This window comes from Ponticaulis koreensis DSM 19734 (assembly GCF_000420665.1).
In the GTDB taxonomy this organism is placed as follows: Bacteria; Pseudomonadota; Alphaproteobacteria; order Caulobacterales; family Hyphomonadaceae; genus Ponticaulis; species Ponticaulis koreensis.
Genome location: NZ_ATVJ01000001.1, coordinates 225,174 through 280,751 on the forward strand (window position 1 = coordinate 225,174; position 55,578 = coordinate 280,751).

At 55.6% G+C, this 55,578-nt stretch carries 58 protein-coding genes (2 of these 58 running past the window's edge); 32 read left to right on the plus strand and 26 right to left on the minus strand.

Translation table 11 applies throughout. From position 1 onward, the window contains the following. The 4 genes from G523_RS17390 to G523_RS0101245 all read left to right on the plus strand — a co-directional run. Nucleotides 1-376, plus strand: the 3' portion of a protein-coding gene (locus G523_RS17390; protein WP_022693191.1) for a glycoside hydrolase family 5 protein. Its footprint begins 683 nt before the window's first position; only the last 376 of its 1,059 coding nucleotides appear in the window; its start codon lies beyond the left edge, outside the window; it ends in the stop codon at nt 374-376. A gap of 102 nt (nt 377-478) precedes the next feature. Then, nucleotides 479-1,660 (plus strand): thiolase family protein, encoded by a 1,182-nt coding sequence (locus G523_RS0101235; RefSeq protein ID WP_022693192.1) that lies wholly within the window; start codon nt 479-481, stop codon nt 1,658-1,660. 142 nt (nt 1,661-1,802) lie between these two features. Beyond that, nucleotides 1,803-2,228 (plus strand): DUF3617 domain-containing protein, encoded by a 426-nt coding sequence (locus tag G523_RS0101240; protein WP_022693193.1) that lies wholly within the window; start codon nt 1,803-1,805, stop codon nt 2,226-2,228. Between the two features lie 3 nt (nt 2,229-2,231). After that, entirely contained in the window at nt 2,232-3,299 is a 1,068-nt protein-coding gene (locus G523_RS0101245) for a DUF2332 domain-containing protein (protein WP_022693194.1), read from the plus strand. On the opposite strand, the gene G523_RS0101250 is transcribed toward G523_RS0101245, so the two are convergent. The 7 genes from G523_RS0101250 to G523_RS0101280 form a co-directional block, all read right to left on the minus strand. Continuing rightward, entirely contained in the window at nt 3,296-4,720 is a 1,425-nt protein-coding gene (locus tag G523_RS0101250) for a mechanosensitive ion channel family protein (RefSeq protein WP_027441351.1), read from the minus strand. The two genes, G523_RS0101245 and G523_RS0101250, sit on opposite strands and share 4 nt — an antisense overlap. A 100-nt stretch (nt 4,721-4,820) precedes the next feature. Next, nucleotides 4,821-5,282 carry a hypothetical protein gene (locus tag G523_RS0101255; RefSeq protein WP_022693196.1) on the minus strand — a complete coding sequence of 154 codons (462 nt, stop codon included), beginning with the start codon at nt 5,280-5,282 and terminating at the stop codon, nt 4,821-4,823. Between the two features lie 27 nt (nt 5,283-5,309). Beyond that, nucleotides 5,310-6,608, minus strand: a complete 1,299-nt coding sequence (locus tag G523_RS0101260) for an adenylosuccinate synthase (protein ID WP_022693197.1) — start codon at nt 6,606-6,608, stop codon at nt 5,310-5,312. 86 nt (nt 6,609-6,694) lie between these two features. Further along, nucleotides 6,695-7,078: a DCC1-like thiol-disulfide oxidoreductase family protein gene (locus G523_RS0101265; RefSeq protein ID WP_022693198.1), complete on the minus strand. Its 384-nt coding sequence runs from the start codon at nt 7,076-7,078 to the stop codon at nt 6,695-6,697. A gap of 74 nt (nt 7,079-7,152) precedes the next feature. Further along, on the minus strand, nt 7,153-7,731 hold the full coding sequence (locus G523_RS0101270) for an acyloxyacyl hydrolase (RefSeq protein WP_022693199.1): 579 nt from the start codon (nt 7,729-7,731) through the stop codon (nt 7,153-7,155). 167 nt (nt 7,732-7,898) lie between these two features. Further along, a complete protein-coding gene (locus G523_RS0101275) occupies nt 7,899-9,416 on the minus strand; it encodes a phosphomannomutase/phosphoglucomutase (RefSeq protein WP_022693200.1) in 1,518 nt (505 codons plus the stop codon). 40 nt (nt 9,417-9,456) lie between these two features. Beyond that, nucleotides 9,457-10,044 carry a hypothetical protein gene (locus tag G523_RS0101280; protein WP_022693201.1) on the minus strand — a complete coding sequence of 196 codons (588 nt, stop codon included), beginning with the start codon at nt 10,042-10,044 and terminating at the stop codon, nt 9,457-9,459. 123 nt (nt 10,045-10,167) lie between these two features. Between G523_RS0101280 and G523_RS0101285 the strand changes: the two genes are divergently transcribed. The 4 genes from G523_RS0101285 (at nt 10,168) to G523_RS17395 (ending at nt 13,353) form a co-directional block, all read left to right on the plus strand. After that, the gene (locus tag G523_RS0101285) at nt 10,168-10,659 is read left to right on the plus strand and encodes a hypothetical protein (protein ID WP_022693202.1); all 492 of its coding nucleotides are present in this window, start codon (nt 10,168-10,170) and stop codon (nt 10,657-10,659) included. Between the two features lie 93 nt (nt 10,660-10,752). After that, nucleotides 10,753-11,469 (plus strand): 2,3-diphosphoglycerate-dependent phosphoglycerate mutase, encoded by a 717-nt coding sequence (gene gpmA, locus G523_RS0101290; RefSeq protein WP_022693203.1) that lies wholly within the window; start codon nt 10,753-10,755, stop codon nt 11,467-11,469. Next, nucleotides 11,466-11,909, plus strand: a complete 444-nt coding sequence (locus G523_RS0101295; RefSeq protein ID WP_022693204.1) for a bifunctional diaminohydroxyphosphoribosylaminopyrimidine deaminase/5-amino-6-(5-phosphoribosylamino)uracil reductase RibD — start codon at nt 11,466-11,468, stop codon at nt 11,907-11,909. The genes gpmA and G523_RS0101295 overlap by 4 nt, the downstream gene beginning before the upstream one ends. A 106-nt stretch (nt 11,910-12,015) precedes the next feature. Then, entirely contained in the window at nt 12,016-13,353 is a 1,338-nt protein-coding gene (locus tag G523_RS17395) for a glutathione S-transferase family protein (protein WP_022693205.1), read from the plus strand. A 69-nt stretch (nt 13,354-13,422) separates the two neighbouring features. Here G523_RS17395 and G523_RS0101305 read toward each other — a convergent pair whose 3' ends face one another. After that, nucleotides 13,423-13,887 (minus strand): Hsp20 family protein, encoded by a 465-nt coding sequence (locus tag G523_RS0101305; protein WP_022693206.1) that lies wholly within the window; start codon nt 13,885-13,887, stop codon nt 13,423-13,425. A 179-nt stretch (nt 13,888-14,066) separates the two neighbouring features. On the opposite strand from G523_RS0101305, the gene G523_RS17400 reads away from it, so the two are divergent. After that, nucleotides 14,067-15,032, plus strand: a complete 966-nt coding sequence (locus G523_RS17400) for a class I SAM-dependent methyltransferase (RefSeq protein WP_022693207.1) — start codon at nt 14,067-14,069, stop codon at nt 15,030-15,032. Between the two features lie 50 nt (nt 15,033-15,082). Here the strand turns inward: G523_RS17400 and G523_RS19965 are convergent, their stop codons facing one another. Both G523_RS19965 and G523_RS0101320 read right to left on the minus strand, forming a co-directional pair. Then, on the minus strand, nt 15,083-16,390 hold the full coding sequence (locus G523_RS19965) for a DnaJ C-terminal domain-containing protein (RefSeq protein WP_022693208.1): 1,308 nt from the start codon (nt 16,388-16,390) through the stop codon (nt 15,083-15,085). Nucleotides 16,391-16,455: 65 nt separating this feature from the next. Further along, a complete protein-coding gene (locus G523_RS0101320; protein WP_022693209.1) occupies nt 16,456-18,003 on the minus strand; it encodes an acyl-CoA carboxylase subunit beta in 1,548 nt (515 codons plus the stop codon). 100 nt (nt 18,004-18,103) lie between these two features. Here G523_RS0101320 and G523_RS0101325 point away from each other — a divergent pair, with 100 nt between their 5' ends. The 4 genes from G523_RS0101325 to G523_RS0101340 all read left to right on the plus strand — a co-directional run bounded on the left by G523_RS0101325 (nt 18,104) and on the right by G523_RS0101340 (nt 20,604). Next, nucleotides 18,104-18,808, plus strand: a complete 705-nt coding sequence (locus tag G523_RS0101325) for an alpha/beta fold hydrolase (RefSeq protein ID WP_022693210.1) — start codon at nt 18,104-18,106, stop codon at nt 18,806-18,808. A gap of 107 nt (nt 18,809-18,915) precedes the next feature. Further along, entirely contained in the window at nt 18,916-19,215 is a 300-nt protein-coding gene (locus G523_RS0101330; RefSeq protein WP_022693211.1) for an SCP2 sterol-binding domain-containing protein, read from the plus strand. 9 nt (nt 19,216-19,224) lie between these two features. Next, nucleotides 19,225-20,160: an alpha/beta fold hydrolase gene (locus G523_RS0101335; protein WP_022693212.1), complete on the plus strand. Its 936-nt coding sequence runs from the start codon at nt 19,225-19,227 to the stop codon at nt 20,158-20,160. Between the two features lie 105 nt (nt 20,161-20,265). Beyond that, entirely contained in the window at nt 20,266-20,604 is a 339-nt protein-coding gene (locus G523_RS0101340) for a hypothetical protein (RefSeq protein ID WP_022693213.1), read from the plus strand. 34 nt (nt 20,605-20,638) lie between these two features. On the opposite strand, the gene G523_RS0101345 is transcribed toward G523_RS0101340, so the two are convergent. From G523_RS0101345 to G523_RS0101355, 3 genes are read right to left on the minus strand one after another with little or no spacing between them, the layout of a single operon-like run. After that, nucleotides 20,639-21,565, minus strand: a complete 927-nt coding sequence (locus tag G523_RS0101345) for a DMT family transporter (protein WP_081648663.1) — start codon at nt 21,563-21,565, stop codon at nt 20,639-20,641. After that, nucleotides 21,562-22,230, minus strand: coding sequence for a phosphoribosylanthranilate isomerase (locus G523_RS0101350; RefSeq protein ID WP_022693215.1), 669 nt, complete (start codon nt 22,228-22,230; stop codon nt 21,562-21,564). The genes G523_RS0101345 and G523_RS0101350 overlap by 4 nt, the downstream gene beginning before the upstream one ends. A 6-nt stretch (nt 22,231-22,236) precedes the next feature. Beyond that, on the minus strand, nt 22,237-22,743 hold the full coding sequence (locus G523_RS0101355) for a hypothetical protein (RefSeq protein ID WP_022693216.1): 507 nt from the start codon (nt 22,741-22,743) through the stop codon (nt 22,237-22,239). A 264-nt stretch (nt 22,744-23,007) separates the two neighbouring features. On the opposite strand from G523_RS0101355, the gene G523_RS0101360 reads away from it, so the two are divergent. The 3 genes from G523_RS0101360 to serA all read left to right on the plus strand — a co-directional run bounded on the left by G523_RS0101360 (nt 23,008) and on the right by serA (nt 26,216). Continuing rightward, entirely contained in the window at nt 23,008-24,171 is a 1,164-nt protein-coding gene (locus tag G523_RS0101360; RefSeq protein ID WP_022693217.1) for a phosphoserine transaminase, read from the plus strand. 3 nt (nt 24,172-24,174) lie between these two features. Further along, nucleotides 24,175-24,486, plus strand: coding sequence for a nucleoside triphosphate pyrophosphohydrolase family protein (locus G523_RS0101365; protein ID WP_022693218.1), 312 nt, complete (start codon nt 24,175-24,177; stop codon nt 24,484-24,486). A 155-nt stretch (nt 24,487-24,641) separates the two neighbouring features. Further along, entirely contained in the window at nt 24,642-26,216 is a 1,575-nt protein-coding gene (serA, locus tag G523_RS0101370; protein WP_022693219.1) for a phosphoglycerate dehydrogenase, read from the plus strand. Nucleotides 26,217-26,295: 79 nt separating this feature from the next. On the opposite strand, the gene G523_RS0101375 is transcribed toward serA, so the two are convergent. After that, complete coding sequence (locus G523_RS0101375; protein ID WP_022693220.1) at nt 26,296-28,008, minus strand: methyl-accepting chemotaxis protein; 1,713 nt, start codon at nt 28,006-28,008, stop codon at nt 26,296-26,298. A 271-nt stretch (nt 28,009-28,279) separates the two neighbouring features. Here G523_RS0101375 and G523_RS17410 point away from each other — a divergent pair, with 271 nt between their 5' ends. Next, entirely contained in the window at nt 28,280-29,017 is a 738-nt protein-coding gene (locus G523_RS17410; protein WP_033232504.1) for a VUT family protein, read from the plus strand. On the opposite strand, the gene G523_RS0101385 is transcribed toward G523_RS17410, so the two are convergent. After that, on the minus strand, nt 29,018-29,581 hold the full coding sequence (locus G523_RS0101385; protein WP_022693222.1) for a hypothetical protein: 564 nt from the start codon (nt 29,579-29,581) through the stop codon (nt 29,018-29,020). 187 nt (nt 29,582-29,768) lie between these two features. Here G523_RS0101385 and G523_RS0101390 point away from each other — a divergent pair, with 187 nt between their 5' ends. Beyond that, a complete protein-coding gene (locus G523_RS0101390; RefSeq protein WP_022693223.1) occupies nt 29,769-31,073 on the plus strand; it encodes a UDP-glucose dehydrogenase family protein in 1,305 nt (434 codons plus the stop codon). A 23-nt stretch (nt 31,074-31,096) separates the two neighbouring features. Here the strand turns inward: G523_RS0101390 and G523_RS0101395 are convergent, their stop codons facing one another. Both G523_RS0101395 and G523_RS21175 read right to left on the minus strand, forming a co-directional pair. Then, nucleotides 31,097-32,281, minus strand: coding sequence for a sensor histidine kinase (locus G523_RS0101395; RefSeq protein WP_324603003.1), 1,185 nt, complete (start codon nt 32,279-32,281; stop codon nt 31,097-31,099). Beyond that, entirely contained in the window at nt 32,190-32,729 is a 540-nt protein-coding gene (locus G523_RS21175) for a methanogen output domain 1-containing protein (RefSeq protein ID WP_022693225.1), read from the minus strand. The genes G523_RS0101395 and G523_RS21175 overlap by 92 nt, the downstream gene beginning before the upstream one ends. 137 nt (nt 32,730-32,866) lie before the next feature. On the opposite strand from G523_RS21175, the gene G523_RS20785 reads away from it, so the two are divergent. From G523_RS20785 to G523_RS0101440, 8 genes are all read left to right on the plus strand, one after another. Next, nucleotides 32,867-33,040: a hypothetical protein gene (locus tag G523_RS20785; RefSeq protein ID WP_022693226.1), complete on the plus strand. Its 174-nt coding sequence runs from the start codon at nt 32,867-32,869 to the stop codon at nt 33,038-33,040. Further along, entirely contained in the window at nt 33,037-33,600 is a 564-nt protein-coding gene (locus tag G523_RS0101410) for a PIN domain-containing protein (protein WP_022693227.1), read from the plus strand. The genes G523_RS20785 and G523_RS0101410 overlap by 4 nt, the downstream gene beginning before the upstream one ends. 60 nt (nt 33,601-33,660) lie before the next feature. After that, nucleotides 33,661-34,476 carry a bifunctional demethylmenaquinone methyltransferase/2-methoxy-6-polyprenyl-1,4-benzoquinol methylase UbiE gene (gene ubiE / locus G523_RS0101415; protein WP_022693228.1) on the plus strand — a complete coding sequence of 272 codons (816 nt, stop codon included), beginning with the start codon at nt 33,661-33,663 and terminating at the stop codon, nt 34,474-34,476. Next, nucleotides 34,477-36,039, plus strand: coding sequence for an AarF/UbiB family protein (locus G523_RS17420; RefSeq protein ID WP_022693229.1), 1,563 nt, complete (start codon nt 34,477-34,479; stop codon nt 36,037-36,039). Nucleotides 36,040-36,143: 104 nt separating this feature from the next. After that, entirely contained in the window at nt 36,144-37,052 is a 909-nt protein-coding gene (locus tag G523_RS0101425; RefSeq protein ID WP_022693230.1) for a UrcA family protein, read from the plus strand. A 123-nt stretch (nt 37,053-37,175) separates the two neighbouring features. After that, nucleotides 37,176-38,366, plus strand: a complete 1,191-nt coding sequence (gene coaBC / locus G523_RS0101430; protein WP_022693231.1) for a bifunctional phosphopantothenoylcysteine decarboxylase/phosphopantothenate--cysteine ligase CoaBC — start codon at nt 37,176-37,178, stop codon at nt 38,364-38,366. A 30-nt stretch (nt 38,367-38,396) separates the two neighbouring features. Beyond that, nucleotides 38,397-38,861, plus strand: a complete 465-nt coding sequence (gene dut, locus G523_RS0101435; RefSeq protein ID WP_022693232.1) for a dUTP diphosphatase — start codon at nt 38,397-38,399, stop codon at nt 38,859-38,861. A 78-nt stretch (nt 38,862-38,939) separates the two neighbouring features. Next, complete coding sequence (locus tag G523_RS0101440; protein WP_022693233.1) at nt 38,940-39,176, plus strand: hypothetical protein; 237 nt, start codon at nt 38,940-38,942, stop codon at nt 39,174-39,176. Here the strand turns inward: G523_RS0101440 and G523_RS0101445 are convergent. Then, nucleotides 39,173-40,315 (minus strand): serine hydrolase domain-containing protein, encoded by a 1,143-nt coding sequence (locus tag G523_RS0101445; protein ID WP_022693234.1) that lies wholly within the window; start codon nt 40,313-40,315, stop codon nt 39,173-39,175. The genes G523_RS0101440 and G523_RS0101445 overlap by 4 nt on opposite strands. A 145-nt stretch (nt 40,316-40,460) precedes the next feature. On the opposite strand from G523_RS0101445, the gene G523_RS17425 reads away from it, so the two are divergent. Together G523_RS17425 and G523_RS17430 are read left to right on the plus strand one after the other, a co-directional pair. Beyond that, nucleotides 40,461-41,102: an exopolysaccharide biosynthesis protein gene (locus tag G523_RS17425; protein ID WP_022693235.1), complete on the plus strand. Its 642-nt coding sequence runs from the start codon at nt 40,461-40,463 to the stop codon at nt 41,100-41,102. Between the two features lie 74 nt (nt 41,103-41,176). After that, nucleotides 41,177-41,719, plus strand: a complete 543-nt coding sequence (locus G523_RS17430; RefSeq protein ID WP_162141011.1) for a disulfide bond formation protein B — start codon at nt 41,177-41,179, stop codon at nt 41,717-41,719. A gap of 2 nt (nt 41,720-41,721) precedes the next feature. On the opposite strand, the gene G523_RS0101460 is transcribed toward G523_RS17430, so the two are convergent. After that, nucleotides 41,722-42,585 carry a hypothetical protein gene (locus G523_RS0101460; protein WP_155802556.1) on the minus strand — a complete coding sequence of 288 codons (864 nt, stop codon included), beginning with the start codon at nt 42,583-42,585 and terminating at the stop codon, nt 41,722-41,724. 337 nt (nt 42,586-42,922) lie between these two features. Between G523_RS0101460 and G523_RS17435 the strand changes: the two genes are divergently transcribed. Beyond that, a complete protein-coding gene (locus tag G523_RS17435) occupies nt 42,923-45,163 on the plus strand; it encodes a TonB-dependent receptor (protein WP_022693238.1) in 2,241 nt (746 codons plus the stop codon). A gap of 51 nt (nt 45,164-45,214) precedes the next feature. Here the strand turns inward: G523_RS17435 and G523_RS0101470 are convergent, their stop codons facing one another. The 5 genes from G523_RS0101470 to G523_RS0101490 form a co-directional block, all read right to left on the minus strand. Then, the gene (locus tag G523_RS0101470) at nt 45,215-45,694 is read right to left on the minus strand and encodes a 2TM domain-containing protein (protein WP_022693239.1); all 480 of its coding nucleotides are present in this window, start codon (nt 45,692-45,694) and stop codon (nt 45,215-45,217) included. Between the two features lie 114 nt (nt 45,695-45,808). After that, entirely contained in the window at nt 45,809-46,669 is an 861-nt protein-coding gene (locus G523_RS0101475; protein ID WP_022693240.1) for a TauD/TfdA dioxygenase family protein, read from the minus strand. A 187-nt stretch (nt 46,670-46,856) separates the two neighbouring features. Next, nucleotides 46,857-47,519, minus strand: coding sequence for an OmpW/AlkL family protein (locus G523_RS0101480; RefSeq protein WP_022693241.1), 663 nt, complete (start codon nt 47,517-47,519; stop codon nt 46,857-46,859). Between the two features lie 195 nt (nt 47,520-47,714). Then, entirely contained in the window at nt 47,715-49,019 is a 1,305-nt protein-coding gene (locus G523_RS0101485) for an MFS transporter (protein WP_022693242.1), read from the minus strand. 57 nt (nt 49,020-49,076) lie between these two features. Further along, nucleotides 49,077-50,645 carry a long-chain-fatty-acid--CoA ligase gene (locus G523_RS0101490; protein ID WP_022693243.1) on the minus strand — a complete coding sequence of 523 codons (1,569 nt, stop codon included), beginning with the start codon at nt 50,643-50,645 and terminating at the stop codon, nt 49,077-49,079. A gap of 112 nt (nt 50,646-50,757) precedes the next feature. Here G523_RS0101490 and G523_RS19970 point away from each other — a divergent pair, with 112 nt between their 5' ends. The 3 genes from G523_RS19970 (at nt 50,758) to G523_RS0101505 (ending at nt 52,713) form a co-directional block, all read left to right on the plus strand. Continuing rightward, a complete protein-coding gene (locus tag G523_RS19970) occupies nt 50,758-51,348 on the plus strand; it encodes a pyridoxamine 5'-phosphate oxidase family protein (RefSeq protein WP_022693244.1) in 591 nt (196 codons plus the stop codon). A gap of 90 nt (nt 51,349-51,438) precedes the next feature. Then, nucleotides 51,439-52,392 carry a glutathione S-transferase family protein gene (locus G523_RS0101500; protein WP_022693245.1) on the plus strand — a complete coding sequence of 318 codons (954 nt, stop codon included), beginning with the start codon at nt 51,439-51,441 and terminating at the stop codon, nt 52,390-52,392. Between the two features lie 27 nt (nt 52,393-52,419). Then, complete coding sequence (locus G523_RS0101505; RefSeq protein ID WP_022693246.1) at nt 52,420-52,713, plus strand: hypothetical protein; 294 nt, start codon at nt 52,420-52,422, stop codon at nt 52,711-52,713. 58 nt (nt 52,714-52,771) lie between these two features. Here G523_RS0101505 and G523_RS0101510 read toward each other — a convergent pair whose 3' ends face one another. After that, complete coding sequence (locus tag G523_RS0101510) at nt 52,772-54,724, minus strand: hypothetical protein (RefSeq protein WP_022693247.1); 1,953 nt, start codon at nt 54,722-54,724, stop codon at nt 52,772-52,774. A gap of 67 nt (nt 54,725-54,791) precedes the next feature. Continuing rightward, nucleotides 54,792-55,578 carry the 3' portion of an MBL fold metallo-hydrolase gene (locus G523_RS0101515; protein WP_022693248.1) on the minus strand. It continues 113 nt past the right edge of the window, so the window shows 787 of its 900 coding nt (coding positions 114-900); the start codon falls outside the window, past its right edge; it ends in the stop codon at nt 54,792-54,794.

The window sequence follows — 55,578 nt, forward strand, 5'->3', positions numbered from 1 at the left end:
CCCGCGTGCAATGGTAACTTTCCACTATTACAGCCCGTTTGAATTCACTCATCAGGGCGCGCCATGGGCCTATGAACCTATGCCGCTTGGCCGGACATGGGGCTCACAAGCTGAGCGCGAAGAAGTGATATCCCACTTCGCAGCTGCCGCAGAGTATGGCCAACGCATCGGAATGCCTGTGTTTCTGGGGGAGTTCGGGGTCTATGAAGAGGTGCCAGACGCCGACCGCGCCAATTGGACGCGCCATATTCGCCGCACTGCAGAACAGTTTGGAATCGGCTGGTGTTACTGGGATTGGGCGACATCTCTGGGCATGTACAGCCTTGAAAACGAACAGCTTCGCCCAGGAATGGGTGCAGCTCTTCTAGGCGACTAGCCCGTTCGCAACTGCAATATTACTTCTTGACGTGCCCTAGTTAAGCTCGCACAACTCCCGCCACATACTAAGTTTACGAGATGTAACGAGGAGGACACGACCATGAGCACTTCAGATCCGGTCGTAATTGTTGGCATGGCCCGCACCCCAATGGGTGGCCTTCTGGGCGAACTTTCCGGTTTCTCAGCAAACGAGCTTGGCGCTCTGGCAATCAAAGCGGCTGTGGAAGAAGCAGGCCTGAAAGGTGAAGACGTTCAGGAAGTCATTATGGGCAACTGCCTCCCGGGCGGTCAGGGTCAGGCGCCTGCACGCCAGGCCGCGATCAAGGCTGAGCTCGGCAAGCACCCTGAATCTACAACAATCAACAAGATGTGCGGCTCCGGCATGCAGGCTGCTGTCATGGGCGCGTCATCTATCCTTTCCGGTCAGGCTGACATTGTTGTCGCTGGCGGCATGGAGAGCATGACAAACGCTCCGCACATGATCGATCTGCGCAAAGGTCACAAATACGGCGCAGCTGTCACACGCGACCACATGGCAACAGACGGCCTCGAAGATGCGTACGCGAACCAGCCAATGGGCAAGTTCGCTGACATGATCGCTGAAAAGTACCAGTTCACGCGCGAAGCGCAGGACGAGTACGCTCTGGAAACACTACGCCGCGCGCAGGAAGCGACTGAACAGGGCCGCTTTAAACGTGAGATTACGCCGGTTGTCGTCAAAACCCGTAAAGGCGAAACGACAGTTGATCAGGACGAGCTGCCAAAGTCTGCTCGCCCGGACAAAATCCCGACACTTCGCCCTGCTTTCAACAAAGACGGCACCGTCACCGCAGCGAACGCGTCTGCAATCTCAGACGGCGCGGCTGCGCTCGTCCTGATGAAGCAGTCCGAAGCGGAAAAGCGCGGCCTCAAGCCAATCGCGAAAATCGTGTCTTCAGCGTCTCACTCTCACGAGCCTGAATACTTCACGACTGCGCCTGTTCCAGCGATGGAAAAAGCACTCACAAAAGCTGGCTGGTCAAAAGACGACGTCGAGCTTTGGGAAGTGAACGAAGCCTTCGCGGTTGTTCCTATGATCGCCATGAAAGAGCTCGGCATCAGCCACGACAAGCTGAACGTGAATGGCGGCGCATGTGCCCTCGGTCACCCGATCGGCGCGTCTGGTGCACGTGTTCTCGTCACACTGATCTCTGCTCTCGAGCAGCAGAACAAGACCAAAGGCGTTGCATCTCTCTGCATTGGTGGCGGCGAAGGCATCGCAATGTGTGTCGAGCGCGTCTAAGCCTCACACGCATCTGAACTACGAAAACCTCCGGATAGGCTCCGGAGGTTTTTTATGCCCTTCTCGCGCAAACGCCTGAAACTAGCGCTCATTCCCGCTCTGGTGTAGTAAACTCGCATAATAAAAAGGGGAGACGGGAATAATGAAGGCAGGTCTGTTGGGGGCGCTGGTCCTCGTTTTCAGCTCAACTGCAGCCGCCCAGTCTATCAGCCTGACCGAAGGCGAATGGACGCACGCACGCGCAACAGCTGTCCGCGGCGATCCGGAAATTGAGGCACGTAAGATATGTGTCACCGGCGACACTCCTGCGGCCGACTATACAGCGCTGGCTGCCCGTTTTAGCGAGCCTTTATTCTGCGCGCCCGAAGACGTTACGGAAACTGAAACAGGCGCAAGCTTCACCATGAATTGCGGCCTTGGCTCTATGTATCGTAGCGGCGAAGGCGAGATCAGTATCCAGTCAGCAGAGGCATTCACTGTAGAAGCTCGCGCGCGACTTAACATCCCGGGCTCTGCGCGGATCCACTCGACCATCACAGAAACGGCGACACGCACCGGAGACTGCTGATCTATGCCGCAGCCAACTCTCAGCGAACATTTCATGGAGCAGGCAGGCTGGTGCGCCGAGCTGGGCTCACCCTTCACCGCTGAACTGCTAAGATCTTTCGCCACTAGCCTCGAAACGGGCGGCATTATCAAAACGCTGGTCGGTGACTGGGTCGGCAATCCCCGCGCAGATGCCCTGGGCTTGCGTCTTGCAGGCTCGCTTCACCACGCAGTGCTGTCCGGCGCCTCATCAGACCTGCAATCGGTCTATCCAGCTGGACACACCTATCCCGATTTCGAGGCCGTCTGGCCGGTTGTCGAAGCGTATCTGGCCGCCAACGCGAAGACAGTCACCGATTTCATACAGTCACCGCCGCAAACGAATGAAACCCGCCGCGCTTTCATGCTTCTCACCGGCTTGAATGCGATATCCAAGCGGTTCGGAAAGCCCATCCATTTTCTGGAGCTTGGCGCGAGCGCAGGCCTCAACCAGAATTTTGATGCCTTTTATTATGATGCAGGCAGCTGGCAGTGGGGCGACGCGAGCTCACGCATGACAGTTACCACAAACTGGAATGGCCCTGCCCCGCACTTTGTTGAATCCATCGCTATTCGCGACCGCAAAGCCTGCGACCAGAACCCGTTAGACCTCTCCGATGCGACCACGCGGCTAAGATTAAAAAGCTATGTCTGGCCGGATCAACCAGAACGCCTTGCGCGTTTTGATGCTGCGGCAGATATCGCGGTCTCACGCGGAACGAAGGTCGAAAAGGCCGACGCGGCAGACTGGCTGGAGCGGGAATTGGCCACACGGCCAAGCGATGCCGTCACCGTCATCTTTCACTCGGTCTTCTTTCAGTATCCACCGCTGGAAACCCGCCAGCGCATGACGGACCTGATCGAAGCTGCAGGCGCCTTATCTACGGATGACGCCCCGCTGGTATGGCTACGCTACGAACCGGAGCTTCTCTGGAATCGAAATGCGCCTCCGCTAGCTCTTGGCATGACATGCGATCTGCGCTCATGGCCTGGTGACGAGCATCAAATCCTCGCCCGTTCAGACGGCCATGTAAGGAATGTCGAGGCGCTCTAGGCGTCTTCGTCTTTCTTCGCTTTTTCGCGCACCATGCGGACTTTGAGCTCTGAATCGCCGGTGATGCGGATTTCGTCCTGACCAAGCGGCAGATCGATACCGTGCTCTTTGAACTTGTCCCACATACCAAACATGACTTCAGAGCCGATATTGTTGATGCCGTTCTGCGGATCGCGAATCCAGAAGCGCGCCTCCATCTCCACCGCATCATCACCGAATTCCATCAATAGGCATTTCGGCGCGGGATCTTTAAGAACGCGAGGCTGGTCGGCGCAGGCTTCAATACACAGCTTCGCTGCGAGACGAAGATCGCTCTCATACTCGACGAGGAAACGGCGCTTTACGCGCACCTTGTCGTCTGAATAGCTCCAGTTCACCACCTTGTTGGTGACGAGTTGTTCGTTCGGAATGAGGTGTTCCTTACCATCGCGGGTAATGACGGACGCATAGCGCAGCCCAAGCGACTTTACTTCGCCGTAGGTCTCATCGACCTCAATCACATCGTGCGGCTTGATCGAGCGGTCTGAAAGCAGGATCACGCCGGAAATGAAGTTCGCCACGATCTGCTGCATACCGAAGCCGAGGCCCACGCCCAGCGCGCCGCCAAAGACAGCAAGACCACCCAGCGGAATGCCAATGCTCGTCATGGTGAGAACTGCTGCCGCGATAAACAGACCAATCTGGATCGCATTGGACATCAGAATGCGGATGCTCGGTTCGACCTTTGGTAAAGTCTCAACACGGGCTTTCAGACGCTTGGAGAGCCATTGCGCCGCGAAGATGAACAGCGCAGCCATGAACACAGCCCGCGCCACGAAGGACAGGTTGATAAAGCCGCCATCACCGAACGGCACGCCGAATTTATCGATCCAGATCAGAACATCATCCAGAACGCCCATAGCGTTCAGAACGGCCAGCCCCCAGGCAAACCACATAACAGGCTTGCGCATATCTTCTGGCAGGAACTGGGTGATCAGCTTTATGACCAGCCATGCCGTCGCAAGGCTCGCAGCAATGCGCACCAGCAAGTATGGTTGACCCAAGCCCTGAAGCGCGGTCTGCCCGATCCAGAGAAATGCAATCCAGATTGCAGGCCGCAGACCATGGTCCAGAATGAGTGGTGTAATCTGTTCGGCTTTCTCCCGCACTTGTTCGGGGAGTTTCGAAATACCCTGATCAATCAGTTTACGAACGCGCGGCGCAAAGATGCGGCCGAGCAATAGCGCCGCCACGATAACGCCCAGCTGCACAGATATGGCGATCAGGTTTTCGGGCGTCAGAACGTGCGCCTGCAACCAACTCCACGCGTCGCGCGTCACTTCTTCGGCGCGCATCATAAGTTCGCTATCGGCCAGTCCTTCCGATGGTGCTGGAGCAGTCGCAGTCGGCGACACATCAGGAGGCGTGACAGGATTAGTCATAGGAAAACAAACTCGAACCAATCAGGAAACTGAAACGCAAGGTGTATACATGAACGCGCAACTTGTCATGTGAGCAGAACGCACCGCTTACACCTTTTCCTCAGGCGTCATCATCCTTTGGTGCCTGAGCCTCGTCTTCTGGTTTGACGAACAAATCCATCTGGTTCGGGTCAACCACGCGTTTGCGTGGCTTAGTGCGGCCTTTGCGGAAATAGAGATCATCAGTGTGATCTTTCTTTTTCACATCACCGTCTTCCTGTTTGACCGGCTCGGGTTCCGGCTTTGGCGCAAGTTCCTCATCAGTCAGGATGCGCCAGTATTTCAGCGCGATAACCGGTTTGCCCTTTTCGGACTCATATACCTGAACTGCGCCGTGAGCCGCAGCCATCTGCACAGCTGATGACAGCTCCTCCACGCGCTCCGGGCCCGGGCGGATCCATTCATTCTCGAACACGACAGCCCGACCTGCCGTCGCTTTGGCAGCCGTAAGTGTACGCTCCATCCCCACAGGGTTCAGAAGCGCCTCCATGGCATTGGAAGCGATTGGGTAGGTCAGGCTCATAAGGTCTTGCTCGCGTCTTATGGCAGATTACATCACGCGGCCGAACGGGTCACGACGCAGAATAACGTCTTCGCGTTCAGGTGATGTAGACACAAGTGCAGCAGGCGTACCGACTAGCTCTTCGAGACGACGGATGTATTTCACAGCCTCACCAGGAAGCTGGTCCCAGTCACGCGCGCCTTGTGTTGAGCCGGACCAACCCTTCATGGTTTCATAGATCGGCTCTACCGCAGCCTGTTCTGCAGCCGTTGCAGGCAGTCGGTCGAGAACCTTATCACCCAGCTTGTACGCTACGCAGATTTTGATCTCCTCAAAGCCGTCGAGAACGTCGAGCTTGGTGATTGCCAGACCATCAACACCAGACACTGCACAAGCCTGACGAACCATAACGGCATCAAACCAGCCACAACGGCGCTTACGACCTGTATTCACACCAAATTCGTGACCGACACGACCAAGCGTTTCGCCGACTTCGTCAGTCAGCTCTGTAGGAAACGGGCCGGAGCCGACACGTGTCGTGTAGGCCTTAGCGAGACCGAGCACGTAGTTTACCGAACGCGGGCCAAGGCCAGAACCTGCAGCCGCCTGACCGGACACAACATTTGAAGACGTGACGAACGGATATGTACCATGATCTACGTCCAGCATCACGCCTTGTGCGCCTTCAAACAGAATACGGCGGCCGAGTTTGAAAGCGGCGTCCAGACGCTGCCACGCCGGACCGGCATATTTCAGAACATCATCTGCAATTTCGAGGAGCTGGCGCTTGAGCTCTGCTGCGTCAGGTGGTGGCAGATCGAGACCTTTGCGCAGCGGCGCGTGGTGCGCGATGAGGCGCTCCAACTTCATGTCGAGCGCTGCTTCGTCAGCAAGGTCAGCTACGCGAATAGCGCGGCGGCCAACTTTATCCTCGTAAGCCGGGCCAATACCGCGTTTTGTCGTGCCGATTTGCGCGCCGCCAGCCTGCGCTTCGCGGGCCGCGTCGATATCTTTGTGCCAAGGCAGGATGAGGCAGGCGTTGTCGGCCAGCAGCAGGTCATCAGGGCCCAGATGGACATCCTGCTCTTCCATGCTGGCGACTTCATTCAAGAGCTGCCAGGGGTCAACGACCACGCCATTGCCGATAACAGAGAGCTTACCGCCGCGAACAACGCCGGATGGCAGAAGGTTCAGCTTGAAGACCTTGCCATCGATGACGAGTGTGTGGCCGGCATTATGGCCGCCCTGAAATCGTACGATTACGTCAGCGCGGTGGCTGAGCCAGTCAACGATTTTACCTTTACCTTCGTCACCCCATTGGGCACCGACAACAACGACTCCGGTCATGAGTATCTCTCCGCTAGAACCGCGGGGAAAGGACAGTGTTTAGCGTCGAAAAGCAAGGGGTGGATTCGTCTATATGCGGATTTTTGTTAGCTTTCAGGGATGCCGGACCTGATAGAGCGAACACCGCGAAGTCGGTTCACGCCGTTTCGCATACCGCGAAGAAACGGATAGCTCCATTTCACAAAGCGCCGATTCCCCATCAGCTTCAGTGCAGGGTTCGCGCTGGCGAGCGTGTTGATCGCCCAGACGGCATCACCTTTGTAATAAATTTCGTCGCCCGCATCGACGATCATACCTTCGTCGATGAGATATCCGAGTGCTTCATAATGGAGAATGAGGTCAGGGCGTTCACGCGCATCAATCAGCTCGACCTCGCCGACCGCTTTGCGCAAATTCGCAAACGTCACATAGGACTGGCAGAACGGACATTCGCCGTCATACAGAATGCGAAAGGTGCGAGGCTTGGTCATAGAACTAATCTAATCGCGCGCCGCGCACCGGCAATGTGAGAGATCGTCACATCGACGATCTGAAGATATACGACTTAGTCGAATGTGTAGGCGATCCGAATACCGATATTGTCCATGCCCTGATTTCGACCATTACCGAGGATCTGGCCGTGGGAGTAGTGCTCATACATGAGCTGCGCCGCCCAATCTTCATTGAAATCATAGGTCAACGCGAGTGATGTGCGGAAGAGGTCATCAGAGCCCATGAACACGTGTTCCTGACCGAACGCAGTTGATTCAGGCGTGCCCTGAACGAACGGGTTTTCATTATAACCGTCATGGAAGAAGTAGCCGAGGCCTGGCTCGAATGAGAGGTTCTCAGTGATGCCGAAAGACCATTGCAGGCCGCCGCCATAGAAGCTGGTATTACCCGCAGTGTTTGCTGTCACGCCAAGATACGGACGTGGATCAAAAGCCCAGCTAAGGAAATCAGGGGACTTGAAAACGATCTCACCGGAAATGTCCGGGCCGTCTTCCTTGTCTGCGTTATCACAGTCCAGAACGCAGATATTGTGTTGCAGAACGCCAAGGCGAACTTCTTCAACAACGCCAGCATTTGCAGAGCTTGCCATCAGCGCAACAGCGCCAGCGAGGAGAGCGAGTTTCAGTTTCATGTGAGTCCCCAATAATCGGAATTGAACATGTTCTAGCGTAATTTTCCGAACCGCAAAATGAAACCTGCGAAAAATCAGAGATGTGCTCAGTTCGGCGCCAATCCCGACCGCAAACAAAAGCGGCTCCCGATTATGGGAGCCGCTTTAAAATTATATCTGCGTCAGAATCAGACTTCCTGATTATATGCGCCAACTTCGGAGTGCTTACCGAGGCGCGGCTTTACTTCCTCGTGGAAGAGCGCCTTCATATCGTCTTTGGAGACCATGCTCTCCACCACGACCACCAGTTCAGGCTTGTTGGAAGACGCACGAACCAGAACCCAAGAACCGTCTTCAAGTGTCACGCGCGCACCGTTTACAGTGTTTACGTCAACGACCTTACGGCCGAGAATTTCAGAGCCGAGAAGGCCTTTATATTCCTCAACCATTTCGTCGATCACGCCATACTTCACCTCATCGCCGCAATGCGGAGACATGGTCATAGAGGTGTAAGCCTCACCCAGCTCGTCATGAAGTTCGGATAGCGTCTTGCCCGGATTGCGGTCGAGCATCTGGAGGACAGCCGCCGCAGCAACCAGACCATCGTCATAGCCCAGGCCGATTGGTGGACGGAAGAAGAAGTGGCCGGACTTTTCAAAGCCTGCCAGCGCCTCAAGATCGGTTGTACGGCGCTTGATGTAGGAGTGACCGGTTTTGTAATAATCAACGTCAGAGCCATTCTCTTTCAGAACCGGATCAGTTTTGTAGAGGCCGGTTGATTTCACATCGACGACAAATTTCGCGCCCGGATATTCACGCGACAGGTCGCGCGCCAGCATCAGGCCGATCTTGTCTGCGAAAATCTCATTGCCGTTATTGTCGACAACGCCGCAGCGGTCGCCGTCACCATCAAACCCGAGCGCGAGGTCGGCATTGTGCTCTTTGAGCGCGTCCGCCATCGCGTGAAGCATTTTCTCGTCTTCCGGGTTGGCGTTGTATTTCGGGAAGGTCCAGTCGAGATCGCAATCGAGTTCGACAACCTCAACGCCCATAGCGCGCAGAGCTTCCGGCGCGAATGCACCGGCCGTACCGTTGCCGCACGCTGCGATGACTTTAAGCGGACGCTTGATCTGAACGTCTTTGGTGACATTCTTCAGATACACGTCCTTCATGTTCTCAACGCGAGAGATAGAACCGCCAGAGCGCATAACCGGCGTACCGCTCAGGACGATCTCTTTCAGGCGGGACATTTCGTCAGGGCCAAATGTAAGTGGCTTATCATAGCCCATTTTCACACCGCACCACCCGTTTTCATTGTGGCTGGCGGTGACCATCGCGCAGCAGGCCGCGTCGAGCGCGAATTGCGCAAAATAGGTCATCGGAGACAGAGCCAGACCGATATCCAGAACCTGACAACCAGCCTGAGAGAGGCCCGTCATCAGCGCATATTTGATCGACTGGGAATAATGGCGGAAATCATGACCGACCACGACTTTCGGCGCGACCCATTTCTCATGGAAGACTGTGCCCATGCCCTGCCCCAGTGCCTGAACGCCAAGAAGGTTCAGCTCTGACGGCTTCTCATGGCCGGGAACGCCGAACCACCAGCGCGCATCATACTCGCGAAAGCCTGTCGGCTTTACCAGCGGCTGGGTTTCAAAATCGGCAGTATTTGGAGCAATGTCAGCTCGTGGGGTCGGAAGCACTTTACTTCTCCTCAGTGATCAATCGGCCCTGCGACAGGTATTAGTCAGGCAGGCGCTCGAAACGGACGGAACGGATTTCCACGCCGCGTGTACCTTCCGGCACGATCGGACGAATGGACAGGTAGTCAATCGCCTGCTCTGTGCCTTCACGCGGAGGCACATTCCAGACGAAGCTGTAAGGGCGATACTCAGGCGTCAGATTGAATAACTGCCAGCCGGAATTGCCTTCCTGACCCGCGCTGTAATTCATCTCGAAAGCCAGCGCGCCTCGCGGCTGTGTCGGCTTCGCCTCAACAGTCACACGGACGCGGCGTCCGGCAAACTGCTGCTCAAGGTCAGCGGCGAGACGAAAATGCGGATTGCGTTCCGGGCGGTCACCTAACATGCCCGCACCAGCCGTAACGATCAGCGATGAAATCTCTTCTCCGGTCATAACGCGATCAATGTCAGACTGGCCTGCCGCAACCATGCGACACAGGTCATCACCCACCACTTCCACGTTCTGATAATTGGTGCCCGCCCCACTGACTGACCCGCAGGCCAGTCGGTCACGACCAGGCAGTGCCGCGCCAGCAATAATTGCCAGTGCTGCCAACAGGGCGACCGGATAAAAAAACAAATCACTCATACAATAGTTCGTCCCCTGAACCTTAACTGCGTTTTCCCGCTTCGGGGCATTATATGCAAGACTCAATCGCATAGAATCTATTTTGTTAAGCGCGTTTGAACGTTTTTGTGCCGATAGTGCCTGATGGACACGGGAAAGACGCACGACCTTGACGTAGAAACACTGCGCGCGGCTAACATTAGCCCGGACACCCTTCTTGCGACTGATTTTCTTAATCATTACAACGAAGTGGCAATGCTAGTCGATTTCCTCGGTTCCGATGACGAAATCTCCGAAGAAGTTCTGAGCTGGAAGCCGGAGAATTATGTCGACCATTTCCGCCATTCAGGCTTCCGCGATAAAGAGCTCGCGATCGAGGCTTATTGTCAGGCGGATTCAGACATTATCAGCCGCTTCGAAAAAGCCTGCCATGCGCTGGATGCAAAGATCATCGACATCCAGCAAGCCGTCATGAAAAGCGACTTCGACACGGCCACCGAGATCGGCAAAACCCTTTTCGATCACATCGGGCAGATCAATGGCATCATCATCGGGGATGCACCAGGCACACCGGATGATGAGCCTGACCATGATCATGGCATTTCACAGAGCGATATCGACTCTCTCTTCAGCTAACCGCGCAATACCGCGATTTTCCTTGCTCTGAAGGCTCGACCATGCCGCCATCAGGCGTTATGGGCAGTCGCAAGTTTTTAAAGCGAGGGACAAATGGCTGTACTGGCATTGATGCGTCACGGACAGAGTGAGTGGAATCTACAGAACCGGTTCACCGGTTGGTGGGATGTTGCGCTCACTGAAAAAGGCGAAGCCGAAGCAAAGCGCGCTGGCGAACTGCTGCTGGAAGCAGGCGTTGATTTCCGTCAGTGCTACACGAGCGTTCAGACCCGTGCGATCCGCACGCTCTGGCTTGCGCTCCAGTCTATGGACCGTTGCTGGCTGCCCGTCACAAAAGACTACCGCCTGAACGAGCGCCATTATGGCGGCCTGACAGGTCTCGACAAAGCCGAGACAGCTGAAAAGCACGGCAACGAGCAGGTTAAAATCTGGCGTCGTTCCTATGACGTGCCACCGCCGCCGCTTGAAGCCGGTTCTGAGTTCGATCTGTCTAAAGACCCGCGCTATAAAGGCATTGAGGTTCCAGCAACAGAAAGCCTGAAGCTCACGCTCGACCGCGTTCTGCCTTACTGGGAGAAAACAATCGCGCCGAAGCTGACAGACGGCACGCACACAATCATCTCCGCGCACGGCAATTCTCTGCGCGCGATTGTGAAACACATCTTCAAGGTTAGCGAAGACGACATTATCGGCGTTGAAATCCCGACAGGTAACCCGCTCCTGATCGAGCTGGACTTCGACCTGACGCCGGTTTCTGCACGCTATCTCGACGCAGATCGCGCAAAAGACCTGCCGCCAATTCCGGCATGAGCCGCCGGAAAGACAAACGTATGATGGGCCGGGCGCTTGAACTCGCCCGCCTTAATCATGGCCTGACCGGCGATAATCCGTCGGTTGGCTGTGTGATTACAGACTCTATGGGCCGCATTGTCGGCGCTGGCGTCACCGCTGAAGGCGGACGCCCGCATGCCGAACAGATTGCTCTGGATGATGCAGGCGATCTGGCAAAGGGCGGCACGGCTTATGTCACGCTGGAGCCATGCCGCGAACGCTCTACTGGCGAAGATGCATGTTCACGCCGCCTGATCGACGCTGGCATCACCCGCGTTGTCTGCGCGATTTCAGACATTCACCCGAAAGGTGCTGGCGGCTTTGGGGTTCTACGCGACGCGGGGATCGACGTGATGGTCGGCCTCAAGCGCGACGATGCAGAACCGCTTTATGAGGCCTTCTTTGCCTCCCACAGCTAGGTGTGCTTGTGGCCAAGCGGCCACATAGCGTCCTTTTGGGCACATTGGCGCTTGAACCAAACACGAACCACGCGTAAGCCTTCCGCTTCCAGACGGAGAGCACACTATGGGCGCCAAATACCGCCTTTTCGGATCAGAAACCTCACCCTACTCTACAAAAGTTCGTAGCTATCTGCGATACAAGAAGCTTCCATTCGAATGGGTCGCGAAAGGATTTGGGACAGAAGAGGAATTCCAGTCGCTGGCAAAAAGCCAGGCGCTGCCTATGCTCGTTTCTCCAAAAGGCGGCGTGGCACACGACTCCAGCCTGATCCTCTCCCGCCTCGAAGGTAAGGTCTATAAGCCATCTGCGCGCCCGAATGATCCGGCCTGCCGCGTGCTTGCACTCCTGCTTGAAGAATATGCCGACGAATGGCTGAACAAAGCCATGTTCCACTATCGCTGGGGCACGGCGAAAGCTGCCAAAGCGGCCGCGACACGCCAAGCTGATGCCGTCTTCGAAGGTTATGAAGTCGAAAACCGCGCCGATATCGAAAAATCCATCGCGAAAAGCATGTCAGGTCGCCTGAAGCTAATCGGCTCAACCAAGAAAACGACGCCGGTTATCGAAGCCTCATTCGCGCGCTTCCTGAAACTGCTTAACGCACATCTGGAAAAGCATCTCTTCCTGTTCGGCGGCCACCCAAGCCTCGCAGACTTTGCGATTGCCGGTCAGCTCATCCAGCTGATGAAGGATGATACATCCGGCGCCATGATCCGAGATAGCGCCCCGTTCGTGACAGCATGGTGCGAGTTCATGGAAGACCCGCGTCAGGGCGCGGTGTTTGAAGATCTGTCCGCCGTTGGCGACACGCTTCTTCCACTGATCCGTGACGAAGTCGTTCCAACGCTCATCGCATGGGCTGAGGCAAATGCCGAAGCAATCGCGAAGAAGCGCAAGACCGTAACGGTCGGCATGGATATTGGCGAATTCAAACAGGGCATTCAGGGACACACCGCGACTTCTTATGCGGCACTGAAAGCTATTTTCGCAGAGACACCAGCAACACCTGAGCTGGAAGCCTTCCTGAAAGACGCGGGCCTCGCAGACATCCTGCCGCTGGGCGAGCCTGCTCCGGAAAAGCAGGAAGAGCCTGCTGAAGAAACCCAGTCCGAAGACGCGCCGCAAAAGCCTAAGCGCCGCCGTCGTCGCCGTGGTGGATCGAAATCTTCTGAAACGCCTGAAACGACAGAAGAGACAGAAGATACCGCGCCTGCAGAAGAAGCTGCTTCTGAGGATGCTCCATCAGCGGAAAAAGAAGCTGAGGCGGAAGCGCCAGCGACAGAAGAAACACCTGCTGTCGTTCCTGATGCGCCAGACGCAGACCCGGCGCCCGCTGAAGAACCGGTGGCGGACGCTGAAAGCTCTACTGAAGACGAGCCTTCCGAACCAAAAGACCAGTAAAAGAAAAACGGCGCATCCAACGATGCGCCGTTTCTTACTCTGGGGAAGAGGTTCGTCGTCTAAGCGGTATTACGCGACGTTTTTACCGCCTTCAATCACTTTCGGGCTTGTGCCACCAATCGCAATCTTGCGTGGCTTCATCGCTTCCGGCAGCTGGCGTTCCAGCTCTACACGGAGCATACCATTCTGAAGTTCAGCGCCTTTCACGACAACGTGATCAGCAAGCTGGAAGCGGCGGATAAAGCTGCGCTCGGCAATGCCGCGATGCAGGAATTCACGCTTCTCACCGTCTTCAGTTGCCTGGGTTTTACCAGACACGGTGAGCAGGCCTTCCTTGGTTTCGATTTCGAGGTTTTCCTCGGCGAAACCGGCAACCGCAAGCTCAATGACGAAGGCGTTATCGCCCGTCTTTTCGATATTGTAAGGAGGGTACCCCTGAGAATTATCCAGGCGGGACGCTGCGTCGAGCATGTTAGCTACGCGGTCAAAACCGACCATGGAACGGTAAATCGGGGTGAGATCAATCGTTTGCATAAGACTGTCCTTTCATAAGCAACAAGTTTGCAGGTGCCCCTGCTTTCAGTTTTCAGCGAATGCCCGAAACCGGCGCATCCGAGGTCAAGACCCGACTTCGGCGCCTCGACAATAGTCATATGGGATGCCATTTTCCCCGCGCAAGGGTTTGTGATTTGCACCACCTTAGGAGGAATAAAATGAAGTCTGTACTGCTTGGAACAAGCATTCTGTCACTGGCACTTTTTACCGCTGCATGTGGTGGGGAAACACCTGACACTGAACAGGCAGCGACACCGCCTGCAGCCGAAGCACCGGCACCAGCAGCGGAAAGCGAAGCGACGTCTGCCAGCATGACACTGGAACAGACTGCGAATGGCGCATGGCGTTCGGAAAGCAATATCGCGCGTAACGAATTCCGTAATCCGGTCGAGACACTGGAATTCTTCGGCGTTGAACCGTCCGACACTGTGATCGAAATCTGGCCGGGCGGCGGCTGGTACACAGAAGTGATCGCGCCATTCCTTAAAGGCGAAGGCACTTACATCGCTGCGGGTCCTGATCCAGCAGCCAGCGATTACGCACAACGCGCTTATGACAATTTCTCAGGTCGTTTCATGGCCGACGCCGAAACCTTCGGTGATGTCGAGTTTGTTGCGATCAGCCGGGATACAGGCCCGCTGATGGCAGATGGCGAATGCGCGGATGTGGTCCTGACCTTCCGCAACATCCATAACTGGATGTCGGGTCAGTACGCCGACAAGATGTTCTCCGACATGTACGACGCGCTCTGCCCGGGCGGCACACTTGGCGTCGTCGAGCACCGTCTGAACAGCGCTGACACGCAGGCACCTGGCGCGCCATCAGGCTATGTCCATGAAGACTATGCTCGCCAGCTCGCTGAAGATGCCGGCTTCATTTTCGAAGAAGCATCCGAGATCAACGCCAACCCACTGGATACAAAAGACCATCCGGGCGGTGTGTGGAACCTGCCGCCGAACCTTCGCTCTACCGGTGCGGAACGCGAAGAGATCGAAAACTATGACGCGTCCGTCTTTGAAGCGATTGGCGAAAGCGATCGCATGACACTTCGTTTCCGCAAACCGACTGCTGAGGACATCGCAGCAGCTGAAGCGGCAGCGGCAGAAGTAGAAACAGAAGAATAGGCCTCACGGCTACCTTCAAACAGAAAGCCCGGCTTCGCGCCGGGCTTTTTTTATGACTGCGTTATCAGGCGCACATAGAGGTCACCGCGACCACCGCCCTTCAGATGCGGCATGCCTCGTCCCTCAAGACGCATTGATTTTCCCTCTTCTACGCCCTTTGGGATATTCAGCTTGATCTTCGCGCCGGAAACATCGTGCACCATGAGCTTGCCGCCCTTTTTCAGAACGGACGGCTTCGCAATGGCGTTGCAATAGACGTCAGCGCCGCGTGTTTCGAAGTATGGGTGTGATCTCAGCTGGACCTGAATATAAAGATCGCCCGTCTGCGCAGACACGATGCTTCCGTTTTCCAGCAATCGCGCCGATGTCGCACCGCCTTCACCGGCGAGCCGGATACGGGTTCCGGTGATCGCCCCCGCAGGAATTTTCACGCGCAAGTGACGTATCTCTGGAGCAGAGCTGCCAATGCCCGAACACGTGGCGCATGTGTTCACGACAATTTTGCCCGACCCCTGACAATTCGTGCATGTCTTCTGCAACTGGAACATGCCCTGTTTGACAGTAACTTTTCCCGTTCCGCTACACGCTGAACAATCCGGCCCGGTACCCAGCACACCCTGTCCGGAACAGGCAGAACAAAGTCGTGTTCGCGAAACTTCAAGCTCTTTCTCCACGCCGGAAAACGCCTCTTCGAGCGTAATCTCCGCGACTGTATGGATATCGGCGGTTTCTGCGGTTGCCGTACCGCCTCCCTTGCTTCCGGAACCGAACACTTCTTCGAAGACTTTGAAGACGTCGTTATCGCCTTCTGGCTTCGCGGACTCGGTTTTTCCAGCGTCGGCGTGCGCGGTCTCAATAGGTGCATCACCCGGGGCTGCAGCGCTATAAAAAAATTGGCTAAAGCGCAGCGCGCCGAAATCCCGCCAGGTGTCTTCATAGGTTTTCAGTTTGTCATAATCCACTTGCGGACGCTTGCCCGTAAGGCGTGCCAGCTCTTCAATCAATCCGTCGAGCAAAGCGCTACGCCCAGAGCCGTCCCAGTCTGACAGATCGTGGGATTTCAGTCCGGCAAAACCCAGCGGAAGTTCTGCACTCTCCATCAGTACCGGCACGAGCCGGCCTGCATCTCTCGCCAGACGGGCCTGCTCGATCACCCACTGGCTGGATACAGACTGACCGCACCATAAAACAGGCACAGCTTTCGCCGCTGCGATACGCTCTTCCAGATGCCGGTTAAAACCGTCTGCAGGTATATCCTGATAATCAAAGGCGACATCGTAGCCATAGCCCGCCAGCACGCTTGCCAGATGCCGCGCGGCAGGCCTGCGCTGGGATTTGTAGCAGATCAGAATATCCAAAAGCGTTCTCCCTTAGCCTGACTTTAATTCGATTTACCCAAGGCTCAAGGGAGGAGACAGCCACGTTAAGGCCGATACCCTTTCGGCTTGTAGCCCGGCTCGATCATACGGTCGGCGTGATGGACAAAATCCACAAGCAACGGGCGTGTGTCGCGCGGGTCGATAATGTCTTCGGCAAGGAAAGCTTCAGCTGTCCGGAAAGGCGAACGCATCGCCTCGAACTTGGCGTAAAGCGCTTCAAGGAAGGAATCCTTGTCTTCGGCTTCCGACAGCTCTTTTCGGTAAGCCGCTTCAATGCCGCCCGCCATTGGCAAAGAGCCCCAGTCACCTGATGGCCATGCATAACGCCATTTCGTGCGCGTCGGGTTCATCATGGCAGAGCCTGCGAGGCCGAAGGCTTTGCGGATAACCACAGCACACACAGGCACTTTTGCCTGATACATGGCAGACATAGCCCGCACGCCTTTACGCGTGACGCCATTGGTTTCCTGCTTCACACCGACGGCAAAGCCTGCGCAGTCGACAAAGTGAATGATCGGCAGGTGGAAGGTGTCACAGAGGTCAACGTGACGGGTGACCTTATCGCACGTGTCCGGCGTCCATGCGCCGTCGAGGAAGAACGGGTCGCCCGCGAGAATGCCGACAGGGAAACCGTCAACACGGGCAAAGCCTGTGACGATGCCCTTGCCCCAATAGCGGCCAATCTCGAAGAAGCTGCCCTGATCGACCGCTGCATTGATGATCTTGCGCGGCATATAAGGGGTTTTGCCGTCCGTCGGAACGATATCAATCAGGCTTTCTTCACGGCGGTTCGGGTCGTCCGTCGGCGTGGTACGCTCAGGACGTTCATGAACGGACATTGGTAGGTAAGAGAGGAACTGGCGCGTCTTTTCAAACGCTTCCGCTTCGGTCTCTACGGCTTCGTCCACCGTGCCGTTCTTGGCTTGAATATTCCAGCCGCCAAGCTCTTCCTTGGTTACGTCTTCGCCAATGGCGCGCGCGACCGGCGGCCCGGCCACGAAGACCTGAGACAGCTCTTTCACCATTACGGAATAATGGCTCGCACCCACGCGCCCTGCCCCGAGGCCTGCGCACGGACCAAGCGCCAGAGACACAACCGGAATCTCAGCCAGATTCTCGACAGCGTATTCCCAGCCCGGCGTCTCCGGAATGTAGGTGCGCGGGTCCTTATCCAGCATTTTGATGGAGCCACCACCGCCGGTTCCGTCCACGAGACGGATGAGCGGCATGCGATATTCACCGGCCATTTTCTCGGCGATGAGCATCTTTCCACGAATGGAGGCATCCGCCGCGCCGCCGCGCACGGTGAAATCATCACCCAGAATGACGACCGGCTTACCGCCAACCTTGCCACGACCCACCACCATATTGGCTGGCAGAAAGTCTTTCAGCTGGTGGTTCTCATCATACTCGGCTCGGCCCGCAATTTTACCGATTTCCTGAAAGCTGCCCGGATCAGCCATAAACGCCACACGCTCACGTACTGTCAGCTTGCCGCGACCACGCTGACGAGAGACCGGCTCTTCGCCGCCCATCTTCTCGGCGAGACGCTCGCGCTGACGTAATTCTTCGATGTGCGGCTTCCAGCTCATCCGATTTCCCCTGACTGACTTGCTTATATTGTTTGTCTCAAGTTCTAATCAGGGAATGCCTCACGGTATAGCCTGCCCCTTACGTCAACCGGACATTGCCATGACCCGACCTATCACCTTCGTTCCAGGAACCATGTGCGATGAGCGTGTATGGCATCCCGTCTGGGCACAGCTTCAGGGCAAGCTCACCTGCAACTACTTGCCAATCCACACAGCACGATCTGCCGCCGCGTTTCGTCAGCATTTTCACAATGCGGCTGATGCGGAAGGCCCGCTCAATCTCGTAGCGTTCTCAATGGGCGGGTATCTGGCGATGGAGTTTGCCATTGGTCACCCAGACAAGGTTGCCTCGCTCGTCACGATCTGCTCGTCAGCCTTTGGCCTGCATGATGAAGAAAAAAAACAGCGCCAGTCTGCGCTCGAATACCTCAGAACGCATATCTATAAGGGCATTGTGGACGCGCGCCTGAACCAGATGCTGCATCCTGACCACCGCTCCGGCAATGCCATCAAGCAGATCATGCGCGACATGGACCATGATCTCGGCGTGGAAACGCTCATCACCCAGCTTTCAGAAACCACGGAGCGGATTGACCTTTCCGGACAACTTCACCGCATCACCTGCCCCACGCTGATGATCGCTGGCGATACCGATCCGTTCCTGACAGAGCTTCAACTCGCCATCATGACCAGTGAAATTCCCAACGCAAAAAGTGCCATCGCACCGGATTGCGGACACATGGTGCCACTGGAACGTCCGCTTTGGCTCGCAGGCGTACTCTCAGAATTTTATGGCGCGAGCTGAAACACGCCCCATATGCGACGACGAGCCCTGCTGACAATTTGGTCAGCTGCCTTGCCATCTGGCGAAGCGGGGGCCATACAAAACAAGAAACCTTGAGGGAGACTCATATGGATCTGGCTGCACTTACGGCTAAAGCAAACGAAGCGCTTCAAAGCGGTGCTTTCGACAAGATCGTCAAATTCGATTTCGGCGATATGGGCAAACTGCTTCTGAACGGCAAAGAGAATGTCGCGACCAATGAAGACGGCGACGCTGATGCCACGGTAAAAGTTGATTGGGACGACTTCCAGAAGCTTCTCGCAGGCAATCTTGATCCGACGATGGCCTTCATGCAGGGCAAGCTCAAAGTTATGGGCGATATGTCTGTCGCTATGCAGCTTCAGAGCCTGTTCTCACAGCTGAAGTAACAAGGCCTTATGAGCTCTTCCGGCTTCGTCGAGATTGAAGGCAACCCGCCGCCTGAAGGCGCGCGCGTCCGCTGGCTCGACGGTGCCGAGGGGCGTCGGCTTCGCATGTGCGTTGCGCCTGCGCTCAATCCTTCCACGCCACGGGGCACGGTTATCGTCTGCCCCGGGCGCACCGAATTCATCGAAAAATATTTCGAAACGGCCCGCGAACTTCAGGAGATGGGGTTTGCGATCCTCATTCTGGACTGGCCCGGTCAGGGCCTGTCGTCTCGGCTTCTGCCGGATGCCCGCAAAGGCCATATCGACCGCTTCTCTACATTCATGAATGCGCTGAAAAAAGCGCTGGATGAAATGCAGGACGAGCTGCCCCGCCCGCTCGTGTCGCTGGCTCACTCTATGGGCGGCGCCATCGCGCTTGCGGCGATTACGAAAAAGCTCATCGAAGTCGACGCGGCCGCTTTTTCTGCGCCTATGTGGGGCCTGAAAAGCCGGTTCATGGGCATGAAATATCTTGCCTGGTCGATGAAGACGCTTGGTCAGGGCAACAAGTTCGCCATGAAGCCGGGCCCGCGCGGCTCGTTCGAAGAGAACATTGTCACGCATGATCGCGGACGCTGGGACATTCAGGAAGCGCTCATTGAAGCCAGCCCTGATCTTGAGCTCGGCCCGATCACATGGAGCTGGCTTGGTGCGTCTCTCGATGTCATTGACGCCTTTGCCAAACCAACAGCGCTGGCACATGTAAACTGCCCCGTGCTCATCGCCACCGCAGGTGAGGAAGAGCTGGTCGACAATGACAGCCACCATCGCATCTCGCGTCACCTGACCAATGTCGAGCGCATCTATCTGCCGAATGCCCGTCACGAAATTCTGATGGAAACAGATGATATTCGCGACCAGTTCTGGGCCGCATTTAAACGCCTGCTCGACAGGGCGCGTATTTAGTTTTTCTTATCGAATAACAATTTGCAGAGAGTAGGCTATTTTCACCTTTAAAGTGAACGTGTTTACTGATATGTCTACGCTATACAGCATATAGCGGAGGATTTTATGCTCAAAAAACTGCTTATTTCATCAGCTCTGGTTGCAGCTATGGCAGCGCCAGCCATCGCTGAAACAACACTTGAATATGTTATTTCGAACGGCGTCGTCGTATCCGTTCAGGGATATGACATCCCGGTCAACTACCATGAAGATGGCACTTACGCAGCGGTAGCAATGGGTTCTGAAATCCCGGGCACATGGCGTATTGAAGGCACATCACTGTGCACAGAATCCTCTATGCAGCCAGGTGAAAACTGCACGGAATATCCTGAAGGCAAAGGCCCGGGCGACAGCTTTACGGTTGCAGGCGCCATGGGACCGACAACGATCACGATCAACGAATAAACTCTGCTCAGGGGTTTTTTGCACTGACCCGGGCTCAAATGCCCGGGTCTTTTTTTGCGCCCTTCTGGGAAAGCCAGACACCGAACAGAATCAGCGCATAGGCCGCAACACTCCGGAAGGACTGTATTTCTCCAAACAAGAGAAACGCGATCAAAGCCGTGACAACAGGAATGGTGTAGCCAGTCAGAGAGATAAACGTCGCGCTCGTACGGGCGACCAGCCGCATATAGAGAAACGAGGCCGCCGCAGTTGGAGCGAGCGCTAAAATCGCAATCCCCGCATAGGCAGAGGGCGACGGATCAAGCGCCGAAAAATCCACACCCACCAGCGTCGGCAGGCTCAACAAAGCCGCCAGAGTTACGAAAGCAGCAGACATCATGATGGGCGACATTGGCGGCGCCGCACGCGCTGTAATCGTGGTGATGGCGTAAAACATAGTTGCCATCAGGCATAAGGCTTGTGCGCCCACGCTCGCAGAACCGAAGGACGAGATCGCGTCCGGCCCGAAAAGTAGTGCAACGCCGCTAAAGCCGACAATCAAACCGAGGACAACGCCCCTCGTCAGGCGTTCTGCAGTAAAGAAGAAATGCGCAAGGCCAGCCACAAACAAAGGCGCGGCAGCGACATAGAGCGCGGCAAGGCTGGAATCGACAGTTCGCTGGGCAAAGGTGATCGCCAGAAACGGCGCGGTCATTCCGATAAAGCCAAGCACAAATAGCGTGCCCCAGCGTCGCCAATCCGTCAGCGGCGGGAAGCGCTCCTTCTTCCAGATGGCGATGCCCATGAGAATGGCTGCGCCAATACAAAGGCGCGCTGCCGTAACGAGCTGGGGCGGAAAGCCATGCGCCGGATCGCTCATGTTCACAGCCAGCCGGTTGCCCGGATAGGCGAGCGCCCAGAGGACCGTCAGAACGGCAAACAAAGTCCAGTCTAGAGAATTACGATGCCCGGGTGTGCTCATCTATGCCGGTCAGCACGACGGATAGCCGTCATGAACCGCTCAAGCTTTTCAGGGTCGAGGTGCCCACCCGTGCGGACGCCAGAGCAGATATCCACGCCATAAGGACGAACCTTCGCGATCGCCTCGCCGACATTCTCAGCGTTCAGGCCACCCGCCAGAAAGACAGGCTTGGAGCTTGCTTCAACAATCTTGCGCGACAGCGCCCAGTCATGTGTACGGCCTGTACCACCAAGTTCCGGCTTATCAGCATTGGGACGACCGGAATCGAGAAGAAACGCATGCACGTGCGGCTCGTATTTCGCAACGAGATCCAGCGCGCCCACATCTTCCACATGGATGACCTGTACACGGCGCGTCGAAAGCAGAACGCGGTCGAGGCTCATCGTTTCGGCAAGTGTCATGTGCTGGACGAGTTGGACCGTTGAGACACCCGTGCGCAGAAGATGCTCTGCAACGCCGGTCGCGGCCGTTTCAGACGTCAGCATGAAACAGCTGACACCCGGTGGCACATCGCGGGCAATGTCACGGATTTTCGTATCCGTCAGCTGGCCGGGGCCGGACGGCATTTTGCCGACGAGACCGATTGCGTCAGCGCCAGCCTTCACGGCGAGCTGCGCCTCGTCAGCCGAAGATATGCAGCAGATTTTGACCCGTGTTCGCGTCAACAGAGTTTACTCCGGCGCAAAATCAAACAGGGTTTCACCGCGATACTGAGCCCAGCCGATATCGCCGACCTTTGTCGCTTTGGCTTTCTCGCTCTTCGGCACCAGTCGCACGCGGCGACCGTCCACCAATTCTAGAAACACAAAGTCACCGGCCTCTTCGCTCGCAGCATCGAACTGGCGCTCGCGTACCAGAGCGGCCACCCACGCGCCAACAGGCTTACTGCTGCCCTCTTTGTGCTGGCGGTAAAGATAAGCGCCCAGCGCGGACAGGCAGTAAATGAGCGCGCACGCCGTCAGGCCCATACCACCCATAAAGAGGAGGTCACCGACGAACGTCGTGCCTGCCATGACCTTCACGATGATCAGATAAAGCACTGCGACCGCGACAAAGCCGCCAGCCCAATAGAGCGTGCGCTGGTTGATGGCCGGAACCCTGACTTCGGCCTTCTCCTGCTTCGGCGGAGATGTGCGCCGCGCAAAGGCTTCAAGTCGATCCAAATCGCTGTTGCTCATAGTGTCCCGGTTCCTGAAATGATTCGCAGCGCCGCTGTTCACGGCAAAGCTAGTCGATACTCTGCCACGCGCAAAGTCTGCTTACCCTATTTACCGTCAAATGCCTCAAAAGCGAGGCAGGATTGTGAAATTCGGCCTCACGGCGATGCGACGAAATTGTCATGAAAAACCACGTGCATTGTTAACGCAGGTATGAGATACGGGCTGCGGGCCAGGCATCCCCAACGATGCCCAGCCTATCTGTAAGGATAGGAGTACAAACAGATGACGACAGTCGCTAAACCAGCGGTGCGCCCGGCGTGCCCGTATTTTTCTTCAGGTCCTACGGCGAAACGCCCGGGCTTTTCCCTCTCACAACTCGAAGACGCAGCGCTTGGCCGCTCTCACCGCTCCAAGATTGGCAAGGCCAAGCTTAAAGAAGCGATTGATCTGACGCGCGAAGCGCTTGGCGTGCCTGATGACTATCTCATCGGCATCGTGCCTGCGTCTGACACCGGCGCTGTCGAAATGGCTATGTGGTCCATGCTGGGCGAGCGCCCTGTGGACGTGTTCGCATGGGAAAGCTTCGGCGAAGACTGGGTGAAAGACACACTCGACCAGCTGAAAGACGTCGACGCGACTGCGCACGTGGCAAAAGAATACGGCACACTGCCAGATTTCTCAAAAGCCCGCGATGACGCCGACATCATCTTCACATGGAACGGCACAACATCCGGCACCAAAGTTCCAAACGCTGACTGGATCGTCAAAAACCCTGAGCGCGTTGTCATCAACGATGCGACGTCTGCTGCATTCGCGCAGGACATTGACTGGGAAAAAGTCGATGTGACGACATTCAGCTGGCAGAAAATCCTCGGCGGTGAAGCTGCGCACGGCATGCTGGTGCTGTCACCTGCAGCTGTTGCACGCCTTGAGCGCTACACGCCAAACCGTCCTCTGCCGAAGATCTTCCGCATGGTGAAAAAAGGCAAAGTCGACCTCGGCATTTTCGAAGGCGCGACTATCAACACGCCGTCCATGCTCTGCGTTGAAGACTATATCCAGTCTCTCAAATGGGCTCTGGAACTCGGCGGCTGGAAAGCCCTGAAAGCACGCTCTGACGAGAGCCTCTCAATCCTTGAGGACTTCGTTGCAGAGAATGACTGGATCGACTTCCTCTGTCAGGACAAGGCGACACGCTCCAACACAGGCGTGACGCTGAAAATCACGGACGACCGTTTTGCGGCTCTGTCTGCTGATGATCAGGCTGCCTTCATGAAGAAGATGACCGGTCTTCTGGAAAAAGAAGGCGTAGCTTTCGACGCAAACGGCTATCGCGCAGCGCCTCCGGGCCTTCGCATCTGGTGCGGCGCAACGGTTGAACCTTCCGACGTGAAGGCCCTCACACCGTGGCTCACATGGGCGTTTGAAGAAACCATCAACGCTTAAGAGATGACGGAGACCTCCTCCAGCATCTGTGCCTGGGGCGATGAGACATTCGGCAAGGTGAGCGATCCGGTAAAACTCGCAGAGCGGGCAGAACTGGAACTCACCGAACTGAAAGAAGCCCTCATCGCAGGAGATGTGACCGAAGCGGGCAAAGAAGCTGCCGACGTCACCATACTCCTCCACCGGCTTATGGCTGTTCTTGGCAAAGACCTCTCAGACGAGGTGGATGCCAAAATGGCCATCAACCGGGCCCGCAAATGGCAGAGCGCTGGCGATGGCACCGGAAGCCATTCGAAGAAATCACCCGAAGAGTAGTTATTAATTTGCTCGACCTGGTTCCTCGTTTCACTCGGTCGGTCTGCGCTTTGGCCTTGCTCGTGATGAGCACCACACAGCCCCACCGGGCTGAGCGCAGACAGCCGGAACACAAGTGACGAACAGCTGTCGAGCACCAACAACAGGATAAAACCATGCCTAAGGTTCTTATTGCAGACAAACTCAGCCCGGCAGCAGCCGAAATCTTCCGCAATCGCGGTCTTGAAGTCGACGTTAAACCCGGCCTCTCGAAAGAAGAGCTGATCGAGATCATTCCTCAGTATGACGGCCTTGCGGTCCGTTCAGCTTGTAAGCCGGACGCAGATGTCATCGCTGCAGCGACTAACCTGAAAGTCATTGGCCGCGCAGGTATCGGTGTCGACAATATCGACGTGAAAGCTGCAACCGCTAAAGGCGTGATCGTCATGAACACGCCATTCGGCAACACGATCACTACAGCCGAGCACGCAATTGCCATGCTGTTTGCTGCGGCTCGCCAGATCCCGGCAGCAGACGCGCGCACACAAGCTGGCGAATGGCCGAAGAAAGACTTCATGGGCACCGAGCTCTCTTTCAAAACACTCGGTGTCATCGGTTGCGGCAATATCGGCTCTATCGTTGCAGAGCGCGCAATCGGCCTGAAAATGAAAGTCATCGCGTTTGACCCATTCCTCACTGAAGAGCGCGCGACTGATCTTGGCGTGAAGAAAGTCGATCTCGAAACTCTTCTCGCTCAGGCGGATGCTATTTCCCTGCACACACCGCTGACAGACGCGACACGCAATATCCTGTCTGCTGATGCGATCCAGAAAACGAAAAAAGGTGTCATCATCATCAACTGTGCCCGTGGCGGTCTCGTTGATGAAGCAGCCGTTCGTGCCGGCCTCGACTCCGGTCACATTTCTGCTGCAGCGTTCGACGTATTCGTTGAAGAGCCAGCAAAAGACAACATCCTGTTCGGCGCGCCAAACTTCGTTGCAACGCCTCACCTTGGCGCTGCGACAACAGAAGCGCAGGAAAACGTTGCCCTTCAGGTTGCTGACCAGATTTCTGATTACCTCCTGACGGGTGCTGTCACCAACGCCCTGAACACACCAAGCATTTCTGCTGAAGAGGCCCCTCGCCTCAAGCCATATGCAGAACTGGCTGAAAAGCTCGGCCTGTTCGCTGGCCAGATCGCTGATGGCGGTTTCACAGAAATCGAAATCGGCTTTGAAGGCGAACCTGCTCAGCTCAACACCAAGCCGCTGACAGCGGCAGCTGTTTCCGGCGCGCTTCGTCCGATCATGTCTGACGTGAACATGGTGTCTGCTCCGGAAATCCTGAAAGCCAATGGCGTGACGCTCACAGAAGCGACGCGTGCAGACAGCCCTGTCTATGACAATCTGATCCGCATCCGCGTGAAGGTTGATGGCGCCTGGCGTGATGTTGCCGGCTCTATCGTGGCTGGCGTGCCTAAAATTGTAGAAGTAAAAGGCATGGCCCTGGACGCAAAATTCCGTCCGACGATCCTCTACGTCAACAACCTCGACAAGCCTGGCTTTATCGGTGCGCTCGGCGTGATGCTCGGCGAAGCGGGCATCAACATCGCGACCTTCAACCTTGGCCGTGAAGGCGAAGGCGAAGAAGCGATTGCCCTTATCGGTATCGATGCTGAAGTGCCATCAGAAGTTCTGAAAAACATTCAGGCTCTGCCGCACGTTCGCTATGTGAAAGTTCTTCAGTTCTAAGACGTCACGTCACCTGAAAAAGAAAACGCCGCCTCGTAATGAGGCGGCGTTTTTGTTTGCCTGGTGGTGTGTGAAATAATCAGGCTGCAGCCACATCGTCGAGGAAGCGCTCGACAGCGCTCTTGAGAGACGATGTACGCTCGTTGAGGCGACCGGCATAGCCAAGCACCTCATTGGCAGAGCGCGTTGTCTGCTCAACAGAAGAGCTAAGTTCGCTCATAGTTTGAGAGACACGGCCCGTTCCTTCAGCCGCACGCTGAACACTGCCGGAGATTTCCGCTGTAGCAGAGCCCTGCTCCTCAATCGCAGACGCAATTGCGCTGGTATAGGAGTTCATCTCTTCAATGCCGGTTGTAATGTCGGCAATCGCCTGAACGGATGCGTTCGTCTCATCCTGAATTGCGCTGATCTGCGCAGAGATTTCTTCGGTCGCTTTCGCCGTTTGTGTCGCCAGCTGCTTCACTTCGGATGCAACGACGGCAAAACCCTTGCCCGCCTCACCTGCACGCGCCGCCTCAATGGTGGCGTTAAGCGCCAGAAGGTTGGTCTGCTCGGCAATGGCCTGAATGAGCGTGACAACTTCGCCGATACGACCTGCCGCTTGCTCCAGACGTTCGATCTTGGTGTTGGTCTCACGGCCATTTTCCGTTGCGCTAGCAACAATGCGGGTCGTTTCAACGACCTGACGACCAATCTCGCCGATAGATGCTGTCAGCTCTTCAGCTGCACTCGCAACCGACTGGACGTTGTTCGTCGCTTCACCTGATGCGCCGAGAGACTCGCTCGCACGGTCCGCACTATTGCGCGCAATCTGGCTCAGCATATCTGCCGTGCTATCGAGGCCATGCGCAGTCGCAGAGACTTCCTTCAGTTCGTCCATGACGATGTCACGGAAGGACGCAATCATCTGCTCCATACGGTGTTGACGCTCGCGGGCCTGTTCATCGACGATTTTTTGCTTTTCAGCGAGCGCATGACGATCACGCACACCTTGTTGCAGCTTGGTGACCGATGCAGCCAGCTGGCCGATCTCATCCTTACGCCCGGTGTGCGGCACCGAAATCGAAAGATTCTCACGCGCAATCTCATCCGTGATCTGCGCCATTTCACGAACCGGACGCAGAAGCCGACGGCTCGCGTAGATGCTGACAATAATCGCGATCACAATGACCGGCACTACTGCCATGCCAAACTTGATCATCATGTCCGCGATCACGCCGGTAATGCGTGCCTTCTGAACACCCACATAGAGGATACCAATGACATCGCCGGATGCGTTCTCAATCGGCTGATAGACGGTGTAATAGTCCGTGCCGAGGATATTCGCTTCACCGCGGAATGTCTCACCGCGTGTGACAATCGGATAAACCGCACCGTTTTGCCCAAGCGGTGTACCGACGGCGCGATTACCATCCGGCTTCACGATGTTTGTAGAGCGACGCCAGAAGTCGCGGGTTTCGTCGTCCCAGACGAACACCGTCGCGGTTTCACCGGTCGCCTGACCGATACTGTCGATCAGGTCGTGTGAACTGAATTCAGGAATAGTGTTGGCACGAACGGAGCGGACTTCACCCTCGCCATCCCAGCCGATTTCAAACTCATCAAGATTCTGCGACAGCACCGTCGCAGCAACGCGCAGGCTCGCACTCTGTGAATTCAGAGTATCCTGACGTACTTTCAAAGAAACAACTTCGTATGCAATTGCCCAGATAATAAGAAGTGATGCAGCCACGAGCATTGCACTCATCGCAGCAATTGAAGACGAGACCTTCATATTTTTAAACATATTCATTTTAAGGATCCCAGGACTAGTATTGTCCCAGAGTATCACTGAACGACTTTCGCTCGGTTAATGAGCGAGGCTCAATTGTTAGAGAAGCGGGGGGCTTTTGAACCAAATTTTCAATCAGTTTGGCGCAAATTCTGCACACTTCCCATTAAAATCGCGCCACAGTTTCACTTGAGTGTGCGCTCAGGTAAACTGACCTAACCCGTGACTTGCGCAAATCCGTGTTAACGTTATGGTAAAGCCTGAAACGTCCCGCACCAATTTCGGATTCGACATGCCTGACTTTTTCCAGACCATTCTCGACCAGCTGGTAAGCGGCATCACCGCCGGAAGGCCTGACAATCTGCTGATCGTGTCTCTGGGGCTGATCGCAACATTCTACCTGATCTACAGACTTGGCGGCCGTGCCTGGGCGTTCCTGTACTTTGCGACCATCCCTTTTCTGAACTGGTCTTTTGGCGTGATCGAGACCTGGTGCTTTGTGACGCCCGCATCAGGCGAACCCGGACGCGTCGCATTTGATGCCTGTCTGGCGGGCCCCATCGGCCTGTTTGAAAAAGGTATAAGCTTTCACCCACTCGCCATGGTGACCGGATTTGTGTTCGTCCTGAGAGACTTCGTTCAGCGCCGTATGGGGCAGCGTGTGCTGCTCGTCATGGCGCTGGGTGTAGCGTGGGCCTTTTACTACGCATGGCCTGTCATCGCGATTGCCTCTGGTCTGGCCTTTGCGATTTCCGAGCTGGCGGACTGGGCGATCTACACCTTTACAAAATACCGGCTCTCCACGCGTATTCTGGTGTCGTCAGCGGTCGCCTCGCCAGTGGACACGACCGTCTTCCTGTTCGGTGCAGACCTTGCTGTTCAGATGCAGCTTGGAGAACCGGCAGGCACCATGTTGCACACGGCGAACTGGATCGCATTTGTGATCGGCAAAATGGTCGGCGCATTGTTCGTAAGCCGCGCCATGCGCAAGCGAGAAGATGCGGGTCTCGTAGACCCGCAGGCAATTTAGTTACGTCGCGGGCGTCCAGCTAACCACATCAACGCCCTCATCCAACACCCGAAGTGGTCCGGGCTGGTACCCGGCGTCTTCCAGTATAGCTTCGGCAGCTTGCCCCCGGTTCACACCAGAGAACACACCTGTACCACCACGTAGCGTCACGCCGCGCACGCGGCTGAGGTGAAACGCCGTGAACCGCACCTCACCCGTCAGGAAAAAGTCAAAAATATCGCGGCCACCTGCCACAGCCAGATGGCTTACAGGCATATCAAATGCGTCCAGCGCTGATAAAATCCCACACGTTTGGGGATTCCATAACACAATCAGCCCGTCGCGAACCACGTCGCGGACCGACCTTGTCAGGATGAGGCGTTTGCGCGTTGCGTGGTTAGGCGTTGCATCATGGCTTCGGCGACCGAGTACGCTGACATCAGCGGCATCCAGCCCCGCCTGAAAGAATTTCCATTCAGCATCATTCTTCAGGCTGTCCGGCATGTTCCCGTCTGCATTTGCAATACAGTCATCATCACTGACGACTGCATAGCCCTCAATACGCAGCTTATCCCGCTGAAACATGGTAATGTCCTTTCGAGTCTCGGCGCATATAGCGTGTAGTCCCGTCGGAGCAAAAGCGAAGATACTCAAATGACATACTGAAAGTGCCCTTTGGACTTGACGTTCGCGCCTAAAAAACGCACCCCTCCGCCATTAGATTTCCGGTGTAATATCGCCGAACGCCATCGCATCCAGACGGAGTATCCCAATGCGTGTAACAATGATCGGAACGGGCTATGTGGGCCTTGTCTCTGGCGCATGTTTTGCAGATTTCGGGCATGTTGTGACATGCGTGGATAAGGATGCTTCCAAGATCGACAAGCTGAAGGCGGGTGAGATTCCGATCTTCGAGCCGGGCCTTGATCAGCTGGTTGAGAAGAACGTCAAGGAAGAGCGCCTCTTCTTCACGACAGACCCGACTGACGCGATCAAAAACGCTGACGCTGTATTCATCGCGGTTGGCACGCCATCACGTCGCGGCGATGGCCATGCCGACTTGTCTTATGTTTATGGCGCCGCTGAAGAGATTGCAGGCCTGATGGACGGCTACACGGTCGTCGTCAACAAATCGACGGTTCCGGTTGGCACAGGCGATGAGGTCGAAGCCATCATCAAGAAGACCAACCCTGAGGCTGACTTTGCCGTCGTCTCTAACCCGGAATTCCTGCGCGAAGGCGCGGCGATCAAAGACTTCAAGGTTCCAGACCGTGTCGTCGTCGGCACAGATGATGAGCGCGCCAAAGAGGTAATGACCGAGCTTTACCGCCCGCTCTACCTCAATGAGACGCCGATTCTCTTCACAAACCGCCGCACATCCGAGCTGATCAAATACGCAGCCAACGCCTTCCTCGCGGTGAAGATCACTTTCATCAACGAGATCGCAGACCTGTGTGAAAAGGTTGGCGCGAACGTTCAGGAAGTCTCCCGCGGTATCGGTCTTGATAACCGCATCGGGAAGAAATTTCTCAATGCTGGCCCTGGCTATGGCGGCTCATGCTTCCCGAAAGACACGCTGGCGCTTTCGAAGACGGCCAATGATGTTGGCGCACCGGTTCGCATTGTCGATACGGTCGTTGAAGTAAACGCCAACCGCAAGAAGGCCATGGCGACGAAGATTATCGACGCGATGGGCGGCGATGTCTCTGGCAAGACGATCGGCATTCTGGGTCTCGCCTTCAAACCGAACACCGATGACATGCGCGATGCGCCAAGCCTCGACATTATTCCAGCGCTTCAGGAAGCTGGCGCAAAAGTCCGCGCCTATGACCCTGAGAGCATGGAAGAGGCGAGCCATTCACTGAAAGACGTGATGTTCTGCGATGGCCCGTATCACGCGCTGGAAGGCGCTGACGCGATGGTCATCATCACAGAGTGGGATCAGTTCCGTGCGCTCGATATGGAACGTGCTAAGTCCATCCTGAACGGCAATGTCGTCGTAGACCTGCGCAACATCTACACCAAAGCTGACATGACCAAGCGCGGTTTTGACTATACGAGCGTGGGGCGTCCCTAACAATTAACTCGCTGATTTTTCGGTTAGCGCAGTTTGATGACATCATCCCATGGGATAATAATTTTGAACTCAGCGCCCTCGTCGGGGGCGCTGTTCGCTTCTATGGACCAACCATGTTGCGCAATAAGCTCGGCGCACGTCGCAAGCCCGATTCCTGCACCTTCCCGATCGGCATGCTCGCGACTGAACAGTTCGAAAATCCTCTCTCGAGCATCGGGTGAAAAGCCGATGCCATTATCGCGGATATAAATCTCCGCATGATCCCCCACACCAGACGTTTCAATTGAAACAGACAGGGGACGATCCGCGGAAGCAAACTTTACAGCGTTTGATAAGAGGTTCTGGAAAACGACCTCCAGCAATGTCTCATCAGCCATAACGACAGGGAGCGAATTCACAGAAAGCCAGCTATCGTGGTCGGTGAGGTCCAGCGAGTGGGCCGCCCCCTCCACGACGATTTTCAGATCAGTCTCTTCTTTGGTGACAGCGCGCGAAGTGTTCTGCGAATAGCTCAACAAGCCAACCGTCAGACGTTCGAGAGACGCCGCAGAGGATCCAGCAATCTCAAGGAGGTCCAATCGGGACCGAAGCTCTTCATCTTCTATGGTGCTGATATCACCGACAAGCTCGATGGCCATTCTGATGTTCCGCAACGGCCCGCGAATATCATGCGCCACTCTGTGCGCGAATGCATCCAGTTTCCTATTGGTGAACGCCAGATCCCGTACAGTCCGTTTTTCACGGCGCGCTGTCTCAATGGCTTTATTCAACTCGTGACGTAGTTCTCGAAAAATCGCGCGTTGAGAGGTTTCCTGCGACATCTCAATTGCGAACACTCTTGCCCCACTCTTCGGGTGAAGTTGTATCGCGCGCAGGTCGATGTTACGATCTTCTCTGGCTAGCCGCCCATCAAAAGCGGGAGTCCAGGAATCGATCAATGCTGCCGAGCTACACAAAGCTGACATTGCTGCATCGGAAAAAAAGCTGTCCGCGGACATACCTATCAGTTCTTCACGTGACGTGTTCAGAAAACGGCAGGCAGCTCGATTTGCATCCAGTATTCGCCGGTCCGCGTTGATCAGGAGGTAGGATTCGCGTGCGCGGTAAAATATTGCTTCAAACATCCGTGTCGTCTCGAGAGATATATTCACGCATATGTTGAGAAATATTTTGAGGCTGAAGGTGAACGGTAACAAGACATTCCGCATCACCTCTGGCGATTGCCTTCTCGAGGTCAACTGCCGCATAGCCATTGCTATCGGCGGCTATGCGCCCAAACACGTTTGACGTCATCGCGCAGAGTGACGGTCTTCCTACGACATGTTTACCAAAAGGGCATGCGGAATTGCGAAGTACAATCTTTTCATCATCGACAGAGACAATGGAAAAACCGCCTTCAAGCTTTGATTTCAGATGCACCATCGCCGCTGCGAGCGCTTCAGCTGAAAGTCCATCTGCACCCTGTGACGCAGAATATTCAGCGCTGATACGGTTGCCCATTCGTGCCGCAATGATCGTTGTGAAGCCTTCAGCATCGTCGTGCCCCACAGCTTCCTGAAGCACCTGACTCAGTTCACCCAGCATTTCCGCGAAAAAGCCCGCAGGATCACGTGATGCGAGTTTTTCTTCAGCTTCGAAATCGTACGAAATATTCATGGCCTCTGGTTTCCAAACTGAATCAAACTGTTTTAAATTATCAAACTAAATCAGCCATGTTGTAAGTCAAAACAAGAAAATTGCCAAAATTTTATCTTCATGGCCTATGGATAATTTCCGGAGTCAATGTGATCCCGATGCAGAAAGACGATAAAAGCCTTTTGTCCCCCGAAAAGACTGAGCAAGAAAAAATCGGTCCGCAACGCGGCGCAATATGCGTGCGCAAATGCAGCTCCACAATTAACCAAAGCGCGATTCACGAAATTATTCAACTTGATGCTGCAGCATGGTTAAAAGCAGGCCGCCAATGATCCGTACAGTAATCGACGCCTGTATTCTGGCAGGCACGATCCGGCGACACATGGTACTGCTGTTTGCTCATGAGGGCCTTCTGAAGCCTGTCTGGTCGCCGCGAATTTTACAGGAAACTCAGCGCGCTATCCCGAAAACACTCAAGGCGAGCGACATGGATAAATCAATACTTACCTCGCATGCCAAGACAGTGTGCGACCTTATCGTCGAGAGCTTTCCTGAAGCGCAGCGAGAACCTCAGCCTATAACACTTCCAGCGCCCCTTCCCGACCCGGACGATGAACACGTGCTACAACTTGCCTTATCGGCAGGAGCATCTGTCATCGTGACCGAAAACCTGCGTGATTTCCCCAAAAAGGCACTGTCCAGCACGGGCGTACGCGCCCTCAATACAGATCACTTCCTCTCAGAACTGGCTGAACAGACTCCGGATGCGGCGCAACGCGTCATGGCTAATCTCATCCAGATCATTGATAACCCCGTATTTGATGAGGCAGCCTGTCTTGCCCGTTTGAAACAGGTGGGCCTCAAGCGATTGGCAAAAACGTTATCTGCCTAAATTGCCACCCGCGCCAATCTGGCGCTTTTCTCAATGGCCAACCGGGTTTAGAGGATAGTCATGACTGATCAGATTCAAGACACCGCCAACACTGAAGCAACAGCTGAAGAGAAAGTCTCCTTCGGTTTTGAAGACGTAAGCGCAGATGAAAAAGTCTCGCGCGTCAAAGGCGTGTTCCGCTCCGTCGCGGGCAAGTACGATCTGATGAACGATCTTATGTCCGCTGGTGTTCACCGCGTCTGGAAGACCATGACAATGGATCGGCTGAACCCGCAACCGGGCGAGACCTTCCTTGATGTCGCTGGTGGCACAGGCGACCTGTCTCTCGCATTTCTGAAACGCGCCCGCCTTCAGGGTGAGCGCCATGGCCGCCATCACGTACGCGCCAATGCGATTGTCTGCGATATCAACGATGCCATGCTGGCTGCGGGTCGCGAACGCGATGATGTTGCCCGCGTTGCAGATCAGATGAGCTGGGTGTGCGGCGATGCGATGGCTCTGCCGTTCGAAGACAATACAGTCGATGCGCTCGCTATTTCCTTTGGCATCCGTAACGTCGCTGACATTGATAAAGCCTTCCGAGAATTCCGCCGTGTGCTGAAGCCGGGCGGGCGCTTTGCCTGTCTTGAGTTTTCTCACATGACAGCGACGCCGTTGCAGGAAGCCTACGACCTTTATTCCTTTAATGTGATCCCGAAACTCGGCGACTGGGTGGCAGGCGATGCGCCGTCTTACCAGTACCTTGTTGAGTCCATCCGCCGCTTCCCGAAACAGGATGAAGTGCTTCGCCGCATTGAAGAGGCCGGCTTCAGCAACGTGTCCTGCACCAATTTTACCGGCGGCATTGCGGCGCTTCACTTCGGCTGGGCTGTCTAGATGTTTTCAGCGATTGCAGATTACTGGCGCCTGATGCGCGCGGGCGTCACGCTGGCACGTCATGATGTGATCCTGCCTGCAGAATACGCCAGCCGTATGCCGCTTCCCGCTAAAGCGTTTGGCGGCTTTCTGCGCGCTATCGGAGGCAAACCGAAAGGCCGCCCTGGCGAACGACTTGCTGCTGCTCTGGAATCGCTTGGCCCCGCCTATATCAAGCTCGGCCAGTTTCTCGCGACACGCCCTGACGTATTCGGCGTTGAGACGACGACAGACCTTTCACGCCTGAAAGACAAGCTGCCGCCTTTTGGCGATGAGAAAGCGCGAACACAGCTCAATCTGGAATTCGGCGAGGACGAAGCGGGGCGCCTCTTCCCTGAAATCGGGCCCGCCATCGCTGCCGCGTCCATCGCGCAGGTCCACCGAATGGAAACGCCGGACGGCATGCGCGCGGTCAAAATCCTCCGCCCTGACGTCGAACGCCTGATCCTGACCGAACTTCGCGCCATGAAGCGCGCGGCGCGCACCATCGAAACGGTAGACCGAAATTCCAGACGCATGGAGCCTGTAGCTTTCGTAGAGACAGTTGCGACCTCTATGGAAAAAGAGCTCGATCTACGTCTAGAAGCAGGCGGCGCGTCAGAGTTTTCCGAAGTCTCCGCCAAGTCTGGCGGGTCTTTCCATGTTCCGGAAGTCGACTGGGAACGTTCTGGCAAAACGGTTCTCACAACAGACTGGGTCACCGGCACCAGCCTGACGGACACTGAAGCCCTCGCAAAGCGCGAGTTCAATCGCATTGAGCTGGCCAACAAAGTCACACGCGGCTTCCTTCAGGCCGCTATCGGCCATGGCGTGTTCCATGCGGACATGCACGAAGGCAACATGATCCTTGGTGATGACGGAGAACTTTATCTGATCGACTTTGGCATTGTTGGCCGTATCGGCATGGCCGAGCGCCGCTTCCTCGCTGAAATTCTCGATGGCTTTATCCGCCGTGATTATAAACGTGTCGCAGAAGTGCACTTCGAGGCCGGATATGTTCCGCCAGACCGGTCTGTCGGCGACTTCGCACAGGCGCTGCGCTCGGTCGGCGAGCCGATCCACGGCAAGTCTGCGCAGGAAGTCTCTATGGGAAGACTTCTCCTACAGCTTCTGGACTTCACCCACACATTCGGCATGCATTTGCGCCCGGAACTTGTCCTCCTTCAGAAGACTATGGTGCAGGTGGAAGGCGTCGCGCGCACGCTCGACCCGACCCACAATATCTGGGACGCCGCCAAACCTGTGGTTCAGGAATGGATCCGTCAGGAGTTCGGCCCTGCGGGCATTGCCAAACAGTCCGGCATCGCGCTTCGAAGCCTTGCCCAGCGCGCGGTTCAGCTCCCGGAAATTCTGGACCGTGTTGACCGCGTTCTGGAAGCGCAGGATGCACATGCCCGCCAGAGCAAATCCATGCGTCTGCCCGGCTATATCCGAAAACCGGTTACCAGCCTGATTGTGCTCTCAGGCACGATCATTATCAGCGTTGTAGTCGGGCTGTCTCTCTATGAGACGTTTTTCTCCTGATAGGCTCATTAGAAACCAGTCAGGTGCGTCTACTGGATTCTTAAGTTGCTGAACTTCCCCTTTCGGTGGTAACTTCTTGTTAACACTTTGGAGAGGGTGAATTGATGCGCGCTGTAAAACTTATCTGTTCTGCTGTACTTGCGATGACTGCAGTCAGCTTGCCTGCGCTGGCTGGCGAACCGGGACCGAACTTCCATCCGACACCAGCGCCACAACCTGCGCCCGCGCCACATGGGCACAGCTATCACCAATCCGGGCATGGATGGGGCCACTCCCAGGGTAGCGGCACCAATACGCGTGACCTCAATATTCAGTCCATGCATTCCATCCACACCGTGCAGCCTGCGCCCGTAGCGACCTACAGCTACTCGTCCGGTCACGCTTCAAGCTCCAGCTATTCGTCTGCGTCCAGCTCGTCTTATAGCTATTCGTCTACGCCAACACGCACATACACGACGACAACATCCGGCTGCTATACACCGAACCCATGCGCGAACCACCACGCCGCGCCAACGCACACAACCACAACGACCCGCACTTATGTGCGCAGCGTGCCATCCGCGACACCATGCTACACGCCAAACCCGTGCGCAGCGCCACCTGCGCCGGCCGTCGTCTACCATCAGCCTGCTCCGGCACTGCAACCTGAGCCGCAGATCGTTCGCTATGACTGGCTGGCCATTGAACAATGCCGCGAGAACACAATCCGTCGCCTGTCCACCAGCCGTGAAGGCGAGCGCTCTTACGCTGTCTGCTATGCAGACCTGATGCACCTGTCCGATTACGATCGAAACTCCGAACTTCTGGAGCGTATTGAGACAGCATCCCGCCGCGCTTGCCGAGATCAGGGTATCAGCTCTTTCTACTCGTCCCGTGCACGCCGCGAATGCCGCGACGAGGCAACCGAGGACGCGGTGTATGCTGCAAACCTTCCGGGTCTGGTTGATCTCTACAACCACCGCGAAGGCAATTATACGCCAAACGTGAATGTCGGCCGCCCGATCATGAACTGATCACGGCGGTTTTGGGGGAACGACAGGGGGAGTAGCCATGCGCTGCTCCCTTTTTGTTTACGGCGCTTCCATTTCCCTTTTCTTCAGCTCCGTTTTATAGAAGCGAAGACGAAAGAGGTGTTCATGTCAGATCGCAGCATTCTTCTCATTATCACGGGCGGTGTCGCCGCGTTCAAAAGCCTGGAGCTGATCCGCGAGCTTGGCCGTGCAGGTGTGAGATCGCGCGTCATCCTGACAAAAGCAGCGCAGGAGTTTGTAACGCCGCTGTCAGTCTCTGCCCTGTCCGGTGAGAAGTGTTTTACCGAGCTGTTCGACCTCGATGATGAAGCTGAGATGGGTCATATCGAGCTGTCACGTTCGACCGATCTTGTTGTCGTTTGCCCAGCCAGTGCAGACATAATGGGCAAGGCGGCAAACGGCCTCGCCAACGACCTTGCCTCCACGGCTCTTCTCGCGACAGACAAGCGCGTTCTCTACGCACCGGCTATGAATGTGCGCATGTGGGATCATCCGGCCGTGAAGCGCAATGTCGAGACACTGCGCGCAGACGGTTCCATCGTTCTGGAACCGGATGAAGGTCTGATGGCATGTGGCGAGTTTGGCCCCGGACGCCTGCCGGAAGTCGCGCGCCTCAAAGAAGAAATTCTCGCCGCGCTCAGCCCGGACCGCTCGCTTGAAGGCAAGCATATCCTCGTGACAGCAGGCCCGACACGCGAACCGATTGATCCGGTACGGTATATCTCGAACCACTCTTCCGGCCGTCAGGGTTACGCTATTGCGGCCTCCCTGCGTGACCGCGGCGCGAAAGTGACCCTTGTCTCCGGCCCTGTGTCCATTCAACCGCCAGAAGGTGTTGAGCTGAAAAAGGTCGAGACAGCGCTCGAAATGCTGAACGCTGTCGAAACTGCTCTGCCTGCGGATGCCTTTATCTCTGTCGCCGCCGTGGCAGACTGGCGACCAGCGACGGCGTCAGACACCAAGCTGAAGCTCAAAGGCGGCGATGAGCCCGTCTCCATGACCTTTGCTGAGAACCCTGATATTCTCAAAACCATCTCGAACCTCGCTGAGAACCGCCCCGGCCTCGTCATCGGCTTTGCTGCCGAAACCAATGACGTCGCCGCGCATGCGCAGGGCAAACTTCAGCGCAAGGGGTGTGACTGGATCGTCGCCAATGACGTGTCCGGCGACGTGATGGGCGGTGAAAACAATGAGGTGAGCCTCTTCACGAAAGATGGTATGGAGGCCTCACCCCGCATGTCCAAGGCGCAGATTGCCGATTGGATCGCGGCGCGAATCGCGAAAGCCCTCTCATAAACAACACCGCCATTTTCCGGGGGAAACAACATGTCCGCTGCCACCATCACACTCCACGTGCGTCCGCTTGCGCATTTTGAAGGCCTCAGCCTGCCAAAATACGAAACTGCAGGTTCTGCCGGTATGGATGTGCGCGCTGCGAACCCCGAAGATGAAGACATCATCCTGAAGCCTGGTCAGCGCGCGCTGGTGCCGACCGGCCTCTCAATGGCGATTCCTGACGGTTATGAGATGCAGGTTCGTCCGCGTTCGGGCCTCGCTTTCAAGCATGGCATCACCTGCCTCAACACGCCGGGCACGATCGATTCTGATTATCGTGGTGAACTGAAAGTCCTCCTGATCAACCTCGGTGATCAGGCTTTCACTATCGAGCGCGGCGAACGCATTGCGCAGCTGGTCATGGCACCTGTCACACAAGGCCTTTGGGAAAAGGTAGATGTTCTGCCTGAAACAGATCGCGGCGAAGGCGGGTTTGGGTCCACCGGCAAGGGCTAATTGAATTTAGCCTCTTCACAGCGCATGATTCTCATCTTATATTATCGATATTCAATAACGGATCGAAAGATATAAAAGATGTTTGGAATGGAAGCGCCGTTCACTATGGTCGTGCTGATCGTGATCATTGGCGTTGGCGGCGGGGTCATCAACAACTGGATCAAAACGAAACGCGAGAGTGAGGCCGCTGTTGGCAGCGGTGAAGTCGATAGCCTGCGCCGTGAAGTCGCCGACCTCCGGGAGCGTGTTAAAACGCTCGAAAAGATCGCGACTGACTCAGAACGCAATCTCTCCCGGGAAATTGAGCGCCTCTAATCGAGGCAGTCATACACGGCATCAAACAGTCGTTGCGCGCGCGGGTCGCCCTGCAAATACGCCGACTGTTTGTTCATGACATATGCGCAGGAGAGCTGGTTGTCCGGATCTCCGAAAGCCGCTGAACCGCCCCAGCCTGAATGGCCCCAACTATTCGGGTTCGGCCCGTAAAAGCCGGAATTATTGCCCATCACGCCCGCAGCGAACTCGATATTAAATGGCAGGACGCGGTCCTGCCCCGTCGTGCGGACGGTCAGAAAATCATTCCAGGTGTCGCTGCTCATGAGCGATGACTTCACCACGCCCTGATTGGCAAAGGCCGAATAAAGCTGCGCTACGCTTTGCGCCGTGCCGTGACCATTCGCGGATGGAATTTCTACTTCTCGCCAGACTTTCGTACCGCGCTCCGGCGCTGACCATGCCGTGAGAAACGCGGCCTTGTTGTAGCGATTGAGGTCACCAAGCTTCGGCATTTCTTTCGGACGCATGATCTCGCTGATCCGGTCATGCTCACTTTCTGGCGTGCCGACCCAGAAGTCGATCGCTTCATCGCCGCCTGCCGCTGTGCCGGTAATATCTTCGGCAAGAACTGTGCCGAGCGAATGGCCCGCAAGACGCTCAACGATCTCACCCGCCAGATAGCCCCATGTAAGCGGATGATAGCCACTCGTGCCATCGGGAACCGGCGACCAGAGCGGCGCGGTTTCCGCAAGCTTTGCGCTCAGCTCACGTGGCTTCAGCCAGAGCGCCGGATCAATCCGCTCTTCAAAGCCGCAAAGCCCCGCCTGATGGCTGAGCAGATCTGCGATGGTGAGCTCGTCTTTACCCTCAGCAGCAAATTCCGGCCAGAACTCTGCGACACGCGTATCCAGCGTGATGCCGGGCGCCTTATCAACCACATGGCCGACAACCAGCGAGGCGATCGGCTTGGTCGTGGAATAGACCGGTGTCAGTGTATGCTCGTCGAAAAGCCGGGTCTTCGCGCGGTCTGCATAGCCACCCTGCAGGCTGATAATGCATTCACCATTCTGATAGGCGGCGAAGCCCGCACCCAGTTCACCATCATCAGCGAAATTCTCTTCGAACACGCGACGTACGTCTTCAAAACCGGTTTTCACATGTCCGCGAGAGAGTTTCATATCACCTACCTATCCAAACCTGATGCAGCATACGGCCTAAATCCATTCCACTCAGCTTTCAAATGGTGTGCACGCTCAGTTTTTTAAGAAACGGCATCTATTTGATAGATTCCCCTTTGTAACGGATGAGCGTAAGACGAGACGTATGACAGACACCGCCTCCATCGAAAACGAAGACACATCGATCCTGACCGCGCTTGACCGTCTGAGCGACAGCGCGCCGGAAGAGGGACTGACACTTCGCGAAATTTTCGATGCTCTGGACGAACGTGCATTCGGCGCCATTCTGTTTGCGCTTGCACTGCCCTGCTGCATCCCGTTCCTCTACGCCGTGCCGCAGATCGTATCCTTACCGATGGCAGCCATCGCCTTTCAAATGGTGCTTGGCCGACATGAACCATGGCTTCCTGAGAAATTCGCCGCCCGCCGTATCGACAAAGCTGGACTGGAGCGCATTTCACGCTCGGGGCGCAAATTCTTTGGCTGGGCCGAAAAGATTGCGCGCCCGCGCCTGACGTTTCTCGTCCATTCCGCGGCAGAGCGCGTGATTGGCGCGTTCCTTTGCCTGTTCTGCGGGTCAATTCTGGTTCCGCTGCCGCTAACCAACACGACACCGGGCTTTGCCGTTGCACTTGTCTCCTTCGGCTTAATGGCGCGTGATGGCGCGATGATGATTGCCGGCCTGATCATCGGCATCAGCTGGATTGGAATGTTGTTCATTCTCGGGCCGGTAGCTCTCAAAGAATTAATCAAAGGCGCGCTTGCCATGATGGGAATTGGCAGCTGATAAAGTGATGCCTGCGGTCTCCGGTCGCAGTGTCACGTTTGCAAATCACTGTCATTCTCTCAGGAATGCCTGAAATGAAGCTAAAGCCCGAATCCTGGCCGGTACTGGCCTTCATCGCCTCTGCCGCCCTGATCGCAGGCGCGCACGCATTCGAGCGCTTCGGGCATTATCTCCCCTGCGAGCTATGTCTTCGCCAGCGAGAAATTCACTGGGCAGCAATGACCATCGCCGCCATAGGCTTTATCGTCGTAAAGCGCTGGTCCACACCGCGTCTGCTCGGCGCCGTGAATGTGCTTCTATTCCTCATCTTCATGACGAGCCTCGTCGTAGCCGCCTATCATGCTGGCGTCGAATGGGAGATTTTTGAGGGGCCATCAGGTTGCTCATCGACGGCGGGTGGCGCAAGCGCCACGGTCATTCCGAATGGTATTCCGTCGTTTGAAGACCTCAACCGACCTATTGGAACCGTGTCATGCGATGTCGCGGCATGGCGCCTGTTCGGCATTTCCATGGCCGGATACAATGCGCTCATATCACTAGTTCTTGCGGGGGCATCAGCCTTCTTCGCCACTAAAGCTCTCGCCCGCGCAGACAAGCCAAGCGACCCCGTTTACTAAGACTAACGACACCCTTTCGGGTGGAACTGCCCAAGAGACGCATCCAGCGGCGAGCTGAGCTGGATATTGCAACCTGTCCCGCTATCTGCCCGCGCAAACATGACATCTCCGTCGAACCAGACTGCTGCCTGCTCGGATGACACCGGATCAAAGAAGCCGAGTTCACCTGTATCGACTTCCGCTCCGCATTCTTCATAACGGCCCACCCCATCAACGAGGATCATGCCGACTGTACCCTGCTCACGCGGATAAAGCGCGCGCACAAACCGCGGTCCGTCCGCAGCTTCCAGACACGCATCTATCGCCTCAATCGAGCCCGGGACGAGTTGATACCATAAAGGCAGATCACCGCCGTCGCGAACTTCGGTCGTCTCCATTCCGGCGCACCCGACATACTCTGCGTCCTCAAAAAGAACGGTGACGCTGAGCTCACTATCAGCCGCTTCGCATCCACCCGTCGCAAGCGTGATATCGAGGCCCTCAGTGTTAAACCGCATGCGTCCGTTGCCGGCGTCTGGCAACTCAGGAATTGGGACTTCGATCAACGGAAGTCCGGGCCGGTCGAGTGTGATCCAGCCGCCTTCAAAACTGCCTGACCAGAAAGGCTCTGTGCCCGACATGATTATGGGAAGATCAACGCCGAGAATTTCATCTGTCATATTGAGCACGACAGGTTCCTCGATGACCGGTGCGGTGACGCGTTCAGCCTCTGACGCAATCACGACCGGACGCTCAATATTACCTGTCTGCGCGATTGAGGACGACGTGTCAGACCGCTCTTCTGTGTCCGTCCCGCCACATGATGCCAGTGCAGACGCCGCGACGGCGCTAATCATGAACTTTGAAATATGCCTGATGCCAGTCATATCCATCTCCCCCGGTGAGACTCAAAGTTTACCACGTTTCGCGTGTTCGAACAGATAGATCGATATGCATTGTCGCTGAGCCCATATGCTCCGTACACGACACATCTGGCACGTCCTAAATTCAGACCTAAAACCGGCTCCATATTGTGACGTGAAAAGCACGATGTAGCTCAATAAGCACATTAATGCCGCTCACCCTGCATTTCAGTCTTGCTCTGATGAAACAGTTTATGACTTACACAGCGCAAGGCTGGAGGAAGCCCCTTTTTACATAGAAGTCATCCGGAACTGTTTCGAGATGACCGGTCTCACCCACTTCTCAAACAGGAACGTGAAAATGACCTCGATCAAATCTCTTTACAGTACATCCGCTATCGCCCTTCTCGCACTCGCCATGTCTCCAATGGCAACTGCGCAGGAAGAAGAATCCCGCCTTGATACCGTTACGGTTTCAGCCCAACGCCTTGAAGAAAGCCTTCAGGACGTTCCGCTGTCCGTCAGCCAGGTTTCAGGCGAGCGCCTCGACGTTATCTCGTCTGGTGGCGCAGATATCCGCTTCCTGTCTGCGCGCGTTCCTAGCGTCATCGCAGAGAGCTCTTTCGGTCGTGCATTCCCGCGCTTCTACATTCGCGGCATCGGCAACACAGACTTCGACCTGAACGCATCCCAGCCAGTTTCTCTGGTTTATGACGATGTTCCTTATGAGAACCCGATCCTTAAAGGATATCCGGTTTTCGACATTGAAGACATCGAAGTTCTGCGCGGTCCACAAGGCACGCTGTTTGGACGCAACACACCAGGTGGCATCATTAAATTCGACTCAGTTGCACCAACTGACGAGTTCGACGCTTATCTCGACGTGACATACGGGTCTTACAACACCGCCGAAATCGAAGGCGCTGTCGGTGGCCGCGTTCACGAAGCACTCGCTGTTCGCCTGTCCGGCCTCTACCAGTACCGCGACGACTATGTCGACAACGCGTTCACCGGCTATGACGACGTCTATGAAGGCTTCCAGGAATATGCCGTTCGTGGTCAGGCACTCTTCACGCCGTTCGACAACGACTTCGAAGCTCTCTTCAACGTTCACGCACGCTCCAACCGCTCTTCAGCGCGTCTTTTCCGTGCGAACATTATTGACCCGGGCACAAACGGTGTCGGCTCCAACTTCGACCGCGACACGGTTTATTTCGACGGTCAGAACAGTCTTTCCCAGAACGCCTGGGGCTCAACCATCACACTGACGAAATCTCTGTCTGATGCGATCGACGCAACATATGTCTTCAGCTTCGAAACAGCTGATGTTGAATCTGTCGGCGACATTGACGGCGGCTTCGGCGCAGCTTTCCTCGGCGCTGGCAATTTCGGACCGGGTTTCATCCCGTTCCCGTCTGAAAGCGGTGGCCGCGTCAACAATATTGACCAGTACACAAACGAGCTCCGCCTCGCTTATGACAATGGCGGCCGTCTGACAGGTCAGGCAGGTTTCTTCCTCTTTGACGAAACTGTCGACATCACATCTACAAGCTTCGACAGCCTGGCACCGGGCAACCCGCTCAACGGTGAGGCTGTTCGTACAGGCGACACAGAGTCTTCAGCTCTTTTTGCGTCTCTGACATACGATCTGACTGAGCGCCTCTCCGTTCAGGCCGGTGCGCGCTATACGCAAGAAGACAAAACCTTCTCAGTTGCACGTACGCTTGGCCCGTTCGGCGCCCCTCCGCTGGGTCCGATTGACGGCGAAACCGGTGACGACTTCATCAGCTGGGACCTCACAGCGATGTATGACCTCAACGAGAACACCAACGTCTACGGCCGTGTCGCACGTGGCTTCCGTGGCCCGTCTATTCAGGGTCGTCTCGTATTCGGCGACCTCGTCTCTATCGCTGACACTGAGTCCGTTATCTCTTACGAAGCGGGTGTGAAGTCTGACATTCTGCCTAACGTTCGCGGTAGCGCGTCTGTCTTCTACTACACTCTGGAAGACCAGCAGCTCACAATCGTTGGCGGCCTGAACAACACAGTTGCTCTGTTCAACGCAGACGAAGGCCGTGGCTACGGTTTCGAAGCTGAAGTTGAAGCCGCACCAATCGAGAACCTGCTTCTCACAGGTGGCCTGTCTTACAACAACACCGAGATCCTTGATGATGTACTGATCGCACCGGGCTGCGGCGCGCCATGTACAGTTCTTGATCCGGAAGTCTACGACAGCAACAACAACTTCCTCGGCTACAACATCTCCGGCAACCCGTTCCCGAACTCTCCGGAGTGGATTGCTAACTTCACAGCACGCTATGCTATCCCGTTCCGTGAAGGCGAGTTCTTCGCTTACACAGACTGGGCTTACAAAGGCGACACCAACTTCTTCCTCTATGAGAGCGTCGAGTTCTCTGAAGACGGTTACTGGGAAGGCGGCCTGCGCGCAGGTTACGCGAGCGATGCCGGCTGGGAAGCTTCTGTGTTTGCACGCAACATCACAGATGTTGAAGTGCTCGAAGGCGCAATCGACTTCAACAACCTGACAGGCTTTGTGAACGAGCCGCGCATTGTTGGCGTGTCCTTCTCGATCCACAACTAAGCGTCAGAGATGACCTGATACGAAAAGCCCGCTCACTCGAGCGGGCTTTTTTTATTTCTGTCGCATCCGCTTTTCAAACTCGCGCTGTTCCCACTCCCGACCGAAAACGACGCCTTCACCGAAGACAGACCACGCATGCACAGCGAGCCCGAAAATCCATGGCAGAGTCATATAGATCACCCAGATTTCATCTGGCGTGGTTAGAAGATTGAACGCCAGCATACCGACATTGAAAATGAGAAAGCAGCCGAGATGGACATAAAACCATTTCAGCGCTTCGACTTGTTCGATCACTTCCTGCTCGCGGTCGGTCCGCGGTGCTTCGGGCATAGTTTGGACAGGCATGGGTTGCTGCTCCTCAATGAGAGTGCTGACACTCGTTTCCAGTACAGCAGCCAGACATTTCAGAGATTCCAGACCGATCTTGTTCCCACTTTCCGCGCGCTGGATTGTGCGCACGCTCACGCCGGAAACCTGAGCAAGGTCTTCCTGTGACCATCCTTTTTCCGAGCGTCGTGTAGCAAGGCTCATTGCCGGTTTCCCTTTTCGTCTGCTGCCAGACTGACATCGTGCGAGGAGGCACCAGACGCCACGACAGAAACCCGACAAAAACCCGCCAAACAGCGTTGGCGGGTCCCTGTTAGCCTATCTTTCCGGATCGAAGAAAGGCCTGTCACCGGCAATTGTTACACGCTCCATCACGCGGCGCTGCGGGAAGTAGTCACTCGCAGCGTAATGCTGGCAGGCACGGTTATCCCAGAAAGCAAGGCTACCGGCTTCCCATCGGAACCGGCATTGATGCTCAGGAACAGCTGCAAAGGTGTAGAGATGCGCAAGCAGCCAGTCGCTCTCCTTCTTTGAGAGGCCCACAATCTGGTCTGTGAAGGCTGTATTCACATAGAGCGCGCGACGCCCCGTTTCAGGATGTGTCCGTACGACCGGATGTTCCTGTACCGGATATTGCGCGTGAAGCTCTTCGATGGACTTGTTGAGCCGATCTGCAAACACGCGCGCAATGTCATGGCGAGCCGCAAGGCCGCTCACCCAGTCTTTCATCGCAGGCGACAACGCATCATAAGCGGCATACATGCAGGAAAACAGCGTATCACCGCCAAACGGTGGAACTTCACGCGCGCGCAGAATGGACCCCAGCGACGGCTCGGGTCGCCAGGTAACATCTGAATGCCAGGCATTCTCGCGGCCTTTCGACGTCTCATCATGCGTAATGCGGAGGATTTCCGGATCCTCCTGCCCCTTCGGTGTGGCAGGGTGAATTTCCAGATCACCGAACCGGCGCGCAAAAGCGATATGCTCTGCTGCCGTCAGCTCATGCTGGTCACGGAAAAAGACGACCTTGAATTCGAGAAGTGCGCGGCGAATTTCCGATATTGCCGCATCAGGCAGGTCACCTGACAGTTTCAGACCTGAGAGCTCGGCGCCGATCATGGGCGACAGCTGTTTAATCTCAAAAAAAGTGAAGTCCGCCGGGTTAACGTTCACGGTCATGCTTTTTCCTCCCGCTATTTTATTTTTAGAAGAGCGTAACGCCAAAGCCGGAAATCACGAAACGACACAAAAAAATCGGGGCGGATCGCTCCGCCCCGTATCGGGTCCAGTTAGTTGCTGACCTGTAGAATGGACCCAAGTTCAAAACTGCTGGGAGGATGTTGCAGTTTAAACTTTGTGTCCGTTCCTAGTAGCGGTAGCCAAAGCCTACGCCGACCACGAGCGGGTTGATGTCCACGTCGGCGTCAACCGTCGCGCCGAGCGCAGTTGTAAGGTCGACGGTTACGTCTGTGTTGATCCAGATTTTCTTTACATCGACGTTCAGCAGCCAACCACCTGGCTCACCGTCAAGATCGTAGTCGAGACCAGCCTGCAGAGCGAGGCCGAAGCTTGGGTCATAGTCGATGTCATCAGCGACCGGACCGGCATTTTCATCAAAGAAAATCGTGTAGTTCACGCCGATACCCGCATACGGCGTGATATTGGATTCATTATTGAAATGATATTGCAGCGTCAGAGTTGGCGGCAGAAGTGTCACGTCGCCGAGGTCAACGTTTGCGCCACCGACAGCCGCTACGTTTGTCGCCGTCACATCGTGTGGTGTCACACCAAGGATCAGCTCAGCCGCGATATTGTCTGAGAAGAAGTATGTAATGTCGAGTTCCGGAACGTAACCGGCATCGATATCGACATCGCCACCAAGAGGCGCACCAGCTACGCTGAGATCAGCACTTTCGGAAGGGAAAACACCGAGTACGCGACCGCGAATCTGCCATGGGCTTTCTGCCATTGCAGAAGTTCCCAGAAGGGCTGTTGTGAGTGCGAGAAGGGCATATTTAGATTTAGACATGAAGCGCTCTCCGTCTGCGCGTTTTGTTGATGCCCCCTTGTGCACCCATATAACCCATATAAAAAGTGCGTGTTTTGACGCGCGTCATCCTGTCACTCAGACGACTGAATTACTTGACTTTCTAATTAATACCTGTAAGGTTATTGTGGGTAATTTGCGCACTTTCCAAGGCAACCCGCACAGCCCTCTGGACTGCTAATCAGACTGAACTTCTTCCAATTTTACAGCCATCACCGCGGCACACACACACATTAGGGCGAAGATGCCCAGAACGCTCAACGCGCCGGCCAGTGATGCGATGACGCCGAACGCACCACCCGCCAAAAGCACGACACCGATAATTGTATTTGAAAGCGCGGTATAAGCTGCGCGCGTGTCTTCATTCGCCATGTCGACAAGATGTGTAGACCGGCCTAGACGGACGCCCTGATAGGCAATCATGAGTCCGAACAACAGAACCGGCAGAAGAAGCGGCACACCAAGATAGCCCAGCGCACCCGCAACCGACGTCGCGATGAGCGCAACCGCCCCCGCCACAGCGGAGAACATCAGAACCTTCCGGCTCGACCTGTCTGCAAGATAGCCCCAGACCGCACTTGAAACGAGAGAGGCGATTGCAGAGGCCAGAACCAGAAATCCCAGACCGCCATAGCCATCGGTTCCGCCCTCACCTGCCGCTGTGATCATGAAAGGCGGCGCGAGTGCCGTAGCAGTCAGCAAACCGCGCACGATAATAAAGAGACGGAGTTGGCGGTCTTCTTTCAGCAAGGTGATGTTGGAAACAGCCGCTTCGAGAGAATTCTTACCCCCTTCTGTTGCGCCTTTTTCTTCACGAAGTCCGGTGAAATTCAGCGCGGCGATCATCCAGAACAGCCCGGCAAGACTGATTGCGCACAGCACGAGAAGCTCACGCTCTACCAGATCGAAGGTCAGGATAAGCGCAAATATAATGACCGCGCCCGCTGAGAGCGACCCTGCAAGCCCTGTGGCAGTACCCCTATGGGATTTATCGACCGTCTTGCCGAGCACATCCTTATAGCTCACCGAGCAGACGCTACGCGCGACGGCAAGCACGGCGAGCGAGCCGACAATTGCCAGCCCCGCCTGTAATCCTGACAGGAAGAGCGCCGAGAGCGCGATGGCCAATGCAGAGAGCCCCTGCACAAGAGCACCAAGCGCCCACGCCCATTTGCGACGTGGTAGTTCACGGATTTTCTTGGCGGTCAAAAGCTGAGGAAGCAGTGCGCCCGCCTCACGCACGGGCACTAACGCGCCGATCAGATAGGCAGGCGCGCCAAGATGGGTAAGCAGCCAGCTGAGAACCAGTTTCGGGTCAATCAGGCCATCAGAGCTTTTAGACAGGGTGAGCGATACAACATGACGGAGGAAGTTATTTCCTTCCTCTCTGCAGGCGCTTTCTGGAATATCCCGGCAGGCGCGTCCGGCATCATCAATTTCAATCGCCTGCATGGCCGGTTTCAGCCAGTCGGGAGTGCTCATCCTGTCGTCCTTTCGTCTTCCCTCACAGTGTATATGCAGGGAAGACAGAAGAACGCATCAGCTGACGAGGCGTTCCCGTCCTTCCCAGTAAGGCTCACGCAAATCTTTACGCAGGATCTTTCCGGACGGATTGCGGGGAAGAGCTTCGACGAAATCTACCGATTTTGGCGCTTTGTAGGCGGCGATACGTTCGCGGGTGAAGGCGATAATATCCTCCGGTGCCGGGTCCTGCCCCGCCGCTTTCACGACGATTGCTTTTACCTCTTCACCCCATTTATCAGACGGGATGCCGATCACGGCAACATCTGCCACACCCGGATGGCTGAAGATCGCATTCTCAACCTCGGCAGGATAAACATTCTCACCGCCGGAGACGATCATGTCTTTCACACGGTCATGGATGTAGAGAAAGCCATCCTCATCAAAATAACCGGCATCACCGGTATAGAACCAGCCATCACGTACGGAATCGACGGTCGCATCCGGCTTGTTCCAATAGCCTTTCATGACGAAGTTTGACTTGATGACGATCTCGCCCACCTCGTGCGGCTGGGTCGGATTGCCCTCACCATCGACAGTGCGCACCATTGCGCCCGGCCACGGCACGCCGCAGGAGCGAAGCTTACCCCAGCTCGGGTCATGCGCTTCGCTTGGCAGATAGGTCGCCGCGCCCGCGGTTTCCGTCAGGCCATAAAGCTGAGTGAATTTACAACCCATAATCTCAATGGCCTGTTTCAGAAGGTCTTCGGCAATCGGAGATGCCCCGTAGGACACGCGTTTCAGGCTGGAGAAGTCGGTCGTATGGACTTCGGGCAATTGGGTCAGCATCAGAATGACGGCCGGCACCCAGAAGGCATGATTTATCTTCTTCTCTTCAACTAGCTTCAGAATTTCCTGCGGATTAATCTCACGCAGGATCACCACCTCAGCGCCCTGAACCATGCCGAAAATGCCGAAATTCACGCCGGCCACATGGAAGAGCGGCATGGCATTCATCACCGCTTCGCCCGCATCGTAATGAGCCCAGTCAACAAAGTTCAGCTGGCCGAACATGCCCATATAATTGCTGCCCGTCAGCTGCACGCCTTTCGGGAAACCTGTCGTTCCGGATGTATAAAGCTGGACGACATCGTCATCAGCTGGATGAGGCAGATCGAGCGGCGCATCAGAGCCTTCCGTCACCATGCGGTCATAGCTCAGCCAGCCTTCGCGTTCGCCTTCAACGCAAATGATGTTTTTGAGCTTGGGACATTCAGACTGAATTTGCGCAATCACATTGAAGAAGTCAGGAGTCACAAACAGAGTGGACGCGCCGCTATCATTGATCGCGTAGACAAACTCCGGCGCGGCCAGTCGATTGTTGATACCGGTCATAGCACCGCGCACTTTCACAGTGCCCCAGAGGATCATGTAAAAATAGTCGGTATTCTTACCGAGATAACAGACCCGCTCGCCGGGCTGCACACCCAGCTCCAGCAGACCGTTTGCGATCTTGTTCGAGATGATTTCAGTTTGATTGAAGCTGGTTTCACGGCCCTCAAACCAGAAGGCTGTCGCGTCCCCCCAGGTTTCAGCGGCATAGCGGGGAATATTGGCGAAGTGGCCAATCTTCTCGATATCGATCATTGTGTCCTCCCAGACGAACGGCGGTGCGACGAAGGCACTCTTTTTTGTTTCGCGTTTCGCCGCCTATACAAGACCGACTGCACGACATGATCAATACTGAAACAGAGCTCTTATGACTGACCAGATCGACCGTTTCGACAAAACGCCCAGCCTGATGCCTCTTAGGCGTGATTTATTGCGCCGGCTCGCCCATGCTGCGGATGAGGCAGGCTCTCCTTTGCGGCTGACATCATTTGCCAGCGTATCTCCCAACGGGACGCCTCAGGTGCGCACGCTGGTGCTCCGGCACTTTGATCCTGAAACGATGACACTGCGCTTTTTTACAGACGCGCGCTCACCCAAGGTCGCTGATCTGGAAACACACCCGGAGGTTCAGGTTCTGATGTGGGACCCGGACCATAAAGAGCAGATCCGCATTACCGGCACAGCCGAACTCCATATTGGCGACGAACTGGCCGACCAGCTTTGGTCTACGGTTCCGGAATACGGCCGCGGTGACTATCTCACGCGGCTTCCACCGGGTTCGCCCCTCAATGATCCTGAAGAGCATGGTCAGGACGAAACGTTTGGTGGCCGGAATTTCACAGTGATTTGCGTAAAGGTGAGCTGCATTGACTGGCTAAAACTGTCTGCACAGGGCCATCGCCGTGCACAGCTGCGCTGGGTTGGTGACGAGGTTGCCGGAGAATGGCGTACGCCTTAATCCACGCTTTCCGGCGGAACGGGCCTTTCCACGCATCCAAAACCAAGCTTAACTGAGCGAAACACAATATCGCACGGAGGCTTCTCGGTCATGGCAAATGCGCAATCAATATTGCTGCATCAATACGGAAACTCTCCGTTTTCAGAGAAGGTCCGCCTCGCACTGCGCCTGAAAAATCTGGCATGGGGCAAGGTAGAAATTCCGAGCATTATGCCAAAGCCGGACCTCATGCCGCTGACAGGTGGCTATCGCCGCACGCCGGTCATGCAGATTGGCGGCGATATTTATTGCGACACAGCCCTCATTCTTCGCATGATTGAAGCCCGTTTTCCGGAACGCGCGCTCGGGTTTGGCGGCCATGAAGGCGTTCATTCCATGGTCGCATCCTGGACGGATAAACAATGGTTCCAAACCACGGTAGGCCTCGTTTTCGGCTCTCTGGGCGAACACATTTCTAAGGAATTCAAGGCAGATCGCTCTGCGATGAGCGGTCGTAAATTCGACACCGAAAAGATGAAGCTTTCTGTGCCGCTTCTCATGGATCAGTGGCGCGCTCAGCTCTCATGGGTGGAAGAACGCCTTCAGGCATCCAAAAGCTCCGGCATTGGTGACTGGCTGCTCGGCTCCAAGCCGGGCTTGACGGACATTCACGCCCATATGAACATCTGGTTCCTCAATAAGAACCTGCCACAAATGACGCGGGAATTCCTGCGCGATGCGCCGCGGACTGAAGATTGGTTCGACAGGCTGAACGCAATTTCAGGTCCCGAGCCGGAAGAGGTCTCTTCTGCTGATGCGCTTGAGATTGCTAAAAACTCAGCCCCACGACTCCTCGCTGCTACGGTTGGCACCGAGCCACAGGGCCTCGCACCGGGCGATCATGTCAGCGTTGCACCTGACGATTATGGTCAGGTCTGGGTGGCAGGTGAGCTCGTCTCAGCCCAGCCAAATAAGATTACACTTTTTAAAGTAGAAAACGCGATTGAGAGCCTGCACATTCATTTCCCACGGGCGGGTTACCTCGTCCGAAAAGTGGAGAGCTGATCTCTCCCCTGTGGCAAGGGGCTGGAAATGAAACGTGTAAAACCATTTATTGCAGCAGCATGCGCGCTGACGATGGCAGGCTGCATCTCAACAGAAAGCTATAGCCGTGATCAGGCCTATTCGGCGTGTCGAAGCGAAGGCGTGACCGACATGAATGAATGCATTCGTGACCGCATGGCTCAGTATTCCGAAGAACGCATGGCCGCGGCCGAAGAGCGCCAACGACTTGAAAACGAATGCGATCGGCGACGTGCCGAGGCTGGTGCGCGCGGCGTACCGCACGATCAGGTTCGTTGCGGCGACAGCGTGTTTGACGACTAAACAAAAAACGGGGAGCCTGAAGCTCCCCGTTTCTGATTTTCCAGTTTTGAATAAGCGCTTATGGCGCTGTGTATTCAAACTCGAAGCCAAGGAAGTCGAGAATGGCCTGCGGGTCGTCACCCAGCTGCATGAGCTGCGCTTCAGACTGAGCGCCAAGCGGCTCGTCCGGATTGAGCGCGACGCGTAGTGCACCACCATTCATGATGAAGTTTGCAACGCCGTTGATATAGCCAACCGCTGGCGGGAAGACCTGAGCGGCTTCCATACCGCCCATGCGTGTCAGACCGCTGACGAGCGCACGAAGCTCTGCAGGTGACGCGTTGCGGATCATCGCCGCTTCAGCATTGTCTTCCGGCATAAGCTGGGCAATCGCAATTGCGAGACCAAAGACTTTATCCATGCCGCCATCATCAGCAATTTCGAAGTCGAAGTCTGTCAGGGCCATTTCAGACGCCATCAGTTCTTCAAGAGCCGCGTCGAACGGATCTTCAGACATACCGTCTTTGTCGCTGCCCGTGTCGCCTTTGCCTGCATCTTCGTAAGCTGTGACGAACTCGCTATAGCTCGGCATGTAACCCGCAAAGCCCATATTCAGCGTGCCAAACCCATCTGCGTCGGTTCCGAAGTCGAAGCCTGTCATGCCTGTATCGGCATCCCAGTCTAGGCTCATGCCCATGTCCATATTGATGACATCCATGTCGAGGTCGACAAGCGCCTCACGGACAGAACCAAACATAGCGAAGACTTCGCTTGCTTCCGGATCTTCGGCGACTTCCGGCATGTCCGCCATAAAGCCGGTCATGAAGTCCAGATAACCGCCGAGATTGTAGCTGATGTCCTGACCTTCAAAAGCGATACGCTCAGGCACGAACCAGTTCCACTCGGACAGATCAACCAGCGCACGGCCAACCGTAGAGATCGTCACGCCATTAAGCGTGCTGACAGAGTCAAAGCTCTCGAACTGACCAAGGCTCATCAGCTCCTGAATGCCAGCATCCGGCACTTCCTGACGCTCCAGATAGCCCATCAGAACACCAAGGTTCATACCGGACATGGTGCTGAGGCCAACAGAACCGCCTGATGCAAACTGAATCGGCTGAGACAGCTCTTCAGCAGCAATGCTCATAGACAGATCGTATGATGTGCCTTCAGACAGCGCGAAACCGAAATCACCGCGGTCGATGTCTGAACCGGCAGAGAGCGCGATCACCATGTCCATCGCGATGTTCTGGTCGGTTTCACCGTCGTCGATATCCATGTCGATAGACATGTCCATGTCATACATGGCGTATTCGTCGATCTCGACTGAACGATAGAAACGAGCCAGTGGCGCAAATAGCGGCCACGCATTGTCTTCACCAGCTTCAGATGCAAACAGCGCATCAATGCCAGCATTCACTTCGTCAGACGCGGCATGCCAGACAAACCCGTCCAGCACGATCTGATCATAGGTCAGTGCGTATGAGTTGATCGCGAAATCGGCGCCTTCGAGTTCTGCTTCTACTGCATCTTCCGGGATGAGACCGGTCGCAGTTTCGGACATCTCGCTCGCAATAGCGTCGACGATGGATTCAATACCGACAAGGCTTACGTTTCGCAGGTCGATACGTGAGCCAAGCTCAGCTGTTTCGTTGGCTGCGAGTTTGGCAACTTCGCTGTCCTCGAGACCGTAGATACGGAACTCGCCAATATTGACGCCGAAGCTGATATCTTCAGACAAGCTAAACGAGATCGTCACGTCAGTGGCGACATCGCCGCCATTCTCAGACGCGAAACCACCATAGCTGACCTGCAGCATGTCTGGCAGGTTTGAGAGAAGCGCCTGAACAGACGCCTGACCTGCAAGACGGCCACCCGGAGCTTCCGTGCGAAGCGCCTGATAATTGGCAAGCTGGCCGGAAACTTCATAGCCCCAGGACGCTTCCTGCGCGAGTACAGCTGGCGCACCAACTGTTGTCGCAACACTTGCGCCCATAAGAGCCAGGCCAGCTGAGAGAGATTTCAATTGCATCATTTTCCCCTTGTAACTTTGCGTCCCTTCTAAACGAAATTTATCGTTTTGGCAACAATAATTATCGTTATTCGGTAAGTCCTGTCATATCCCGATAAAATGTCCACACCATACGCTCGGTTGTGATAAAGCCCCAATTCCAATCAGAATGATAGTCTGCGAGCGGCATAGCTACCTGAATTTCATCAAGGGTTTTCCCCTCAGACACGAGTGCCATTACAGCCTCCTGACCAGCTTTCAGCATATCGACGCTGGCCTGCAGGTCGGAGACACTCGCCATCGGACCGTGACCTGAAATGATGACAGTTTCCTCATCAGCCTGCGCGATAATTTTCTCCATACCGCGGATATAGCCCTGCACCGAACCGCCGTTGTCGAGGTCAATGAACGGGAAGCGGCGATTAAAGAGAAGGTCACCGGCATGGATCACGTTGGCTTCTTCAAACACCACAAACAGGTCACCATCGGTATGGGCGTTAGGTGCATGATAGAAGCGCGCGGTCTGACCATTCATCGTGACCGTATCGCCTTCATCGACATTTACGGTCGGCAGCGCCAACCCTGACAGCGCATCAGGCGTTCGACCGGAAAGCGCCATGAAGTTCGGCTCGATCAGACCCGGCCTGACATTCGGGTGCGCCATAACTGTCGCGCCGCGTTCTGCGAAATACGAATTGCCGAGAACATGGTCGCCATGAAGGTGAGTGTTCAGAACAAGGTCGACGTCATCACCGTCAGACACAGCATGGATCGCGTCTTCCAGCGAAGGCGCGAAGATTTCCATCTGCGTATCAATCATGAAGACGCCATCCGGACCTGCCAGAATGCCGACATTACCCGCGCGATCATTTGTC

What these genes read in the sequence shown, in the direction of transcription:
- G523_RS0101235 (WP_022693192.1), top strand. Translation starts at nt 479, where the DNA reads ATGAGCACTTCAGATCCGGTCGTAATTGTTGGCATGGCCCGCACCCCA.
- G523_RS0101240 (WP_022693193.1), top strand. Translation starts at nt 1,803, where the DNA reads ATGAAGGCAGGTCTGTTGGGGGCGCTGGTCCTCGTTTTCAGCTCAACT.
- G523_RS0101245 (WP_022693194.1), top strand. Translation starts at nt 2,232, where the DNA reads ATGCCGCAGCCAACTCTCAGCGAACATTTCATGGAGCAGGCAGGCTGG.
- G523_RS0101250 (WP_027441351.1), bottom strand. Translation starts at nt 4,720, where the DNA reads ATGACTAATCCTGTCACGCCTCCTGATGTGTCGCCGACTGCGACTGCT.
- G523_RS0101255 (WP_022693196.1), bottom strand. Translation starts at nt 5,282, where the DNA reads ATGAGCCTGACCTACCCAATCGCTTCCAATGCCATGGAGGCGCTTCTG.
- G523_RS0101260 (WP_022693197.1), bottom strand. Translation starts at nt 6,608, where the DNA reads ATGACCGGAGTCGTTGTTGTCGGTGCCCAATGGGGTGACGAAGGTAAA.
- G523_RS0101265 (WP_022693198.1), bottom strand. Translation starts at nt 7,078, where the DNA reads ATGACCAAGCCTCGCACCTTTCGCATTCTGTATGACGGCGAATGTCCG.
- G523_RS0101270 (WP_022693199.1), bottom strand. Translation starts at nt 7,731, where the DNA reads ATGAAACTGAAACTCGCTCTCCTCGCTGGCGCTGTTGCGCTGATGGCA.
- G523_RS0101280 (WP_022693201.1), bottom strand. Translation starts at nt 10,044, where the DNA reads ATGAGTGATTTGTTTTTTTATCCGGTCGCCCTGTTGGCAGCACTGGCA.
- G523_RS0101285 (WP_022693202.1), top strand. Translation starts at nt 10,168, where the DNA reads ATGGACACGGGAAAGACGCACGACCTTGACGTAGAAACACTGCGCGCG.
- gpmA (WP_022693203.1), top strand. Translation starts at nt 10,753, where the DNA reads ATGGCTGTACTGGCATTGATGCGTCACGGACAGAGTGAGTGGAATCTA.
- G523_RS0101295 (WP_022693204.1), top strand. Translation starts at nt 11,466, where the DNA reads ATGAGCCGCCGGAAAGACAAACGTATGATGGGCCGGGCGCTTGAACTC.
- G523_RS17395 (WP_022693205.1), top strand. Translation starts at nt 12,016, where the DNA reads ATGGGCGCCAAATACCGCCTTTTCGGATCAGAAACCTCACCCTACTCT.
- G523_RS0101305 (WP_022693206.1), bottom strand. Translation starts at nt 13,887, where the DNA reads ATGCAAACGATTGATCTCACCCCGATTTACCGTTCCATGGTCGGTTTT.
- G523_RS17400 (WP_022693207.1), top strand. Translation starts at nt 14,067, where the DNA reads ATGAAGTCTGTACTGCTTGGAACAAGCATTCTGTCACTGGCACTTTTT.
- G523_RS0101320 (WP_022693209.1), bottom strand. Translation starts at nt 18,003, where the DNA reads ATGAGCTGGAAGCCGCACATCGAAGAATTACGTCAGCGCGAGCGTCTC.
- G523_RS0101325 (WP_022693210.1), top strand. Translation starts at nt 18,104, where the DNA reads ATGACCCGACCTATCACCTTCGTTCCAGGAACCATGTGCGATGAGCGT.
- G523_RS0101330 (WP_022693211.1), top strand. Translation starts at nt 18,916, where the DNA reads ATGGATCTGGCTGCACTTACGGCTAAAGCAAACGAAGCGCTTCAAAGC.
- G523_RS0101335 (WP_022693212.1), top strand. Translation starts at nt 19,225, where the DNA reads ATGAGCTCTTCCGGCTTCGTCGAGATTGAAGGCAACCCGCCGCCTGAA.
- G523_RS0101340 (WP_022693213.1), top strand. Translation starts at nt 20,266, where the DNA reads ATGCTCAAAAAACTGCTTATTTCATCAGCTCTGGTTGCAGCTATGGCA.
- G523_RS0101345 (WP_081648663.1), bottom strand. Translation starts at nt 21,565, where the DNA reads ATGAGCACACCCGGGCATCGTAATTCTCTAGACTGGACTTTGTTTGCC.
- G523_RS0101355 (WP_022693216.1), bottom strand. Translation starts at nt 22,743, where the DNA reads ATGAGCAACAGCGATTTGGATCGACTTGAAGCCTTTGCGCGGCGCACA.
- G523_RS0101360 (WP_022693217.1), top strand. Translation starts at nt 23,008, where the DNA reads ATGACGACAGTCGCTAAACCAGCGGTGCGCCCGGCGTGCCCGTATTTT.
- G523_RS0101365 (WP_022693218.1), top strand. Translation starts at nt 24,175, where the DNA reads ATGACGGAGACCTCCTCCAGCATCTGTGCCTGGGGCGATGAGACATTC.
- serA (WP_022693219.1), top strand. Translation starts at nt 24,642, where the DNA reads ATGCCTAAGGTTCTTATTGCAGACAAACTCAGCCCGGCAGCAGCCGAA.
- G523_RS0101375 (WP_022693220.1), bottom strand. Translation starts at nt 28,008, where the DNA reads ATGAATATGTTTAAAAATATGAAGGTCTCGTCTTCAATTGCTGCGATG.
- G523_RS17410 (WP_033232504.1), top strand. Translation starts at nt 28,280, where the DNA reads ATGCCTGACTTTTTCCAGACCATTCTCGACCAGCTGGTAAGCGGCATC.
- G523_RS0101385 (WP_022693222.1), bottom strand. Translation starts at nt 29,581, where the DNA reads ATGTTTCAGCGGGATAAGCTGCGTATTGAGGGCTATGCAGTCGTCAGT.
- G523_RS0101390 (WP_022693223.1), top strand. Translation starts at nt 29,769, where the DNA reads ATGCGTGTAACAATGATCGGAACGGGCTATGTGGGCCTTGTCTCTGGC.
- G523_RS0101395 (WP_324603003.1), bottom strand. Translation starts at nt 32,281, where the DNA reads ATGCGGAATGTCTTGTTACCGTTCACCTTCAGCCTCAAAATATTTCTC.
- G523_RS21175 (WP_022693225.1), bottom strand. Translation starts at nt 32,729, where the DNA reads ATGAATATTTCGTACGATTTCGAAGCTGAAGAAAAACTCGCATCACGT.
- G523_RS20785 (WP_022693226.1), top strand. Translation starts at nt 32,867, where the DNA reads ATGCAGAAAGACGATAAAAGCCTTTTGTCCCCCGAAAAGACTGAGCAA.
- G523_RS0101410 (WP_022693227.1), top strand. Translation starts at nt 33,037, where the DNA reads ATGATCCGTACAGTAATCGACGCCTGTATTCTGGCAGGCACGATCCGG.
- ubiE (WP_022693228.1), top strand. Translation starts at nt 33,661, where the DNA reads ATGACTGATCAGATTCAAGACACCGCCAACACTGAAGCAACAGCTGAA.
- G523_RS17420 (WP_022693229.1), top strand. Translation starts at nt 34,477, where the DNA reads ATGTTTTCAGCGATTGCAGATTACTGGCGCCTGATGCGCGCGGGCGTC.
- G523_RS0101425 (WP_022693230.1), top strand. Translation starts at nt 36,144, where the DNA reads ATGCGCGCTGTAAAACTTATCTGTTCTGCTGTACTTGCGATGACTGCA.
- coaBC (WP_022693231.1), top strand. Translation starts at nt 37,176, where the DNA reads ATGTCAGATCGCAGCATTCTTCTCATTATCACGGGCGGTGTCGCCGCG.
- dut (WP_022693232.1), top strand. Translation starts at nt 38,397, where the DNA reads ATGTCCGCTGCCACCATCACACTCCACGTGCGTCCGCTTGCGCATTTT.
- G523_RS0101440 (WP_022693233.1), top strand. Translation starts at nt 38,940, where the DNA reads ATGTTTGGAATGGAAGCGCCGTTCACTATGGTCGTGCTGATCGTGATC.
- G523_RS0101445 (WP_022693234.1), bottom strand. Translation starts at nt 40,315, where the DNA reads ATGAAACTCTCTCGCGGACATGTGAAAACCGGTTTTGAAGACGTACGT.
- G523_RS17425 (WP_022693235.1), top strand. Translation starts at nt 40,461, where the DNA reads ATGACAGACACCGCCTCCATCGAAAACGAAGACACATCGATCCTGACC.
- G523_RS17430 (WP_162141011.1), top strand. Translation starts at nt 41,177, where the DNA reads ATGAAGCTAAAGCCCGAATCCTGGCCGGTACTGGCCTTCATCGCCTCT.
- G523_RS0101460 (WP_155802556.1), bottom strand. Translation starts at nt 42,585, where the DNA reads ATGACTGGCATCAGGCATATTTCAAAGTTCATGATTAGCGCCGTCGCG.
- G523_RS17435 (WP_022693238.1), top strand. Translation starts at nt 42,923, where the DNA reads ATGACCTCGATCAAATCTCTTTACAGTACATCCGCTATCGCCCTTCTC.
- G523_RS0101470 (WP_022693239.1), bottom strand. Translation starts at nt 45,694, where the DNA reads ATGAGCCTTGCTACACGACGCTCGGAAAAAGGATGGTCACAGGAAGAC.
- G523_RS0101475 (WP_022693240.1), bottom strand. Translation starts at nt 46,669, where the DNA reads ATGACCGTGAACGTTAACCCGGCGGACTTCACTTTTTTTGAGATTAAA.
- G523_RS0101480 (WP_022693241.1), bottom strand. Translation starts at nt 47,519, where the DNA reads ATGTCTAAATCTAAATATGCCCTTCTCGCACTCACAACAGCCCTTCTG.
- G523_RS0101485 (WP_022693242.1), bottom strand. Translation starts at nt 49,019, where the DNA reads ATGAGCACTCCCGACTGGCTGAAACCGGCCATGCAGGCGATTGAAATT.
- G523_RS0101490 (WP_022693243.1), bottom strand. Translation starts at nt 50,645, where the DNA reads ATGATCGATATCGAGAAGATTGGCCACTTCGCCAATATTCCCCGCTAT.
- G523_RS19970 (WP_022693244.1), top strand. Translation starts at nt 50,758, where the DNA reads ATGACTGACCAGATCGACCGTTTCGACAAAACGCCCAGCCTGATGCCT.
- G523_RS0101500 (WP_022693245.1), top strand. Translation starts at nt 51,439, where the DNA reads ATGGCAAATGCGCAATCAATATTGCTGCATCAATACGGAAACTCTCCG.
- G523_RS0101505 (WP_022693246.1), top strand. Translation starts at nt 52,420, where the DNA reads ATGAAACGTGTAAAACCATTTATTGCAGCAGCATGCGCGCTGACGATG.
- G523_RS0101510 (WP_022693247.1), bottom strand. Translation starts at nt 54,724, where the DNA reads ATGCAATTGAAATCTCTCTCAGCTGGCCTGGCTCTTATGGGCGCAAGT.